The 55,127-nt window shown below is 70.4% G+C and carries 57 protein-coding genes, 3 rRNA genes and 1 pseudogene (2 of these 61 running past the window's edge); 42 read left to right on the plus strand and 19 right to left on the minus strand.

All coding sequences use genetic code 11. The features are described 5' to 3' along the window. From ribD to ACN28G_RS07775, 6 genes are all read left to right on the plus strand, one after another. Positions 1 to 93, plus strand: partial view of a bifunctional diaminohydroxyphosphoribosylaminopyrimidine deaminase/5-amino-6-(5-phosphoribosylamino)uracil reductase RibD gene (ribD, locus tag ACN28G_RS07750; RefSeq protein ID WP_091436647.1) — the end only. It extends 969 nt beyond the left edge of the window; only the last 93 of its 1,062 coding nucleotides appear in the window; its start codon lies off the left edge, out of view; it ends in the stop codon at positions 91 to 93. 1 nt (position 94) lies between these two features. Beyond that, entirely contained in the window at positions 95 to 706 is a 612-nt protein-coding gene (locus ACN28G_RS07755) for a riboflavin synthase (RefSeq protein ID WP_091436648.1), read from the plus strand. Further along, a complete protein-coding gene (gene pnuC / locus ACN28G_RS07760; RefSeq protein ID WP_421478782.1) occupies positions 706 to 1,407 on the plus strand; it encodes a nicotinamide riboside transporter PnuC in 702 nt (233 codons plus the stop codon). The genes ACN28G_RS07755 and pnuC overlap by 1 nt, the downstream gene beginning before the upstream one ends. 29 nt (positions 1,408 to 1,436) lie before the next feature. Then, positions 1,437 to 2,693, plus strand: a complete 1,257-nt coding sequence (locus ACN28G_RS07765) for a bifunctional 3,4-dihydroxy-2-butanone-4-phosphate synthase/GTP cyclohydrolase II (protein ID WP_091446304.1) — start codon at positions 1,437 to 1,439, stop codon at positions 2,691 to 2,693. A gap of 2 nt (positions 2,694 to 2,695) precedes the next feature. Next, positions 2,696 to 3,196 carry a 6,7-dimethyl-8-ribityllumazine synthase gene (gene ribH / locus ACN28G_RS07770; RefSeq protein WP_091446305.1) on the plus strand — a complete coding sequence of 167 codons (501 nt, stop codon included), beginning with the start codon at positions 2,696 to 2,698 and terminating at the stop codon, positions 3,194 to 3,196. 187 nt (positions 3,197 to 3,383) lie between these two features. Beyond that, positions 3,384 to 4,784, plus strand: coding sequence for a non-reducing end alpha-L-arabinofuranosidase family hydrolase (locus tag ACN28G_RS07775; RefSeq protein WP_091436650.1), 1,401 nt, complete (start codon positions 3,384 to 3,386; stop codon positions 4,782 to 4,784). 86 nt (positions 4,785 to 4,870) lie between these two features. Here ACN28G_RS07775 and ACN28G_RS07780 read toward each other — a convergent pair whose 3' ends face one another. After that, entirely contained in the window at positions 4,871 to 5,449 is a 579-nt protein-coding gene (locus ACN28G_RS07780) for a nucleosidase (RefSeq protein WP_421478783.1), read from the minus strand. Positions 5,450 to 5,568: 119 nt separating this feature from the next. On the opposite strand from ACN28G_RS07780, the gene ACN28G_RS07785 reads away from it, so the two are divergent. Both ACN28G_RS07785 and ACN28G_RS07790 read left to right on the plus strand, forming a co-directional pair. Further along, a complete protein-coding gene (locus ACN28G_RS07785; RefSeq protein WP_091446307.1) occupies positions 5,569 to 5,940 on the plus strand; it encodes a type II toxin-antitoxin system RelE/ParE family toxin in 372 nt (123 codons plus the stop codon). Further along, positions 5,937 to 6,266 carry a helix-turn-helix domain-containing protein gene (locus ACN28G_RS07790; protein ID WP_091436652.1) on the plus strand — a complete coding sequence of 110 codons (330 nt, stop codon included), beginning with the start codon at positions 5,937 to 5,939 and terminating at the stop codon, positions 6,264 to 6,266. The genes ACN28G_RS07785 and ACN28G_RS07790 overlap by 4 nt, the downstream gene beginning before the upstream one ends. A 34-nt stretch (positions 6,267 to 6,300) precedes the next feature. Here the strand turns inward: ACN28G_RS07790 and ACN28G_RS07795 are convergent, their stop codons facing one another. From ACN28G_RS07795 to ACN28G_RS07830, 8 genes are all read right to left on the minus strand, one after another. After that, positions 6,301 to 7,044 (minus strand): amino acid ABC transporter ATP-binding protein, encoded by a 744-nt coding sequence (locus ACN28G_RS07795; RefSeq protein WP_421478784.1) that lies wholly within the window; start codon positions 7,042 to 7,044, stop codon positions 6,301 to 6,303. Positions 7,045 to 7,046: 2 nt separating this feature from the next. Then, positions 7,047 to 7,892, minus strand: a complete 846-nt coding sequence (locus ACN28G_RS07800; protein ID WP_091436654.1) for an amino acid ABC transporter permease — start codon at positions 7,890 to 7,892, stop codon at positions 7,047 to 7,049. Next, entirely contained in the window at positions 7,889 to 8,752 is an 864-nt protein-coding gene (locus ACN28G_RS07805; RefSeq protein ID WP_421478785.1) for an ABC transporter substrate-binding protein, read from the minus strand. The genes ACN28G_RS07800 and ACN28G_RS07805 overlap by 4 nt, the downstream gene beginning before the upstream one ends. A gap of 166 nt (positions 8,753 to 8,918) precedes the next feature. Then, a complete protein-coding gene (locus ACN28G_RS07810; RefSeq protein WP_091436656.1) occupies positions 8,919 to 9,908 on the minus strand; it encodes a zinc-dependent alcohol dehydrogenase family protein in 990 nt (329 codons plus the stop codon). Further along, positions 9,905 to 10,783 carry a carbohydrate ABC transporter permease gene (locus ACN28G_RS07815; RefSeq protein WP_091436657.1) on the minus strand — a complete coding sequence of 293 codons (879 nt, stop codon included), beginning with the start codon at positions 10,781 to 10,783 and terminating at the stop codon, positions 9,905 to 9,907. Before ACN28G_RS07815 ends, ACN28G_RS07810 begins: the two co-directional genes overlap by 4 nt. After that, a complete protein-coding gene (locus ACN28G_RS07820; protein ID WP_421478786.1) occupies positions 10,780 to 11,715 on the minus strand; it encodes a carbohydrate ABC transporter permease in 936 nt (311 codons plus the stop codon). Before ACN28G_RS07820 ends, ACN28G_RS07815 begins: the two co-directional genes overlap by 4 nt. A 57-nt stretch (positions 11,716 to 11,772) precedes the next feature. Further along, on the minus strand, positions 11,773 to 13,077 hold the full coding sequence (locus ACN28G_RS07825; RefSeq protein WP_421478787.1) for an ABC transporter substrate-binding protein: 1,305 nt from the start codon (positions 13,075 to 13,077) through the stop codon (positions 11,773 to 11,775). A 116-nt stretch (positions 13,078 to 13,193) separates the two neighbouring features. Next, positions 13,194 to 13,955 carry a DeoR/GlpR family DNA-binding transcription regulator gene (locus tag ACN28G_RS07830; RefSeq protein ID WP_217628791.1) on the minus strand — a complete coding sequence of 254 codons (762 nt, stop codon included), beginning with the start codon at positions 13,953 to 13,955 and terminating at the stop codon, positions 13,194 to 13,196. Positions 13,956 to 14,236: 281 nt separating this feature from the next. On the opposite strand from ACN28G_RS07830, the gene ACN28G_RS07835 reads away from it, so the two are divergent. The 10 genes from ACN28G_RS07835 to pheT all read left to right on the plus strand — a co-directional run bounded on the left by ACN28G_RS07835 (position 14,237) and on the right by pheT (position 23,275). Continuing rightward, positions 14,237 to 14,500, plus strand: coding sequence for a phosphoribosyl-ATP diphosphatase (locus tag ACN28G_RS07835; RefSeq protein WP_091436660.1), 264 nt, complete (start codon positions 14,237 to 14,239; stop codon positions 14,498 to 14,500). A gap of 45 nt (positions 14,501 to 14,545) precedes the next feature. Further along, entirely contained in the window at positions 14,546 to 15,391 is an 846-nt protein-coding gene (gene hisG / locus ACN28G_RS07840) for an ATP phosphoribosyltransferase (protein ID WP_091436661.1), read from the plus strand. Continuing rightward, a complete protein-coding gene (locus ACN28G_RS07845) occupies positions 15,388 to 16,374 on the plus strand; it encodes a DMT family transporter (RefSeq protein ID WP_421478788.1) in 987 nt (328 codons plus the stop codon). Before hisG ends, ACN28G_RS07845 begins: the two co-directional genes overlap by 4 nt. 11 nt (positions 16,375 to 16,385) lie before the next feature. After that, the gene (locus ACN28G_RS07850; protein WP_091436663.1) at positions 16,386 to 16,832 is read left to right on the plus strand and encodes a PH domain-containing protein; all 447 of its coding nucleotides are present in this window, start codon (positions 16,386 to 16,388) and stop codon (positions 16,830 to 16,832) included. Positions 16,833 to 17,170: 338 nt separating this feature from the next. Further along, on the plus strand, positions 17,171 to 17,821 hold the full coding sequence (gene infC, locus ACN28G_RS07855; protein ID WP_091436664.1) for a translation initiation factor IF-3: 651 nt from the start codon (positions 17,171 to 17,173) through the stop codon (positions 17,819 to 17,821). An 18-nt stretch (positions 17,822 to 17,839) separates the two neighbouring features. Continuing rightward, positions 17,840 to 18,034, plus strand: a complete 195-nt coding sequence (gene rpmI, locus ACN28G_RS07860; protein ID WP_091436665.1) for a 50S ribosomal protein L35 — start codon at positions 17,840 to 17,842, stop codon at positions 18,032 to 18,034. 33 nt (positions 18,035 to 18,067) lie between these two features. Further along, positions 18,068 to 18,460 carry a 50S ribosomal protein L20 gene (gene rplT, locus ACN28G_RS07865; RefSeq protein WP_091436666.1) on the plus strand — a complete coding sequence of 131 codons (393 nt, stop codon included), beginning with the start codon at positions 18,068 to 18,070 and terminating at the stop codon, positions 18,458 to 18,460. A 29-nt stretch (positions 18,461 to 18,489) separates the two neighbouring features. Beyond that, a complete protein-coding gene (locus ACN28G_RS07870; protein WP_421478789.1) occupies positions 18,490 to 19,335 on the plus strand; it encodes a TrmH family RNA methyltransferase in 846 nt (281 codons plus the stop codon). Between the two features lie 262 nt (positions 19,336 to 19,597). Beyond that, the gene (pheS, locus tag ACN28G_RS07875; RefSeq protein ID WP_091436668.1) at positions 19,598 to 20,665 is read left to right on the plus strand and encodes a phenylalanine--tRNA ligase subunit alpha; all 1,068 of its coding nucleotides are present in this window, start codon (positions 19,598 to 19,600) and stop codon (positions 20,663 to 20,665) included. 39 nt (positions 20,666 to 20,704) lie between these two features. Next, on the plus strand, positions 20,705 to 23,275 hold the full coding sequence (pheT, locus tag ACN28G_RS07880; RefSeq protein WP_421478790.1) for a phenylalanine--tRNA ligase subunit beta: 2,571 nt from the start codon (positions 20,705 to 20,707) through the stop codon (positions 23,273 to 23,275). Between the two features lie 51 nt (positions 23,276 to 23,326). Here the strand turns inward: pheT and ACN28G_RS07885 are convergent, their stop codons facing one another. Further along, positions 23,327 to 23,515, minus strand: coding sequence for a hypothetical protein (locus ACN28G_RS07885; RefSeq protein WP_421478791.1), 189 nt, complete (start codon positions 23,513 to 23,515; stop codon positions 23,327 to 23,329). A gap of 2 nt (positions 23,516 to 23,517) precedes the next feature. Continuing rightward, a complete protein-coding gene (locus tag ACN28G_RS07890; RefSeq protein ID WP_421478792.1) occupies positions 23,518 to 24,708 on the minus strand; it encodes a helix-turn-helix domain-containing protein in 1,191 nt (396 codons plus the stop codon). 298 nt (positions 24,709 to 25,006) lie between these two features. Here ACN28G_RS07890 and ACN28G_RS07895 point away from each other — a divergent pair, with 298 nt between their 5' ends. From ACN28G_RS07895 to argH, 10 genes are all read left to right on the plus strand, one after another. Continuing rightward, positions 25,007 to 25,846 (plus strand): helix-turn-helix domain-containing protein, encoded by an 840-nt coding sequence (locus ACN28G_RS07895; RefSeq protein WP_421478793.1) that lies wholly within the window; start codon positions 25,007 to 25,009, stop codon positions 25,844 to 25,846. Continuing rightward, positions 25,843 to 26,037, plus strand: a complete 195-nt coding sequence (locus ACN28G_RS07900; RefSeq protein ID WP_421478794.1) for a DUF397 domain-containing protein — start codon at positions 25,843 to 25,845, stop codon at positions 26,035 to 26,037. Before ACN28G_RS07895 ends, ACN28G_RS07900 begins: the two co-directional genes overlap by 4 nt. Positions 26,038 to 26,080: 43 nt before the next feature. Next, positions 26,081 to 26,344 (plus strand): winged helix-turn-helix domain-containing protein, encoded by a 264-nt coding sequence (locus tag ACN28G_RS07905; protein WP_421478795.1) that lies wholly within the window; start codon positions 26,081 to 26,083, stop codon positions 26,342 to 26,344. Positions 26,345 to 26,504: 160 nt separating this feature from the next. Beyond that, entirely contained in the window at positions 26,505 to 27,509 is a 1,005-nt protein-coding gene (gene argC, locus ACN28G_RS07910) for an N-acetyl-gamma-glutamyl-phosphate reductase (protein ID WP_421478796.1), read from the plus strand. A 121-nt stretch (positions 27,510 to 27,630) separates the two neighbouring features. Continuing rightward, positions 27,631 to 28,803, plus strand: coding sequence for a bifunctional glutamate N-acetyltransferase/amino-acid acetyltransferase ArgJ (argJ, locus tag ACN28G_RS07915; RefSeq protein ID WP_091436675.1), 1,173 nt, complete (start codon positions 27,631 to 27,633; stop codon positions 28,801 to 28,803). A gap of 94 nt (positions 28,804 to 28,897) precedes the next feature. Beyond that, entirely contained in the window at positions 28,898 to 29,812 is a 915-nt protein-coding gene (gene argB / locus ACN28G_RS07920) for an acetylglutamate kinase (RefSeq protein ID WP_091436676.1), read from the plus strand. Next, positions 29,809 to 30,999, plus strand: coding sequence for an acetylornithine transaminase (locus ACN28G_RS07925; protein WP_421478797.1), 1,191 nt, complete (start codon positions 29,809 to 29,811; stop codon positions 30,997 to 30,999). The genes argB and ACN28G_RS07925 overlap by 4 nt, the downstream gene beginning before the upstream one ends. Then, positions 30,996 to 31,946 (plus strand): ornithine carbamoyltransferase, encoded by a 951-nt coding sequence (argF, locus tag ACN28G_RS07930; RefSeq protein WP_421478798.1) that lies wholly within the window; start codon positions 30,996 to 30,998, stop codon positions 31,944 to 31,946. The genes ACN28G_RS07925 and argF overlap by 4 nt, the downstream gene beginning before the upstream one ends. Then, positions 31,943 to 32,458 carry an arginine repressor gene (locus tag ACN28G_RS07935; protein ID WP_091436679.1) on the plus strand — a complete coding sequence of 172 codons (516 nt, stop codon included), beginning with the start codon at positions 31,943 to 31,945 and terminating at the stop codon, positions 32,456 to 32,458. The genes argF and ACN28G_RS07935 overlap by 4 nt, the downstream gene beginning before the upstream one ends. Positions 32,459 to 32,534: 76 nt before the next feature. After that, complete coding sequence (argH, locus tag ACN28G_RS07940) at positions 32,535 to 33,998, plus strand: argininosuccinate lyase (protein WP_421480880.1); 1,464 nt, start codon at positions 32,535 to 32,537, stop codon at positions 33,996 to 33,998. Between the two features lie 123 nt (positions 33,999 to 34,121). Here the strand turns inward: argH and ACN28G_RS07945 are convergent, their stop codons facing one another. Further along, positions 34,122 to 34,478 (minus strand): MmcQ/YjbR family DNA-binding protein, encoded by a 357-nt coding sequence (locus tag ACN28G_RS07945; RefSeq protein ID WP_421478799.1) that lies wholly within the window; start codon positions 34,476 to 34,478, stop codon positions 34,122 to 34,124. 257 nt (positions 34,479 to 34,735) lie between these two features. On the opposite strand from ACN28G_RS07945, the gene ACN28G_RS07950 reads away from it, so the two are divergent. Next, positions 34,736 to 34,888, plus strand: a complete 153-nt coding sequence (locus ACN28G_RS07950; RefSeq protein WP_175440507.1) for a hypothetical protein — start codon at positions 34,736 to 34,738, stop codon at positions 34,886 to 34,888. After that, on the plus strand, positions 34,878 to 35,507 hold the full coding sequence (locus ACN28G_RS07955; RefSeq protein WP_421478800.1) for a DNA-3-methyladenine glycosylase: 630 nt from the start codon (positions 34,878 to 34,880) through the stop codon (positions 35,505 to 35,507). Before ACN28G_RS07950 ends, ACN28G_RS07955 begins: the two co-directional genes overlap by 11 nt. Before the next feature lie 70 nt (positions 35,508 to 35,577). On the opposite strand, the gene ACN28G_RS07960 is transcribed toward ACN28G_RS07955, so the two are convergent. Beyond that, positions 35,578 to 36,621 (minus strand): hypothetical protein, encoded by a 1,044-nt coding sequence (locus tag ACN28G_RS07960; protein WP_139135640.1) that lies wholly within the window; start codon positions 36,619 to 36,621, stop codon positions 35,578 to 35,580. Positions 36,622 to 36,675: 54 nt separating this feature from the next. On the opposite strand from ACN28G_RS07960, the gene ACN28G_RS07965 reads away from it, so the two are divergent. The 5 genes from ACN28G_RS07965 to ACN28G_RS07985 all read left to right on the plus strand — a co-directional run bounded on the left by ACN28G_RS07965 (position 36,676) and on the right by ACN28G_RS07985 (position 40,704). Beyond that, complete coding sequence (locus ACN28G_RS07965) at positions 36,676 to 37,269, plus strand: TetR/AcrR family transcriptional regulator (protein ID WP_421478801.1); 594 nt, start codon at positions 36,676 to 36,678, stop codon at positions 37,267 to 37,269. Between the two features lie 188 nt (positions 37,270 to 37,457). Continuing rightward, positions 37,458 to 38,537 carry a WD40/YVTN/BNR-like repeat-containing protein gene (locus tag ACN28G_RS07970; RefSeq protein WP_421478802.1) on the plus strand — a complete coding sequence of 360 codons (1,080 nt, stop codon included), beginning with the start codon at positions 37,458 to 37,460 and terminating at the stop codon, positions 38,535 to 38,537. 3 nt (positions 38,538 to 38,540) lie between these two features. Continuing rightward, complete coding sequence (locus tag ACN28G_RS07975; RefSeq protein ID WP_091436690.1) at positions 38,541 to 38,816, plus strand: ubiquitin-like small modifier protein 1; 276 nt, start codon at positions 38,541 to 38,543, stop codon at positions 38,814 to 38,816. A 104-nt stretch (positions 38,817 to 38,920) separates the two neighbouring features. Beyond that, positions 38,921 to 40,090 carry an LLM class flavin-dependent oxidoreductase gene (locus ACN28G_RS07980; protein WP_229688294.1) on the plus strand — a complete coding sequence of 390 codons (1,170 nt, stop codon included), beginning with the start codon at positions 38,921 to 38,923 and terminating at the stop codon, positions 40,088 to 40,090. Further along, entirely contained in the window at positions 40,087 to 40,704 is a 618-nt protein-coding gene (locus ACN28G_RS07985; protein WP_421478803.1) for an FMN reductase, read from the plus strand. Before ACN28G_RS07980 ends, ACN28G_RS07985 begins: the two co-directional genes overlap by 4 nt. Positions 40,705 to 40,816: 112 nt before the next feature. Here ACN28G_RS07985 and ACN28G_RS07990 read toward each other — a convergent pair whose 3' ends face one another. Further along, positions 40,817 to 41,701 carry a universal stress protein gene (locus ACN28G_RS07990; protein ID WP_175440508.1) on the minus strand — a complete coding sequence of 295 codons (885 nt, stop codon included), beginning with the start codon at positions 41,699 to 41,701 and terminating at the stop codon, positions 40,817 to 40,819. A gap of 113 nt (positions 41,702 to 41,814) precedes the next feature. Here ACN28G_RS07990 and ACN28G_RS07995 point away from each other — a divergent pair, with 113 nt between their 5' ends. The 3 genes and pseudogenes from ACN28G_RS07995 to ACN28G_RS08005 all read left to right on the plus strand — a co-directional run. After that, on the plus strand, positions 41,815 to 42,294 hold the full coding sequence (locus ACN28G_RS07995; RefSeq protein WP_091446315.1) for a GNAT family N-acetyltransferase: 480 nt from the start codon (positions 41,815 to 41,817) through the stop codon (positions 42,292 to 42,294). A 45-nt stretch (positions 42,295 to 42,339) separates the two neighbouring features. After that, complete coding sequence (locus ACN28G_RS08000) at positions 42,340 to 42,981, plus strand: hypothetical protein (RefSeq protein ID WP_091436697.1); 642 nt, start codon at positions 42,340 to 42,342, stop codon at positions 42,979 to 42,981. A 160-nt stretch (positions 42,982 to 43,141) separates the two neighbouring features. Next, positions 43,142 to 44,488, plus strand: a pseudogene (locus tag ACN28G_RS08005) (hemolysin family protein); the annotation flags it as partial. A gap of 271 nt (positions 44,489 to 44,759) precedes the next feature. On the opposite strand, the gene ACN28G_RS08010 reads toward ACN28G_RS08005, so the two are convergent. From ACN28G_RS08010 to ACN28G_RS08025, 4 genes are all read right to left on the minus strand, one after another. Next, positions 44,760 to 45,083 (minus strand): hypothetical protein, encoded by a 324-nt coding sequence (locus ACN28G_RS08010; RefSeq protein WP_091436700.1) that lies wholly within the window; start codon positions 45,081 to 45,083, stop codon positions 44,760 to 44,762. Continuing rightward, complete coding sequence (locus ACN28G_RS08015) at positions 45,070 to 45,450, minus strand: hypothetical protein (protein WP_091436702.1); 381 nt, start codon at positions 45,448 to 45,450, stop codon at positions 45,070 to 45,072. Before ACN28G_RS08015 ends, ACN28G_RS08010 begins: the two co-directional genes overlap by 14 nt. 1 nt (position 45,451) lies before the next feature. Further along, a complete protein-coding gene (locus tag ACN28G_RS08020; RefSeq protein WP_091436705.1) occupies positions 45,452 to 46,678 on the minus strand; it encodes an NRAMP family divalent metal transporter in 1,227 nt (408 codons plus the stop codon). 114 nt (positions 46,679 to 46,792) lie between these two features. Further along, complete coding sequence (locus ACN28G_RS08025; RefSeq protein WP_091446318.1) at positions 46,793 to 47,200, minus strand: PaaI family thioesterase; 408 nt, start codon at positions 47,198 to 47,200, stop codon at positions 46,793 to 46,795. 116 nt (positions 47,201 to 47,316) lie between these two features. Here ACN28G_RS08025 and tyrS point away from each other — a divergent pair, with 116 nt between their 5' ends. The 4 genes from tyrS (at position 47,317) to rrf (ending at position 54,536) form a co-directional block, all read left to right on the plus strand. Then, positions 47,317 to 48,606, plus strand: coding sequence for a tyrosine--tRNA ligase (tyrS, locus tag ACN28G_RS08030; RefSeq protein ID WP_091436708.1), 1,290 nt, complete (start codon positions 47,317 to 47,319; stop codon positions 48,604 to 48,606). A 744-nt stretch (positions 48,607 to 49,350) separates the two neighbouring features. Then, positions 49,351 to 50,865: ribosomal RNA gene (locus ACN28G_RS08035) — 16S ribosomal RNA — on the plus strand. Positions 50,866 to 51,223: 358 nt separating this feature from the next. Next, positions 51,224 to 54,335, plus strand: a 23S ribosomal RNA gene (locus ACN28G_RS08040). A gap of 84 nt (positions 54,336 to 54,419) precedes the next feature. Next, positions 54,420 to 54,536 (plus strand): 5S ribosomal RNA (gene rrf, locus ACN28G_RS08045). Together the 16S, 23S and 5S rRNA genes form the textbook arrangement of a ribosomal RNA operon. An 89-nt stretch (positions 54,537 to 54,625) precedes the next feature. Here the strand turns inward: rrf and ACN28G_RS08050 are convergent. After that, positions 54,626 to 55,127: the end of a hypothetical protein gene (locus ACN28G_RS08050; protein ID WP_421478804.1), read on the minus strand. The gene runs 749 nt beyond the window's last position; 502 of the gene's 1,251 nt are visible here — the last part of the coding sequence; its start codon lies beyond the right edge, outside the window; its stop codon occupies positions 54,626 to 54,628.

A 55,127-nucleotide genomic window follows, 5' to 3' on the forward strand; every position in this document is an offset into this window, starting at 1 on the left:
ATCACCGAAGCCATCGACCTGGACGTGACCGACGTGACGCAGTTCGGTCCGGACCTGAGGATCACCGCAGTACCCCGCAAGAGGGAGGGCTGACATGTTCACCGGCATCGTCGAGGAACTCGGTGAGGTCGTCCGGGTGACCGGGACGGGCGGCGACTCGTCGCTGTTCGCCCTGCGTGGCCCGGTGGTCACCGCCGACGCCCGGCACGGCGACTCGATCGCCGTCAACGGGGTCTGTCTGACCGTGGTCGACGTCGACGGCGACGTCTTCACCGCCGACGTGATGGGCGAGACGCTGCGCCGCTCCGCCCTCGGCGCGCTGCGCCCCGGTGACCCGGTCAACCTGGAACGGGCCGCGACGCTCGGCAGCCGGCTCGGCGGGCACCTGGTCCAGGGCCACGTCGACGGCGTCGGCGAGGTGCTCGCCCGGGAGCCCGCCGAGCAGTGGGAGACGGTCCGCTTCCGGCTCCCCGACGCCCTGAGCCGGTACGTGGTGGAGAAGGGTTCGATCACCGTCGACGGGGTGTCGCTGACCGTCGCCGCGGTCGGCCCGGACTGGTTCACCGTCGGGCTCATCCCCACCACCCTCAAGCTGACCACGCTCGGCGCCCGAGGCGTCGGCGACCCGGTCAACCTGGAGGTCGACGTGCTGGCCAAGTACGTCGAACGGCTCCTGGGCGCCCGCCCGGACGCGGGTGAGCGGTGATGGACCCGCTGAGCTGGCTACTGCACGCCGAGCTGGTCGTGGCCGGCGCGCCGGTGCTGGTCCGCGAGATCGTCGGCAACGGCTTCGGGCTCGCCTCGGCGCTGCTCGGCCTGCGCCGGGTGGTCTGGGCCTGGCCGGTAGGCATGGTCGGCAACGCGTTGCTGCTCACCGTCTTCCTCGGCGGCGTCTTCGCCACGCCACAGGCCCACGACCTCTACGGCCAGGCCGGCCGACAGGTCTTCTTCTTCGCGGTCAGCCTCTACGGCTGGTGGCGCTGGTCGCGGACCCGTCGCTCGGGCACCGCGCCGCAGGGCGCGGCGGTGACCCCCCGCTGGGCCACCGGTCGGGAGCGGCTCGGGCTGCTGGTCGTCGCCGTCCTCGGCACTGCGGTGGCGTACCCGGTGCTCGCCGCGCTCGGCTCCTGGGGGCCGCTGCCCGACGCCTGGATCCTGGTCGGCAGCCTGCTGGCCACCTACGGCATGGCCCGGGGCTGGGTCGACTTCTGGCTGATCTGGATCGCCGTCGACGCGGTCGGCGTGCCGTTGCTGCTGCGCGGCGGCTTCTACCCCTCGGCGGCGATGTACCTGCTCTACGGGGGCTTCTGCGTCGCGGGTCTGGCCACCTGGTGGCGGACCTCCCGGGCGTTGTCCGCCCTGCACGCACCGGCGCTCGGCTCGACCTACTCGGAGGCTGTCGCATGAACGAGCAACCCACGGACGGTGCTGCCGGCATCAGCGCGTTCGGCAGCATCGAACAGGCGCTGGCGGAGATCGCCGCCGGCCGGCCGGTGGTCGTGGTCGACGACGCCGACCGGGAGAACGAGGGCGATCTGATCTTCGCCGCCGAGCTGGCCACGCCGCAGTTGCTGGCCTTCATGGTCCGCTGGACCTCCGGCTACGTCTGCGTCCCGATCACCGAGGCGGAGGCCGACCGGCTGGACCTGCCGCCCATGCACCACACCAACCAGGACCGGCGGGGCACCGCCTACACGGTGACCGTGGACGCCCGCGAGGGCGTCGACACCGGCATCTCCGCCGCCGACCGGGCGCACACCATCCGGCTGCTCGCCGACCCGGCGACCGGCCCGACCGACCTGGCCCGCCCCGGGCACGTGGTGCCGCTGCGCGCCCGTCCCGGCGGGGTGCTGCGCCGTCCCGGGCACACCGAGGCGGCCGTGGACCTGACCCGGCTGGCCGGGCTGCGTCCGGCCGGGGTGCTCTGCGAGCTGGTCAACGACGACGGCACCATGATGCGTCTGCCGGAGCTGGAGAAGTTCTGCGCCGAGCACTCGCTGACCCTGATCAGCATCGCCGACCTGATCGCCTACCGGCGGCGTACCGAGAAGCAGGTGGAGCTGGCCGCGGAGGCCCGGATGCCGACCCCGCACGGGGTGTTCCGGGCCCTGGGTTACCGCACCGCGCACGACCCCGCCGAGCACGTCGCCCTGGTCATGGGTGACCTCGGCGACGGACACGACGTGCTGGTCCGGGTGCACTCCGAGTGCCTGACCGGTGACGTCTTCGGCTCGTTGCGCTGTGACTGCGGCCCACAGCTGGACGCCGCGCTGGCCCGGGTCGCCGCCGAGGGGCGGGGCGTGGTCCTCTACGTCCGGGGCCACGAGGGGCGGGGGATCGGGCTGCTGCACAAGCTGCAGGCCTACCAGTTGCAGGACACCGGCCGCGACACCGTCGACGCCAACCTCGACCTCGGCCTGCCGGCCGACGCCCGGGACTACGGCACGGGCGCGCAGATCCTCTACGACCTGGGCGTGCGCTCGATGCGGCTGCTGACCAACAACCCCGCCAAGCGGGCCGGCCTGGAGGGCTACGGCCTGACCATCCTCGGCCGCGAGGGGGTGCCCGTCCGGCCGCACCCGGAGAACGTCCGCTACCTGCGTACCAAGCGGGACCGGATGGGACACCTGCTCGACGGACTTGACGACCCACCAGCCGACCGGGTGACGGTCGGCGACGAGATCGGAGCATGATCATGGCAGGCTTCGGGGAGCCCGGGGTGGACGCGATCGACGCCGCGGGCCTGACCGTCGGCGTGGTCGCCGCGCGGTGGCACGGCCAGTTGACCGACCACATGCTCGACCGGGCGGTGGCCGCCGCGCGGGCCTGCGGCGCCCGCCCGGTGGTGGCCCGGGTGGCCGGCTCGGTGGAGCTGCCGGTCGTCGCGCAGGCGCTGGCCCGGCGCTGTGACGTCGTGGTCGCCCTGGGCGTGGTGGTACGCGGCTCGACCGCGCACTTCGACTACGTCTGCCGGTCGGTCACCGACGGTCTGACCCGGATCGCGCTGGACGAGGGCAAGCCGGTGGCCCACGGGGTGCTCACCGTGGACACCATCGAGCAGGCCCGGGACCGGGCCGGGTTGCCCGGCTCGGCCGAGGACAAGGGCTGGTCGGCGACGGTGGCGGCGCTGGACGCGGCGCTGGCGATCCGGGGTCTGGACGCGGCCACCGGCCAGCGGGTGGGCTTCGGCGGCTGACCTCCCGCGGTCGGCGGCGTTTCTCCGGTGCTGCTCACCCGGCCCGCGAACGCACCTCCGCCGACGGTTCACTCATCGAGGTTGATGGATTGGGAGCGCTCCCGTAACATGCCTGACACGGCTGTTAACGCTCACACAACGGCGATTGTCCGACTGTGCCGGCCGTCATCCGTCAGGAGGGTGCTTCATGATCAAATTGAGACCGGCGAATGTCGGCCTGGCGTCGGCCGTCGCGTTGCTGGTGCCGGCCGCGGCGGTCGTCGTGGCGCTGCCGGCCGGCGCGGCAGCTGCGGGCTGTTCGGTCAACTACACGGTGTCGTCACAGTGGGGCGGCGGATTCGGTGCCAACGTGGCGGTCACCAACCTCGGTGACCCGGTGAGCAGCTGGACGCTCACCTGGTCGTTCGGTGCCGGACAGGCGGTCACCCAGGCGTGGAACGCCACGGTGACGCAGAGCGGCTCGGCGGTCACCGCGAAGAACGTCAGCTACAACGGGGCGATCGGGGCCAACGCCAGCGTGTCGTTCGGCTTCAACGGCTCGTGGACCGGCAGCAACCCGGTGCCGGCGAGCTTCGCGTTGAACGGCGTGACCTGCACCGGCGGCGTGGCCCCGACCAACCCGCCGACCACGCCGCCCACCACCCCACCCACCACGCCGCCGACCACCCCGCCGCCCACCAACTGCGCCCTGCCGTCGACGTACCGCTGGTCGTCGACCGGTCCGCTGGCGCAGCCGAAGTCCGGATGGGTGTCGCTGAAGGACTTCACCACCGTGCCGTACAACGGTCGGCACCTGGTCTACGCCACCACGCACGACAACGGCACGCGCTGGGGCTCGATGAACTTCGGCCTCTTCAGCAACTGGTCCGACATGGGCTCGGCCAGCCAGAACACGATGAACTCGGGCACCGTCGCCCCGTCGCTGTTCTACTTCGCCCCGAAGAACATCTGGGTGCTGGCGTACCAGTGGGGTGGGCCGGCGTTCTCCTACCGGACCTCGAACGACCCCACCAACGCCAACGGCTGGGGGCCGGCGCAGACGCTCTTCTCCGGCAGCATCTCGAACTCCGGCACCGGGCCGATCGACCAGGCGCTCATCGGTGACGGGCAGAACATGTACCTGTTCTTCGCCGGTGACAACGGGCGGATCTACCGGGCCAGCATGCCGATCGGGAACTTCCCGGGCAGCTTCGGTACGAACTACACCACGATCATGACCGACACCACGAACAACCTCTTCGAGGCGGTGCAGGTCTACAAGCTCCAGGGTGAGAACCGGTACCTCATGATCGTCGAGGCGATCGGTGCGCAGGGTCGGTACTTCCGGTCGTTCACCGCCACCAGCCTGGGTGGTACGTGGACGCCGCAGGCGGCCACCGAGAGCAACCCGTTCGCCGGCAAGGCCAACAGCGGCGCCACCTGGACCAGCGACATCAGCCACGGCGAGCTGATCCGGACCAGCGCCGACCAGACGATGACCATCGACCCCTGCAACCTGCAGCTGCTCTACCAGGGCCGGGACCCGAACTCCGGTGGCGACTACGGGCTGCTGCCGTACCGGCCGGGTCTGCTGACCCTGCGCCGCTAGACACCGGGGGACCCACTCCGGCAAGTGGCAGGAGGGGGTGTGCCCACCGTGAGAGCGGCGGGCTCGGTACCAGACCGAGCCCGCCGTCACGTATGACGGAGGTGCTCCCGGGTCCACTGCGCCAGCAGGCGGGCGCAGGCGTCGACGGACTCCTGCCAGGTCCGCTCCGCGCCGTCGCCGGCGGCGTCACTCACCTGCTTGACCAGCCGGACCGGCACCCCGAAGTGCTGTGCGGTGGCGGCCAGGGCGTAGCCCTCCATGTCCACCAGATCGGCGTGCCGGGCCAGCCGGTCCCGGGCGTCGTCGTCGGCGACGAACTGGTCCCCGGTGGCCAGCACCGGCCCGGTACCGGCCAGGGCCAGCGGTGCGCCGACGGTCTGCCCGGTAAGCGTCCGGAGGAAGTCGGTGTCGAGGTCGTGCTGGCGTACGCTGCTCACCTCGTGGACGCCGTGGTAGCCGGGACGCAGCGCGCCGGCCGTGCCGAGGTTGACCACCGAGGCGGGCAGCGGACCCCGGGCGAGCGTGCTGGCCAGGGCGAGCGTCGCATTGACCTTACCCATCCCGGTGAGCAGGACCGGTAGGTCGGCGTCGAGATGAGCGGCCTCCTCGGCGAGGGCCAGGACGAGTAGCGGACGGTGCGGGCTGATCGTTCCGCGTAGATCCATCGCGCGATCGTAGCCGGACCCGCTCTCGCCAGGAGCCACCCCTCTCGGCTCGACCAGCCTCGTCCGCCGAGGTAGTCGTGTGACTCCGTCAGGCATAAGCTGTGATTTATAGTATCGCTATGTGGCAGGTCGTCTTGCTCTCTCCAGTCGAGGACTGGTTCCTGGATCTCTGTGAACGGGATGCCTTGACCGCGAATCGCGTCTTCGAGGCCGTCGAGATGTTGGCGGAGGCTGGGCCCGGTCTCGGCCGTCCGATGGTCGACCGGATTCAGGGCAGCCGGTTGCATAACCTGAAGGAGTTGAGGCCGGGATCGACCGGCCGGTCAGAAATCCGATTACTGTTCATGTTCGATCCCGAGCGGGAAGCGGTCGTGTTGGTCGCTGGGGACAAGGCCGGTCAGTGGAACCGCTGGTACCGGGAGAACATCCCGGTCGCGGAGCGGCGTTACGAGCAGTATCTGGTTGATCGCAAGAACGAGGAGGCGTCATGACTGGCCGCCGATGGAACGACGTGAAGGCTGAGGCGATGGCTCGGCACCCTTGGTTGGTCGGTGCTGAGGCCGAGGCTGATCGCGAGAAGATCCGTGCCGAGAATCTCGGCCGCATCCGTGGACACGAGCTGGCCGAAATGCGTAAGTCCGTTGGTCTGACCCAGGCGGAGGTGGCGGTTTCCCTTGGTGTGAGCCAGGCGCGGATCTCGCAGATCGAGCACGGTCAGGTCGACAGTCTGGACACTCTCCGTGCGTACGCGGAGGCACTTGGTGCCGAGGTTTCGATCGTCGTGTCGCGAGGGCCGATCACGCTGCGGGTCGCCTGACGCAGGTCGGCACGCCGGGAACGGCCGGTCACGGTCAGAGGCGGCCGGCTTCGATGATGCGGGCCAGGAACTGGCGGGTGCGGGGTTGGGTCGGGGCGCCGAAGAGCTGCTGCGGCGCTCCGGTCTCGATCACCCGGCCGCCGTCCAGGAAACAGACCTGGTCGGCGACGTCGCGGGCGAAGGTCATCTCGTGGGTGGCCAGCACCATCGTCGTGCCGTCGGCCTTGAGGTCGCGGATCAGGGCCAACACCTCGCCGACCAGCTCCGGGTCCAGCGCCGAGGTGACCTCGTCGAGCAGAAGCAGCCGGGGGTTGTTGGACAGCGCCCGGACGATCGCCACCCGCTGCTGCTGGCCGCCGGAGAGCCGGTCCGGGTACGCCCCGGCCCGGTCACCCAACCCCACCCGGTCGAGCAGTTCCCGGGCGTGCGCCTCCGCCTGCGCCCGGCTGCGGCCGTGCACCCGGCGCGGGGCGAGCGTGACGTTGTCCAGCACGCTCAGGTGCGGAAAGAGGTTGTACGCCTGGAAGACCAGGCCGATGCGGCGGCGTACCCGGTCGGGGTCGACGCCGGGGGCGGAGATCTCCTCGCCGTCCAGCTCGATGGTGCCGTCGTCGAGGTCGTCCAGCAGGTTGACGCAGCGCAGCAGGGTCGACTTGCCCGAACCGGAGGCCCCGATCAGCGCCACCACCTCGTGTTCGGCCACGGTCAGGTCGAGCTGGTCGAGGACGACCTGCCCGCCGAAGACCTTGCGTAGCCCTCGACACCGCAACAACGCCACGGTCAACCTCCGGACTGGCGGCGGGCGGCCCGCAGGGTCACCCGGTCGGTGACCGCGATCAGCGGGACGGCGAGCAGGACGAAGAGCACCCCGGCCACGACGTACGGGGTGTAGTTGAAGGTCTGGGCGGTGGCGATCTGCGCGGCGCGTACCGCGTCGATCGGGCCGGCCAGACTGACCAGCCCGACGTCCTTCTGCAGCGCGACCACGTCGTTGAGCAGCGGCGGCGCGACCCGGCGGACGGCCTGCGGCAGCACCACGTGCCGCATGGTCTGCCGGTGGGTCAGCCCCAGCGAGCGGGCCGCGGCGAGTTGGCTCGGGTGCACCGACTCGATGCCGGCGCGGAACACCTCGGCCAGGTACCCGCCGTAGGTGAGCACCAGGGCCAGCCCGCCGAGCACCAGCACCGGCGGCATGCCCTGCAACCGCAGACCGGGTGCGCCGAGGGTGAGCAGGTAGAGCACGATGATCAACGGCAGGCCCCGGAAGGTGTACGTGTAGCCGGCGGCCAGGGCTCGGACCGGGAAGAGCACCGGGCCGCGCAGGGTGCGCAGGACCGCGACGAGCAGCCCGAGTCCGAGCGCGCCGAGGGCACAGCAGACCAGCAGCCGGACGTTGAGCCAGAGCCCGGTGAGCACCGCCGGCAACGCGTCGCGGGCGATCGTCGGGTCCAGGAACGACTCGCGTACCCGCGGCCAGCCGGGCGCGCCGGTGACCGCGACCGCCAGCAGCGTGCCGATCGCCGCCGTGGAGGCGGCGGCGACCAGCACGCTGAGCACGCTCTGCCGACGCCGGTACGCGTCGCGGGCCCGCTGGGCAGGCGACGGCAGGTGGGTCACGTCGCTCATGTGATGTCGGGTGCCCCGGCCTCCTCGGTGAGCCACCGCTGTTCCAGCTGCTTGAGGAAGCCCTCGTTGGTGAGCTGCCCGACGGCCCCGCTGACACAGCCGGTCAGCGGCGAGTCACGGTCCAGCAGCAGGCCGAAGACCTCGGGGGAGCCGACCTGGGGCAGTTGCCCGACGACCACCGCGTCCTTGATCTCCGTGCCGGTGATGTAGAACGCCGTGGGCAGGTCGACCACCAGCCCGTCGAGCTGGCCGTTCTGCAGGGCCTTCTTGGCGTCGTCGTTGCTGTTGTAGACAAGCGGCCTGACCTTCGGCTGGATCAGGTCGGTGATCGCCTGGTAGCTGGTGGTGCCGACCTGGGCGCCGAGTTTGGCGTTCTTGAGGTCGGCCAGCGACCGCTTGCCGGCGATCTTGGAGGACTTCAGCGCGATCACGGTCTGCCGGACCAGGTAGTACGGTGCGGAGAAGTCGACCGCCTGCTTGCGCTCCTCGGTGATGGAGAACTGGTTGATGTCGAAGTCGAACTCCTTGGGCCCCGGCGCGATGGCGCTGTCGAACTTGACCCGGGTCCAGGTGACGTCCTCGCGGGCGTACCCGAGTTTCGCAGCCACCGCGTAGGCCACGGCGGACTCGAAGCCCTCGCCGCTGTCGGGCTTGTCGTCGACGAACCACGGCGGGTACGCCGGCTGGTCGGTGGCGATGGTGAGCTTGCCGGGGGTACGGGTCGCCAGGTTCTCCTTGGTGCACGACGCGGAGGCGGCGGGGCCGGGAGTGCTGGTGGGCTGCTGCGGGGAGCAGGCGGTCACCGAGAGGACGACGGCACCGGCGAGGGTCAGCGCGACTGTTCGTGGAGTGCGGGCCATGGCCGACAGCGTAGAGGCATCCCTCGATGTCGTCGACGATCTTCCCACCATGTTGGTGGGAAACGCCGAACCGGTGATCCGTCGATATGTCGGACGGCCGGGGGCCGGCCCGCCGTCGACGGCTCGACGACGGGCCGGCGGTGGGACCGCCGGCTGACCGGGACCGTCAGCCGGTGATCTGGATCTTGCGGCCGATGCCGGCCCGGAACTGGGCCATCGCCTCGGCGTACCTGTCCAGCGGGAAGCGGTGGCTGATGAACACCTGCGGGTCGATCACCCCGGCGGTGAACAGGTCGCCGGCCCGCTCGAAGCTGTGCAGCACCGCCATCGACCCGGTGACGGTGATCTCCTTGTTGTAGATCCGGTACGGCTCGATGCCGGCCCGGGTCCGGTACTCGGAGACGCCGAACTGCAGGAAGGTGCCGGCCGGGGCGACCCGGCCGAGACCGTCCTCGATGGCCGCCTGGACACCCGTGCAGTCGATCACCACGTCCCAGCCGCGCGGGCGGTCCAGCTCCTCGGCGCTGGCCGCCGAGGCCGTGCAACCCAACTGCACCGCGGTGGCCAGCCGGTCGGCGTTCAGGTCCACCATGCTCACCGTCGCCGCCCCGCACCGCTTGGCCAGCTCCATCATCATCAGCCCCATGGTGCCGGCGCCGTAGATCAGGTAGTGGTCGGCGAGCCGCCGGGGCAGCACGTCGAAGCCGCGTACCGCGCAGGAGAGCGGCTCGATCAGGGCGGCGTCGGCAGGTGCCACCGACTCCGGCAGGGTGACGCAGTTGCGCACCGGGGCCAGGGCGTACTCGGCGGCCCCGCCGGAGACGGTGACCCCGATGGCGTTCCACCGTTCGCAGAGGTTGCCCCGGCCCCGCCGGCACTGGTAGCACTCCATGCAGTGCAGCGACGGGTCCACCGCGACCGGGTCACCGACGCGTACCTCGGTGACGTCCCGGCCGACCGCGGCCACCGTGCCGGCGAACTCGTGGCCCGGCACGATCGGGTACGCGGGCGCGAACTCACCGTCCATGATGTGCAGGTCGGTGCCGCAGATGCCGCTGCCGGCGACCTGCACGACGACGTCGCGGGGGCCGGGCGTGGGGTCCGGCACGGACTCGACGCTGATCTGCCCGGGTGTGACGATGACTGCTGCCTTCACTTGACGGCTCCCATTGAAAGTCCTCTGACCAGTTGCTTCTGGGCGATCCAGCCGGCCAGCACGACCGGCAGCGACACGATGGTCGCCGCCGCGCAGAGCCGGGCCAGGAACAGCCCCTCGGAGGTGATGAAGCCGACCAGGAAGATCGGCGAGGTGCCGGCCCGGGTGGCGGTCAGGTTGACCGCGAAGAAGAACTCGTTCCAGCTGAAGATGAAGCAGATCAGTGCGGTGGCGGCCAGGCCGGGCGCGACGATCGGCAGCAGGATCCGCCGGATGGTGACCAGCAGGCTGGCGCCGTCCATCGCCGCCGCCTCGATCAGCGCCGTCGGCACCTCCAGCAGGAACGAACGCATCATCCACACCGCGAGCGGCAGGTTCATGGCGGTGTAGAGCACCACCATGGTCCAGATGTTGTCCAACATGCCCACCTGCTTGACCAGCAGGTAGATCGGCAGCAGCGCGGCGACCACCGGCAGCATCTTGGTGCTGATGAAGAAGAACAGCACGTCGCGCCAGCGTTCGACCGGCCGGATCGACAGCGCGTACGCCGCCGGGGTGGCCAGCACCAGCACCAGCAGGGTGGAGACCACGCTGGCCGTCATCGAGTTGAGCAGGTACGGGGTGATGTCCCGGTCGAAGACCTGCCGGTAGCCGTCGAGCACCGGGGTGAAGAACCAGGTGGGCGGGTTGCTGGCGGCGTCGACCTCCTGCTTGAAGCCGGTCAGCACCATCCAGAGCACCGGCAGGAAGAACAGCAGCCCGGCCAGCCAGGCCAGGGTGGTCCAGAGCGCCCCGGCCGGGTCGGTACGGCGCCGGCGCGCCCGGACGGTACGGCTCTCGGCGACTCGGCTGTCGCCGGTACGGGTGACGGTCATCGGGCGTCCTCCATCCGGAACAGGCTGGAGATCACCCGCAGTGCGAAGGTGGCCACCACGATGGTGCCGACCACCGCCACCACACCGGCCGCGGCGGCCTCGCCGTACTCGAACTTGCGGAAGGTGGTCAGGTAGATCTCGTACGGCAGGTTGGTGGTGGCCCGGCCGGGGCCGCCCTGGGTGATGGTGAAGACCGCGTCGAAGGTCTGCACCAGGTAGATCGAGCCGAGCAGGGCGCCCAGCTCCAGGTACGGCCGCAGGTAGGGCAGGGTGATCCGGGTGAAGACCTGCCAGGCCCCGGCCCCGTCGACCCGGGCGGCCTCCAGCGTCTCGGTGGACTGACCCTGCAACCCGGCCAGGATGATCAGCATCATGAACGGGGTCCACTGCCAGACCAGCGCGGTCACCACCGAGGTCATCGGGTACGCCGAGACCCAGTCGGTGCTGCCCCCGAGGATTCCGTTGATCAGGCCGTACGACGGGTTGTAGATGGCGTGCTTCCACAGCAGTGCCGCCGCCATCGGCATCACCAGGAACGGGGTGATGAGCAGGGTGCGCACGATGCCCCGGCCGGGGAACCGGCGGTCGAGCAGGAGTGCCAGGCCCAGCCCGAGCAGCACCGAGACGATCACCGACGAGGCGGTGAGCACCACCGTGTTCAGCAGGGCCGAGCGGAGCCGGTCGTCGGTCAGCACCTGACCGTAGTTGGCCAGCCCGGCGAACTCGCGGCTGCCCGGCCGCAACGCGTTCCAGCTCTGGGTGGACAGGTAGATGGTGAACAGGAACGGCAGCTGCGTCACCACGATGGCGAAGATCAGGGCGGGCAGCAGCGGGGCCCGCCGGGACCAGCGTTGGGCCGGGCCGGGGCGACGGGCGGGCGGAACGGTGCGGCGCGGTGTCGCGTCCGCACCGGTGGTGACGGTCGTGGTCATCGGGGTCCACCTCGGGACAGGGCCGGGGCCGGCCGACGGGCCGGCCCCGGCGCGCGGCTACCGGTGCCTGGCGGCGACGCCCTCGGCCAGTCGCTGGCCGTCGGCCAGGGCCTTGTCGACGGTGGTCTGGCCGGCGATCGCGGCGGAGACCTCCTGCGAGACCTTGGTGCCCAGGTCGGCGAACTCGGGGATGCCGACGAACTGCACGCCGAGGGCGGGACGGGGCTGCGCCCCCGGGTTGACCGGATCGGCCTCCTGGATGGACTTCAGGGTGATGTCGGCGAAGGACTGGGCCGACTGCCGGTACTCCGGGATCTGGTACGTGGACTGCCGCTTGCCGGCGGGTACCCGGGGCCACCCGAGCGAGCCACCGATCAGCTTCTCGTACTCCTTGCCGGTGGCCCAGGAGATGAACTTCCAGGCGGCCTCGGCGTTCTTGGTGGTCTTCGGCATCGCCAGCGCCCAGGTCCAGAGCCAGCTCGACGACTCCGTCCTGTTGACCGGCGCGTACGCGTAGCCGACCTTGCCGGCGACCGCGCTGGACGCCGGGTCCTCCAGGGTGCCGGCGGCGACGGTGGCGTCGTACCACATGGCGGCCTTGCCCTGGCCGAACGTGTTCAGGCACTCGGTGAAGCCGGCCTGCGGCGCGCCCGGTTGGCCGTGCGCCCGCAGCAGGTCGACGTAGAACTTGGTCGCCTCGGTGAACTCCGGGGCGTTGACCTTCGGCGTCCAGTCCTTCTCGAACCAGGTGCCGCCGAAGGTGTTGACCACGGTGGTCAGCGGCGCGAACAGCTCACCCCAGCCGGGCAGGCCACGCAGGCAGATGCCGGCGACGCCGGCCGGCTTGTCGTCGAGCTGGGCGGCGAACCCGGCGACCTGCTGCCAGGTCGGCCGCTCGGGCATGGTCAGCCCCTTGGCCGCGAAGAGGTCCTTGTTGTACATCAGGAACGACGACTCGCCGTAGAACGGCGCGGCGTAGAGCTTGCCGTCGGTGCCCGACAGCGAGGCGACCATCGGTTCGAGCAGGTCACCCTTGTCGTAACCGGCGTCGGCGTCGGCGTACGAGCTGAGTTCGTGCAGCCAGCCGTTCTGCGCCCAGATGGGTGCCTCGTACGCGCCGATCGTGGCCACGTCGTACTGCCCGCCCTGGGTGGCGACGTCCTGGGTCACCTTGTCGCGAAGTTCGTTCTCCGGCAGGATCGTGAACCGCACCGTGATCCCGGTGTCCTTGGTGAAGTTCTCCGCGGTGACCTTGGCCAGGTCCTCCATCTGCGGGTTGCCGACCATCAGCACGGTCAGCGTGGTGTCGTCGTCGCCGGACGAGCCGCCGCCGGCTCCGGAGCAGGCGGTCGAGACCAGCACGACCGCGAGGGCGACAGCGAGTGTGCTCCGCCATCGGCGGGGAGTTCGTGTTCTGGGCACAGCGAACCTCCGTTGGTGGGGTGGGATGGTGCGGGTGGCGGGTCGGTCGGCGGCGCTCAGACGCGCAGGACCACCGGACCGAGCAGCGAGTAGCGGTGGGCCTCGGACGCCGGCAGGGCGGTGTCGGTGACGATGGTGTCGAGGTCCGCGACGTCCCCGAAGCGGCAGAAACTGCTCGCGCCGAACTTGGTGTGCACGCCGGTGAAGACCACCCGGCGGGCCACCGCCATCACCTGGGCCTTGACCGCCGCCACGGCGGGGTCGGGGGTGGTCAGCCCGTGTTTGCGGGAGATGCCGTTGGCCCCGACGAAGGCCAGGTCGATGACGAAGCTGGCGAGCATGGTGGTGGCCCACTGGTCGACCGTGGCCAGGGTGCGGCCCCGGACCCGGCCGCCCAGCAGCAGGACGGTGACGCTCGGGCTGGCCGCGAGCGTCGCCGCGGTGTGCAGGGACGCGGTCACCACGGTCAGCGGGCGGTGGGTGGGCAGCGCCTCGGCTACCAGTTGCGGGGTGTAACCCTCGTCGATGAAGATCGACTCGGCGTCACCGAGGTGCTCCACGGCGGCGGTGGCGATCCGCCGCTTCTCCACGGTCAGCCGGGTGGTCCGGCTCTGCAGGGCCGTCTCGAAGCGCGCGGTCTCCACCGGGTACGCCCCGCCGTGCGTGCGGCGGACCAGCCCCTGTTGGGCCAGCAGACTCAGGTCGCGGCGGATGGTCTCCGGTGCGACCTCCAGGTCGACGGCGAGCTTCTGCACGTCGACGTCGCCCTGTCGACGGGCCAGCGACAGGATGTGCTGGCGGCGTTGCGCTGCGTCCACTTTGCGCCTCCCGTCGGCTGGTGTCTCTTTTGTAACACCGGCCGCTGAGGGCAACATCGATCGTTGTGCGGGGAATCTGGTGGGTTTGCTGCCCGGTTGTCGGCCCGATCGGGCGGATAAAAACGGATCTACTTCGTGCATGGTGCGTAACCTCTGCCCGATATCGCTGTCAACCCGCCCGATTGTGGCCCGCTATGCCCGCTCGGGCAGGCGCCGACCATCGGGTGGCACCGACCGGGCCCGCTGCGCGGCACCGGTGGCCGACTGGAAGAATCGCCGGCGTGAAGACGTTCGAGGAGTTGTTCGCCGAGCTGCAGGCCAAGGCCGCTGCCGGCACCCCCGGCTCGGGCACCGTCGCCGCGCTGGACAAGGGGGTGCACTTCATCGGCAAGAAGGTCGTCGAGGAGGCCGCCGAGTCGTGGATGGCGGCCGAGCACGAGGGGCCGCAGCGGGCCGCCGAGGAGATCTCACAGCTGCTCTACCAGACCCAGGTGCTGATGCTGGCGGCCGGCCTGGAGCTCAAGGACGTCTACCGACATCTGTGAGTGCCCCCAACCGTTGATCCCCGTCGATCGAAGGAGCACTCCGTCATGCTGCGTGTCGCCGTACCCAACAAGGGCACCCTGGCCGAGCCGGCCGCCCAGATGCTGCGCGAGGCCGGCTACCGCCAGCGCCGCGACCCGAAGGACCTGGTCTGCCGGGACGAGGCCAACGAGGTCGAGTTCTTCTACCTGCGCCCCAAGGACATCGCCACCTACGTCGGCTCCGGCGACCTGGACCTCGGCATCACCGGCCGGGACCTGCTTGTCGACTCCGGGGCCCCCGCCGAGGAGGTCCTCGACCTGGCCTTCGGCGGAGCCACCTTCCGCTTCGCGGCCCGCCCGGGCACCGTCGCCGACGAGAAGGAGTTGGGCGGGCACCGGATCGCCACCGCCTACCCCGGGGTGCTGCGGCGCTACCTCGACGAGCACGGGTTGACCGCCGACGTGATCCGGCTGGACGGTGCGGTGGAGAACGCCGTCCGGCTCGGTGTCGCCGACGTCGTCGCCGACGTCGTCTCCACCGGCGCCACGCTGCGCCAGGCCGGTCTGGAGATCATCGGTGAGCCGTTGCTGCGTTCCTCGGCGATCATGGTCCGGCGGATCGCCGCCACCGGGTGCCCCCCGGCCGACCAGATGCTGCGTCGCCTGCAGGGGGTGCTGGTCGCCCGGCGCTACGTGATGCTCACCTACGACGTGCCGGCCGGTCTGCTCGACCGGGCCAGCGCGCTCACCCCGGGCATCGAGTCCCCGACGGTCTCCCCGCTGCACCGCGAGGGCTGGGTGGCGGTGCAGGCGATGGTCAAGCGCGACGACGTGCACCGGATGATGGACGAGCTGTACGACCTGGGCGCCCGGGCGATCCTGGTGACCAACCTGCACGCCTGCCGGCTGTGAGGCGACCGCCGACCGCGGTGGCGTTGACCGTCGCCGTGCTCGGTGGGGTGGCCGCCGCCGGGCAGGGCACGATCAACGCCGAGCTCGGCCAGCAGGCCGGCCACCCGGTGCTCGGCGCGGTGGTCAACAACCTGGGCGGCACCCTGCTGTTGTTGGTGGGGCTGCTGGCCCTGCCGTCGATGCGCGCCGGGCTGGCGGCGCTGCGGCGTACCCGGCCGCCCTGGTGGACGTACCTGGGTGGGTTGGGCGGCGCGACGATCGTGGTGATCGTCACCTACGCCGTGCCGGTGCTCGGGATCGCCGTGTTCACCATCGCCCAGGTCGCCGGCGGCAGCCTCGGCGGGCTCGCGGTGGACCGGGCCGGGTTGGCCCCGATCGGGCGGATCGGGCTGACCGGTCCCCGCGTCGCCGGGGCCGTGTTGGCGGTGGGCGCGGTCGCGTTGGCCCAGGTCGGCCGACCGCTCGGTGAGCTGGCCGGCACGGTGGTGCTGCTGGTGGTCGTCGGTGGCGCGGTGGTGTCGCTGCAGGCCGCCCTCAACGGTCGGCTCGCCGTGGCCAGCACCACCACCGCGAGCGCCCTGGTCAACTTCGCGGTGGGCACCGTCGTGGTGCTGGCCGTCGCGCTGGCCGTCGGTGCCACCACCGGGGCGGCGGGCTGGCCGCCGGTCTGGTACCTCTACACCGGCGGGCTGCTCGGGGTGTGCATCGTGGTCGCCCTGCTGGTCGGGGTGCACGCCGTCGGGGTGCTGCGGGCCGGTCTGGCCGTGGTCACCGGTCAGCTCACCGGTGCCCTGCTGCTGGACCTGCTGCTGCCCGGCGGGGAGGGGCTGCGGTGGCCGGTGCTGGTCGGCGCGGCCCTGACCCTGGCAGCGGTGCTGGTCTCCGGCGGTCGGCCCGGCCGGCGGCGGCCCGGTGGCCCCCGACACCCGGTCTCGGTGGCCTCCGAAGCGCGCCCGGGCGGCGATGGCAGACTGGTGGGGTGAGTGGATCAGAGATGGTGACCCTGCGACCCCGCCGTATCCGGGTGGTCTGCTGGGGCTCGGCGATCGCGCTGGTCCTGGTGTTCAGTCTGATCGCGACCTCGTTGCAGGGTCCGACCGGTGACGGTTACGGCACCTTCCAGCGCGGCGACCAGTTCGCCATGGTCGGCCTGGGGGTGCTCGGCGCCCTCGCGATCCTGCTCTTCACCCGGCCCCGGGTGCAGGCGGACGCCTGGGGTGTGCGGGTGCGCAACCTGATCGGCTCCTACGAGCTGCCCTGGGAGGTCGTCCGTGGGGTCCGGTTCGACCGGGGCGCGCCCTGGGCCAGCCTGGAGCTGCACGACGACGACCTGCTGCCGATGGTCGCCCTGCAGGCCGCCGACAAGGACCTGGCCGTCGAGGGGGTACGCGCGCTGCGCCGCCTGCACCAGGCCCACCACGCCACCCCGGCCCGCCCCTGACCGGCGCGCCCCGGTTGGGGCAGGTCCGGGTGGCCGTGTAGAGTGACGGAGTCGACCAGGCTGTCCGACGCTCGATCACACGTGGTTGAGTGCTGACAGCCTCGAAGCGGAGCGCCTGCTCCCACCCGTGTCACCGACTTCAGGTGGTCGGGTCCGGTCACCGGTTCCGGGGGCGACCCTGGTCCGGATGCACGATCCTGTGATCGTGCCGACCGGTCGAGCGGGCCCTGGCATGCGCCGGGGCCTTCTGCTTTCCGGGCGGCTCCCACCCGGGAGCCCACGGAGTCGGTCACCCGTAGGAACGGACTCGAGGAGGCCCCATCAGCGTCGAACCACGCGTGAACGAGCAGATCCGGGCACGTGAGGTCCGACTGGTCGGCCCCGAGGGTGAGCAGGTGGGCATCGTCCCACTGGAGCGCGCCCTTCAGCTGGCCGCGGACGTCGATCTGGACCTGGTCGAGGTTGCGCCTATGGCCCGCCCGCCGGTGTGCAAGCTCATGGACTTCGGCAAGTTCAAGTACGAGAGCGCACTCAAGGCCCGCGAGGCACGGCGTAACCAGCAGCAGACCGTCATCAAGGAGATGAAGCTCCGGCCGAAGATCGACCCGCACGATTACGAGACCAAGAAGGGTCACGTGGTGCGGTTCCTCAAGGCCGGCGACAAGGTCAAGGTGACGATCATGTTCCGCGGTCGCGAGCAGAGTCGCCCGGAGCTGGGTTACCGGCTCCTGCGTCGACTCGAGTCCGAGATCACGGAGCTGGGATACGTCGAGGCCGCCCCGAAGCAGGACGGCCGAAACATGATCATGGTTCTCGCACCGCACCGGGCCGTCAAGGCCTCCGCGGTCGCCGCGACGGCGTCCCGTGGCGGCCCTCGCGACCGGGCCGCGGAGGATTCCGCAGCACCGGCGGCTGGCGAGACCCCGGCGGCCGGCGAGACCGCAGTAGCCGGCGAGACCGGCACGACCGCCGACACCAGCGGTCAGTAACAGGGAGAAGACGTTCCAATGCCGAAGATGAAGAGCCACACGGGTATGGGCAAGCGGGTCAAGGTGACCGGCAAGGGCAAGATCGTTGCCCAGCAGGCCGGGCTGCGCCACAACCTGGAGAAGAAGGCCTCCACCCGGACCCGCCGGTTGACCGGCACGGTCGAGCTGGCCAAGGCTGACGTCAAGCGCATCAAGAAGCTGCTCGGCCGCTGACGCGCGCCACCTTTACGCACTTAAGGAGTTGAGATGGCACGCGTCAAGCGGGCTGTGAACGCCCAGAAGAAGCGCCGTACCCTGCTGGAGACCGCCAGTGGCTACCGCGGTCAGCGCTCCCGGCTGTACCGCAAGGCCAAGGAGCAGGTGCTGCACTCGATGCAGTACGCCTACCGGGACCGTCGCGACCGCAAGGGCGACTTCCGGCAGCTGTGGATCACCCGGATCAACGCCGGCGCCCGCGCCAACGGGATGACCTACAACCGGCTGATCCAGGGCCTGAAGCTGGCCGGCGTCGAGGTGGACCGCAAGATCCTCGCCGATCTCGCCGTCCACGACGCCACGGCGTTCGCCGCCATCGTCGAGGTGGCCCGCGCGGCCGTCGCCGCCGAGGGCACCGGTGGCGCCGCGGCCCAGGCCGCCTGATCCACCCGTACCAGGTCGAGGCGTCTCCCATGCGGTCACCGTCGCAGGGGAGGCGCCTTGACGTCGTACCGGACACCACGCTGTTCACCCCACGCACGCCGCGGGTGGTCGCGGCCCGTCGGCTGCACCGCCGCCGGGACCGCGACAGCGCCGGCCGGTTCCTCGCCGAGGGCCCGCAGGCGGTCCGCGAGGCCCTGGCCGTCCCCGACGTGGTCACCGAACTCTTCGGTACGCCCGGCGCGCTGGAACGCCACGCCGACCTGACCGGGCTGGCCACCGTCGCCGGGGTGCCGGTCTCCCCGGTCACCGACGAGGCGCTCGCCGCCCTCACCGACACCGTCGCCCCGCAGGGCCTGGTGGCGCTCTGCCGGCACCTGGACGTGCCGCTGACCCAGGCCCTGAGCGGCGCGCCCCGCCTGGTCGCGGTGCTGGCCGGGATCCGCGATCCGGGCAACGCCGGCACCGTGCTGCGTACCGCCGACGCTGCCGGGGCCCGCGCGGTGGTCTTCGCCGGCGCGGCCGTCGACCCGTACAACGGCAAGTGCGTGCGCGCCTCCGCCGGCAGCCTGTTCCACGTCGACGTGGTCCGCGCCGCCGACCCGGTCGAGGTGGTCGCCGCGCTGCGGGCCGCCGGGCTGCGGGTGCTGGCCACCACCGGGTACGGCGACACCGACCTCGACGACCTCGCCGACGCCGGTACGCTGGCCGCCCCGACCGCCTGGCTGTTCGGCTCGGAGGCGCACGGCCTGCCCGAGGAGTTGACCGCCGCCGCCGACGCCCGGGTCCGGGTGCCGCTGCACGGGCGCGCGGAGAGCCTCAACCTGGCTGCGGCAGCCGCCGTCTGCCTGTACGCTTCCGCCAGAGCACTGCGCTGACGCCACCGCGGGGTCGACCCCGCGTCCGGGGCCGGCGCGGCCACCGCCACCTCGGGTGCGCGGGCACACAGCAGGGGAGTCGGTCACGTGCGCGACGCGCCACGGCGTTCGTTTAGCCAGCCCGCCGGTGTCGGCGGGCGGCGGGCCTGACCCTTACCCCTGCTCGACTCCCCACCGGCGGGCTGCGGCACAGCCGCGCCTCCGTAGACTCGCCTAGCCGCCCGAAAGGGCCGGCACCGCCGTGAGGGAGTGCCCGTACGCCATGAGCTACCGCAACGATCCGTACGACCCGAAGCAGGTCGCCCTGCTCGACCCGGCCGCCCTGGCCGAGGCCGTCGCGGACGCCGAGAAGACGTTCGCCGACGCCGCCGACCCCGACGCGCTGACCGCGCTGCGCCCCGCGCACCTGGGCGACCGGTCGCCGGTGTCGCTGGCCCGCCGGGAGATCGGCGCGCTGCCGCCGGCGGCCAAGTCCGACGCCGGCAAACGGGTGAACGAGGCCCGCCGCGCCATCGAGGCCGCCTACGCCGCCCGCGCCGAACTGCTGGAGCGGGAGCAGGCCGCGCGGGTGCTGGTCACCGAGCGGGTCGACGTGACGCTGCCGTACGACCGGCGGCCCCGCGGAGCCCGCCACCCGGTCAGTGTCCTGATGGAACGGGTGAGCGACTTCTTCGTCGGGATGGGCTACGAGGTGGCCGAGGGGCCCGAGGTCGAGCTGGAGTGGACCAACTTCGACGCGCTCAACATCCCCGCCGACCACCCGGCCCGGGGCCTGATGGACACCTTCCACGTCGCGCCCGAGGGCTCCGGCCTGGTGTTGCGGACCCACACCTCGCCGGTGCAGGCGCGCACCATGCTCACCCGCAAGCCGCCGATCTACGTGGTGGTGCCCGGCCGGGTCTACCGCACCGACGAGTTGGACGCCACCCACGCCCCGGTCTTCCACCAGGTCGAGGGGCTGGTGGTCGACAAGGGCATCACCATGGCCCACCTGCGGGGCACCCTGGACCACTTCGCCCGCGCCATGTTCGGCGCGGACGCCAGGACCCGCTTCCGGCCGCACTACTTCCCGTTCACCGAGCCGTCGGCCGAGTTCGACGTCTGGTTCCCCGAGCACCGCAAGGGGCCGCAGTGGGTCGAGTGGGGCGGCTGCGGCATGGTCAACCCCCGGGTGCTGCGGGCCTGCGGGATCGACCCGGAGGTCTACTCCGGATTCGCCTTCGGCATGGGCATCGACCGCACCGTGATGTTCCGGCACGGGGTCGCCGACATGCGGGACATGATCGAGGGCGACGTGCGGTTCACCCGCGCGTTCGGGGCCGGGGCGTAGACGATGCGGGTACGAGTCACGGGAACGGTGAACTGAGTCATGCGAGTTTCTGTCAACTGGTTGCGGGAGTACGTCGACCTCCCCACCGACCTGTCCACCGGCGACCTGGAGCAGGCCCTGGTCGACCTCGGCATCGAGGTCGACGCCGTCACCGACCTGCGGGAGTCGGTCACCGGGTCGCTGGTGGTCGGCGAGGTCGTCGAGATCGAGGAGCTCACCGGCTTCAAGAAGCCGATCCGGTTCTGCCGGGTCGACGTCGGCGCCGCCAACGGCACCGGCGAGCCGCAGGAGATCGTCTGCGGGGCGCGCAACTTCGCCCCCGGCGACCGGGTGGTGGTCATCCTGCCCGGCGGGGTGCTGCCCGGTGACTTCGCCATCGGGGCCCGCAAGACCTACGGGCGCAACTCCCACGGGATGATCTGCTCGGCCAAGGAGCTGGGCCTCGGTGACGACCACGACGGCATCATCGTGCTGCCCGCCGACACCGCCGCCAAGCCCGGCGACGACGCCCGCCCGGTGGTCGGCCTCGACGAGGTGGTCCTTGAGCTGGAGGTCACCCCCGACCGGGGGTACGCCCTCAGCGTGCGCGGCCTGGCCCGGGAGCTGTCCCTGGCCCTCGGGGTGCCGTTCCACGACCCGGGGCTGGCCGCGGCCCCCGGCGCGACCGCCGAACCGGCGTACCCGGTGGTGGTGCGGGACACCGTCGGCTGCGACCGGTTCGCCGCCCGGCTGGTCCGCGGCGTCGACCCGACCGCGCCGACCCCCGGGTGGATGCAGCGGCGGCTCACCGTCGCCGGCATCCGCAGCATCTCGCTGCCGGTCGACATCACCAACTACGTGATGCTGGAACTGGGCCAGCCGATGCACGCCTTCGACGTCGACCGGATCACCGGGCCGCTGGTGGTCCGCCGGGCCGAGCCGGGCGAGAAGCTGACCACCCTGGACGGTGTCAGCCGGGTGCTGACCGCCGAGGACATGGTGATCTGCGACGCCGGACTGCCCAGCCCGGTCGCCGGTGACGGTGGGACGCCGATCTCACTGGCCGCGGTGATGGGCGGCGAGACCAGCGAGGTGATCGCCTCCACCACCGACGTGCTCTTCGAGGCCGCGCACTGGGACCCGGCGATGGTCGGGCGGACCGCCCGCCGGCACAAGCTGTTCAGCGAGGCCGCCAAGCGCTGGGAACGGGGCGTCGACCCGGCGCTGCCGCTGGTCGCCATCGACCGGGCGGTCCGGCTGCTCACCGAGCACGGCGGCGGCACCGCCGGCGCGGAACTTCTCGACCTCGACCACGTCGCGGCGCGTACCCCGGTGGTCCTGCCGGCGGACCTGCCCAGCCGGCGGGTCGGGGTGGACTACCCGACCGAGCGGGTGGTGACGATCCTGGAGCAGATCGGCTGCGCCGTCACTCGGGGCACCGACCGGCTCGCCGAGGACCCGGGCGACGCCGGCGTGCCGGCCGGCGGCGCTGACGTGCTCACCGTCCTCCCGCCGACCTGGCGGCCCGACCTGACCGACCCGGCCGACCTGGTCGAGGAGGTGGTCCGCCTCGACGGGTACGACCGGGTGCCGTCGGTGCTGCCCACCGCACCGCCCGGACGAGGGCTTACCTGGCCGCAGCGCCGCCGACGGTCGGTCGCCCGGTCGCTTGCCGAACAGGGCTACGTCGAGGTGCTCAGCCAACCGTTCGTCGGCCCGCAACTCGCCGACCAGCTCGGCCTGGGCGCCGACGATCCGCGTCGCCCCGCCGTCCGACTGGCCAACCCGCTGTCGGAACAGGAGCCGCAGCTGCGCACCACGCTGCTCGGCCCGCTGCTCGACGCGGTCCGCCGCAACCTCGGCCGGGGGCAGCGCGACCTCGCCCTCTACGAGATCGGCCTGGTCTTCCACCCCCGTACGGGCGCCGGCGCCCCGCCGGCCATGGGCGTGGACCGGCGGCCCACCGACGAGGAGTTCGCCGCCGCCGACGCGGTGGTGCCGGCGCAACCCCAGCACGTCGCCGTCGTGCTCACCGGCGACGTCGAACCCGTCGGCTGGTGGGGTGCCGGCCGACCGGCCGGCTGGGCCGACGCCGTCGAGGCCGGCCGGATCGTGCTGGCCGCCGCCGAGATCCCCGCCGACCGGATCGAGGTACGCGCCGCCGAGCACGCCCCCTGGCACCCGGGCCGCTGCGCCGAACTGCTCGTCGACGGCACCGTCGTCGGGTACGCCGGCGAACTGCACCCGGCGGTGCTCGCCGGCCTGGAACTGCCCCGGCGTACCTGCGCCATGGAACTGGACCTGGACGCGCTGCCGACCGCGGCAGCCGTCGCCGCGCCCACCGTCTCCGGTTTCCCGCCGGCCCTGATCGACGTGGCGGTGGTCCTCGACGACCAGGTCCCGGCGGCCAAGGTCGAGCAGGCGTTGATCGAGGGGGCGGGTGAGCTGCTGGAAAGCGCCCGCCTCTTCGACGTGTACGCCTCGGAGCAGCTGGGCGCGGGCCGACGCTCGTTGGCGTACAAGCTCACCTTCCGTGCCCCCGACCGCACCCTGACCGTCGAGGAGGCCGTCGCCGCCCGCGACGCCGCCGTGGCCCGCGCCGCCACCCTCTACGGCGCCACCCTCCGCTGACGTGTAAGGAAGGGCCCCTTGTTAACGCTTTCTGTATAGAAGGGGCCCTTTCTAACACCGCCAACGGTTGCGCTTGACGGCGGCGAGCACGTCGCGGGCGGCACTCGCCACCGCGCAGTCGGGGGTGTGGCAGCGTGGGCAGCGACCGTCGGTGCCGGGTTGATGCTCACGAAGGACCCAGCGGGCGGTGAGGGTGAGCCGGTTGAGGATCTGGGCCAGGCTGTGGAAGGGCGCGGTCATCGTCAGGCCACCCCGAGGGAGGCAGCGAGCCGCAGAACCGTGGCCGGGGCCCTCGGATGCCGGGTGACGCGTACCAGGACGTCCTGGGCGGCGGGCCGGTGCCGAAGTTCGGCGGGGGCGCACCGTTCGGCGTCGAGCAGCGTCCGGGCGGCAGTGACCGGATCCTCCACATCCAGGTACGCGCGGGCTGCGTCGACGAGGTGGGCGGCGCGGTGCTCGGTGGGTAACCATCGCCACCCGTCGCGGCGGACGGCCTCCTCGTGGCGGGCGACCGCCTCGTCCGGCGTACCCAGGTCGTGGGCGATGGTGACCCGGGCGAGCGCGACGGCGGTCGGTCCGAAGCCGGTGTGGTGATGGTCGTGGCCGTCGCCGATCTCGGCGGCCAGGTCGGCAGCCTCGTCGACCAGGGCCACGGCATGGTCGTCGTGTTGCCTGGCGACGGCGAGAGCGGCCTGTACGAGCAGGGTGCCGCAGAGCGAAAGATGCGGTGCGGCGACCGGCTCTGCGGGAAGGATCCGGTACGCGGCGGCGAGCGCCGTCGTGGCGGCGGTGCTCGCCCGGCCGGCGGCCCGCAGCACCTGACCGAGCTGCACGGTGGTGGCTGCCACCAGCAGCGGATCACCGGTGGCCACGGCCATCGCCCGGTCGGCGGCGAGCCAGGCCAGGTCGGTCTCGCCGAGCTTGACCAGCAGTGCCGTGGTCAACCGATACGTCTCGACAAGTTGCATTCGGCCGGTGACGGGTTCGTAGGGATGGCTGCGCTGGGCCCCGACGAGCAGGTCAGGCAGCAGGTCCAGCAGAGCCGGGTACTGCGCGTGTTGATAGGTGGTCCAGGCATGCGCGATGTCGCGGGACAGCCGCTCGACGCAGGGCACGTCACGGTACGCGGCTGGTCGCCCCAGGGCGATGTCGTACGTGGACAACGCGCCCTGGATGCGCTCCACGCCCTCGATGCGTGCGGCCACACCGGCGGGGCGGGTGTCGCGGCCGAGCAACACCGAACGGTCGATCCGTAACACGCTGGCGATGTCCTGCAGGGTGGAGACCTTGTTCAGCGACCGTACGCCGCGCTCGACCTTGTCCACCCAGCTCTTGGACTTGCCGAGCCGATCGGCGAAGACCTGCTGCGACATGCGCCGTCGCACCCGCCAGTACGCCACCCGCCGCCCGAGTGGCACCGCCTCACTCTCCACACCGCCACCGTCCCCCCGGTCGTGTACGGGTCGTCTCCCGCACCGGAACACGATCCGCCTCGGCCATCGAGAGGATCCGTTGCGGGGCGCCCCCATGCTTCGCCCCGTGGCTCTGCTGTCCGCTGGTTCGGCCTGCGGTGCCGTTCGTGTCGCTCACGCCTTCCTGCCCCCTGTTGTTGATCGGTGCCGAGAAGTAATAACGAGATGCTTCCACGAGACACATGCTCCAAGCAACTGTCTGGAAAGGGTGTCTGTGAGCGGGTCGTTCGCTATTCGGCCATGGCCGTACACTGCCGACGTGGCTAGTCCTACGGCTCGACGGAAGCTGGGCATCGAACTCAAGGGGTTGCGCGAGGCAGCCGGCTTGAACATCGACCAGGCGGCGACTGCCGCTGGCATTTCCGATTCGCACCTGAGCCGTATGGAGCGCGGCCGGGTCGGCGTCCGGCCCCTGACGCTCAGAGCGTTACTGCAGAGCTACGGCGCTGGTGCGGAGGACACGGATCGGCTGGCGAAGATCGCCGCAGACACGACCAGGCGCGGAGACCGGGGATGGTGGCAGCCGTACGCCGCGTCGATCTCCGAAAAGTATGCGAGTCTGATCGCCTTCGAGAGTGAGGCGACATCGATCAAGGCGTTCGGTTCGATGATCGTGCCGGGACTGCTGCAGACCGAGGACTACGCGCGCGCTTTGCTGCAGCGTGGCCCGGTTCGGCTGAAAACCGATGAGATCGCCACTCGGGTGGAGGTCCGGACCGCCCGCCAGGCGATCCTTGATCAGCCCGATCCACCGAGTTTGTGGATCATTCTGGACGAAGGGGTCGTCCGGCGTGTGGTTGGCGGCCCGGAGGTAATGCGTCGGCAGCTTCTCCATCTGGTCGACATCGCCGCCCGGCCCGACGTCGACCTGCAGGTGATTCCGTACGCAGTGGGTGCCCACGCCGGCACGCTTGGGCCTCTCGTGATACTCGGCTTCCCCGAAGGCGACGACGTCGTCTACTGCGAAACCTACGCCGGGGACCTGTATCCGGAGGCGGTAGCATCGTACGGGGATGTGTTCAACAGGTTGGCGCAAGATGCGCTGTCCGTCGACAACTCGCTCGAAATGCTGCGAGCCGCTGCGGAGGGGATGACGTGAACGGTCTGACGCGGGACTGGGCAAAGTCGACCAAGAGCAACGGCAGCGACAGTTGCGTCGAGGCCCGTGCCGGCGGCGGTGGGGTGCAGGTCCGCGACTCGAAGGATCGCAGCGGCCCCATCCTGTGTTTCGAGCGGGAGTCCTACCGCAGCTTCCTTGTTGGGCTGAAAGCCGGGGTCTTGAGTTCCTGAGCCGATCAGGCAGTCGAGCGTCACCACCGGGGCTCCAACGAGCATGCCCATACCGACTACCGGTTACCGCGAGGTGGTCGAGGACTTGGCTGCCCGGATCAAGAGTGGGGAGTATGCCCCCGGTGACCGGCTGCCGACGTACCGGGAGCTTTCCGAGCTGTATCAGGTCAGTGTGACGACGGTGCAGCGTGCCTTGATCATCCTGCAGGACCGCAGGTTGGTGGTCGGCCTGCAGGGTCGGGGGCTGTGGGTGGCCGAACGTCAGGTCGGGGAGCCCGCAGCGAGAGATGACGACCCCCGCAGGTAGGGGCAGGTGCCATGGCTGCTGTGACGCAGGGCTGGACGAAGTCGCCCAATCCAATCCAATCCAGTCCACCCGGCTGCATGCTCATACAGGGGGTTGCGTGACATTGCGGCTGTGTAACGCGGCCTGCTAATCTCCTCTGCATAGTCATGCGGAGGTGGGTATGGGCATTCGAGTCGCGGTGGCGGGAGCCAGTGGGTACGCCGGGGGTGAGCTGCTGCGCCTGATCGCCGGGCACCCCGAGTTCGACCTGGTGGCGGCGACCGCGCACCGCCAGGCCGGCCAGCCGGTCAGCGCCGTACACCCGCAGCTCGCGGGGCTGGACCTGGTCTTCGCCGGGACCGCCCCGACGACCCTGGCCGACGCGGATCTGGTCTTCCTGGCGCTGCCGCACGGTGAGTCGGCGGCGTTGGCGGCCGAGCTGCCGGAGTCGGTCCGGGTGGTCGACCTCGGCGCCGACCACCGGCTGCGCGACGGCGCGGCCTGGCAGCGTTACTACGGTGGTACGCACGCCGGTGCCTGGACCTACGGCCTGCCCGAGCTGCCGGGACAGCGGGCGGCGATCGCCGGGGCGCGGCGGGTGGCGAACACCGGCTGCTACGCGGCGGCCATCACGCTCGCGCTCGCCCCGCTGGTGGCCGCCGGTGCGGTGCAGCCCGCCGACGTGGTGGTGGTCGCCGCCTCCGGGACCTCCGGCGCGGGTCGGGCCGCCAAGGGGCACCTGCTCGGCAGCGAGGTGATGGGGGACCTGTCGCCGTACAAGGTCGGGGCGCACCAGCACGTACCGGAGATCAAGCAGGCCACCGGCGCGACCGGGCTGTCCCTCACCCCGGTTCTCGCGCCGATGCCGCGCGGCATCCTCGCCACGGTCACCGCCGTGCCGACCGCCGCCGGCACCGACCCGCGTGCGGTGCTCACCCAGGCGTACGCGGACGCGCCCTTCGTGCACGTGCTGCCCGAGGGGGCCTGGCCGCACACCGCCGCCACCCTCGGCTCTAACTCCGCCCACCTGCAGGCCACCGTCGACGTCGACTCGGGCCGGGTGATCGTGGTCAGCGCCATCGACAACCTCGGCAAGGGCGCGGCCGGGCAGGCCGTGCAGTGCGCCAACCTGATGTACGACCTGCCGGAGCAGGCCGGCCTGTCCGTCTTCGGGGTGGCACCGTGACCGGCCTCGCGCCGGTTGCCGCCGGCACCCGGACCGGACGTGCGCCGGCGGCAGGGCGCGGCACCGGAACCGGCAGCGGCACCAGCAGCGGCAGCGGCGGAACGTGGATGGAGGAGACAGCATGAGCGTCACCGCTCCTCGGGGCTTTCGGGCGGCCGGGGTGGCCGCCGGGCTGAAGTCCGGTGGTGCCCGGGACATCGCACTGGTGGTCAACGACGGCCCGGACGCGGGGGTCGCCGGGGTGTTCACCGCCAACCGGGTGAAGGCCGCCCCGGTGCGCTGGACCCAGCAGGTGGTGCACGGCGGGGTGGCCCGCGCCGTGGTGCTCAACTCCGGCGGGGCCAACGCCTGCACCGGCCCGGCCGGCTTCCAGGACACCCACGCCACTGCCGAGCACACCGCCGCCGTACTCACCTCCGCCAGTGCCCGGCTGATCGTCGGGGCCGCCGACGTGGCGGTCTGTTCGACCGGCCTGATCGGCGAGCGGCTGCCGATGGAGCGGTTGCTGCCCGGCGTACGCGCCGCCACCCGGGCGTTGGCCCGCGACGGCGGGCCGGCCGCCGCCGAGGCGATCATGACCACCGACTCCCGCCCGAAGACGACCGTGACCCGGGGCAGCGGCTGGACGGTCGGCGGCATGGCCAAGGGTGCCGGCATGCTCGCCCCCGGCATGGCCACCATGCTCTGCGTGCTCACCACCGACGCGGTGGCCGGGCCGGAGACCCTCGACGCCGCGCTGCGGGCGGCCTGCCGGGTCACCTTCGACCGGCTCGACTCCGACGGCTGCATGTCCACGAACGACACGGTGCTGCTGCTGGCCAGCGGCTCCAGCGGCATCGAGCCCACCGCTGCGGAACTCACCGAGGTGGTCACCGCGGCCTGCCGGGACCTGGCCGGGCAGTTGCTCGCCGACGCCGAGGGCGCGACCAAGGAGGTCGCCATCGAGGTGGTCGGCGCGGCCAGCGAGGACGACGCGGTGCAGGTGGGACGGGCGGTGGCCCGCAACAACCTGGTCAAGACCGCGTTGTTCGGCAACGACCCGAACTGGGGCCGCATCCTCGCCGCCGTCGGCACCACCACGGCCGTCTTCGACGCCGACGAGGTCGACGTCGCGGTCAACGGCATCTGGGTGTGCCGCGCCGGCGCCGCCGCCGAGGACCGCTCCAAGGTGGACCTGACCGGCCGGGCCGTCACCGTCCGCGTCGACCTGCACGCCGGCACCGACACCGCCACCATCTGGACCAACGACCTTTCCCACGCGTACGTCCACGAGAACTCGGCCTACTCGACGTGAACGCGAGGAACGCAGCGAAGCGGAGTCCCGCAGTCGTGAACGGAAGGCCAGTCCGGTGAACGCGAGGAACGCAGCGAAGCGGAGTCCCGCAGTCGTGAACGAAAAGCCGGCCCAGTCGAGCGCATCCCTTTCCGCTGATCTCACCCGTGCCCAGACCAAGGCGGCCACGCTGATCGAGGCGCTGCCCTGGTTGGCCGAGTTCTCCGGGGCCACCGTCGTGCTCAAGTACGGCGGCAACGCCATGGTCGACCCCGAGCTGCAACGCGCCTTCGCCGCCGACATGGTCTTCCTGCGTTACGCCGGCCTCAAACCGGTGGTGGTGCACGGTGGCGGCCCGCAGATCTCGGCGATGCTCGGTCGGCTCGGCATCGCCAGCGAGTTCCGGGGGGGCCTGCGGGTCACCACCCCCGAGGCGATGGACGTGGTCCGGATGGTGCTGGTCGGCCAGGTCGGCCGGGAGTTGGTCGGGCTGGTCAACGCGCACGGCCCGTACGCGGTCGGGCTCTCCGGTGAGGACGCCGGCCTGTTCACCGCCGTGCGCCGGCCGGCGTACGTCGACGGGTCGCCGGTCGACGTCGGGCAGGTGGGTGACGTGGAGTCGGTGGACGTCTCGGCGGTGACCGACCTGATCGCGGCCGGCCGGATCCCGGTGATCTCCACGGTCGCCCCGGACGCCGACGGGGTGCTGCACAACCTCAACGCCGACACCGCCGCCGCCGCGCTCGCCGTCGCGTTGCGGGCCCGCAAGCTGGTCGTACTGACCGACGTGCCCGGCCTGTACGCCGACTGGCCGGACACCACCAGTCTGGTCAGTGAGATCACCGCCGACGACCTGGCGAAGCTGCTGCCGTCGCTGGAGTCGGGCATGGTGCCCAAGATGGAGGCCTGCCTGCGGGCGGTGCGCGGGGGAGTGCCCGCCGCACACGTCGTCGACGGGCGGGTCGCGCACTCCACACTGCTCGAGGTGTTCACCTCGGAAGGGTTCGGAACGATGGTGATCGACTCATGAGCGCCCTGGTGGACCGGTGGCGGCAGAGCATGATGGACAACTACGGCACCCCGCCGCTGGCGCTGGTCTCCGGTGCCGGCGCCGTCGTGGTCGACGAGACCGGCCGGGAGTACGTCGACCTGGTCGGCGGGATTGCCGTCAACGCCCTCGGGCACGCCCACCCGGCGGTGGTGGCCGCCGTGTCGAAGCAGGTAGCCACGTTGGGGCACGTCTCCAACCTCTACGTCGCCGAGCCTCCGGTGGCCCTGGCCGAGCTGTTGCTGGCGTTGGCCGGCCGGCCCGGCCGGGTCTTCTTCGCCAACTCCGGTGCGGAGGCCAACGAGGCGGCGTTCAAGCTGTCCCGGCTGACCGGACGCGGCCACGTGGTGGCCACCCACGGTGGTTTCCACGGCCGGACCATGGGCGCGTTGGCGTTGACCGGCCAGCCGGCCAAGGCCGACCCGTTCCGCCCGCTGCCCGGTGAGGTCACCCACGTGCCGTACGGCGACGCGCGGGCGTTGGCCGCGGCGGTCACCGACGCCACCGCGATGGTGATCCTGGAGCCGATCCAGGGGGAGAACGGGGTGGTCGTACCGCCGGCCGGTTACCTGGCCGAGGCCCGGCGGATCACCGCCCGGCACGGCGCCCTGCTGGTGCTCGACGAGGTGCAGACCGGCATCGGCCGGACCGGGCACTGGTTCGCCCACCAGGCCGAGGGGATCGAGCCCGACGTGGTCACCCTGGCCAAGGGGCTGGGCGGGGGGCTGCCCATCGGCGCCTGCCTGGCCTTCGGCCGGGCCGCCGAGCTGCTCGGTCCCGGTTCGCACGGCACCACCTTCGGCGGCAACCCGGTCAGCTGCGCCGCCGCCCTCGCCGTGGTCTCCACCATCGCCAGCGAGGGCCTGCTCGACCACGTCAAACGGGTAGGCGAACGGCTCCGGCGTGGCATCGAGGCGCTGGGGCATCCGCTGGTCGCCGAGGTACGCGGCGCCGGGCTGCTGCTCGGTGTGGTGCTCACCGCACCGGCCTCGGGCGCGGTTACCGAGCTGCTGCGTGCCGCCGGTTTCCTGGTCAATCCGGTGCAGCCGCACGTGGTCCGGTTGGCCCCGCCGCTGATCCTGGGCACCGGGCAGGTCGACGACCTGCTCGCCGCGCTGCCCGCCGCCCTCGACGCCGCCGCCCCCGCATCTCCGGAGACGATCGCATGACCCGCCACTTCCTGCGTGACGACGACCTGACCAGCGCCGAGCAGGCCACGGTGCTCGACCTGGCGGCCCGGATGAAGGCCGACCGGTTCGGCCACCGACCGCTGGCCGGCCCCCGGTCGGTGGCGGTGCTCTTCGACAAGCAGAGCCTGCGTACCCGGATCTCGTTCGACGTCGGCATCGCCGAGTTGGGTGGACATCCGCTGGTGGTGGACACCCAGGTCACCCACTTCGGTCGGGGCGAGGCGCTGGCCGACGCCGGTGCGGTGCTGTCGCGCTACGTCGCGGCGATCGTGCTGCGCACCCACGGCGACGAGCGGATCGTGGAGGTGGCGGCGGGCGCGACCGTACCGGTGGTCAACGCGCTCACCGACGGCTTCCACCCCTGTCAGCTCCTGGCCGACCTGCTCACCGTCCGCGAACACCTCGGCGGTACGCAGGGCCGGACCCTCGCGTACGTCGGTGACGCGGCCAACAACATGGCGCAGTCGTACCTGCTGGCCGGGGCACTGGCCGGGATGCACGTACGGGTGGCCGGACCGGCCGGTTTCGGCCCCGATCCGCAGGTGCTGTCCCGGGCCGCGGAGATCGCCGCCGGCACCGGCGGGTCGGTGCGGGCCCTGACCGACCCGGTGCAGGCGGTCCAGGACGCCGACGTGGTCGCCACCGACACCTGGACCTCGATGGGCCAGGAGAGCGACGGGCTGGACCGGATCACCCCGTTCCTGCCGTACCAGGTGAACAAGGAGCTGCTCGGCCACGCCGCGGTGGATGCGATCGTGCTGCACTGCCTGCCGGCGCACCGGGGCGAGGAGATCACCGACGAGGTGTTCGACGGCCCGCAGAGCGCCGTGTTCGACCAGGCCGAGAACCGGTTGCACGCGCAGAAGGCGCTGCTGGCGTTCCTGCTGGACCCGACGATCTCGGCCGCTGACGGGCCCCGGCCGTGACCAGCCCGGTGACCCGGGCGGCCCGGCACGCCCGGATCGTCGAGCTGATCCGCGACCGGGCGGTGCGCTCGCAGACCGAACTGGCCGACCTGCTCGCCGGGGACGGCGTGGCGGTCACCCAGGCCACCCTCTCCCGGGACCTCAAGGAGCTGGGCGCGGTCACCGCCCGGGGCGGCGACGGCCGTCCGGTGTACGTCATCCCCGAGGACGGCCACCGGCCGCTGCGCGACGCCGAGGCCGCACCGGCCCGGCTGGTCCGGCTGCTGCGGGAGCTGCTCAACGAGGTCGACTCCAGCGGCAACATCGCGGTGCTACGTACCCCGCCGGGCGCGGCACACTACCTGGCCAGCGCGCTGGACCGGGCCGGTCTGCCGGACGTGGTCGGCACCATCGCCGGCGACGACACCATTCTGGTGGTGGCCCGGGAGAGCGTCGGCGGGGCCGCGCTCGGCGACAAGCTCGCCGGCTGGGCCCGGCGGGAGGACAGCGCGGAAGGACACCCCGCGACGTGACCGAGATCATCGCCGGGTGGACGGTGCCCGGCGCACCCGACGCCCGGTGGGAGGGCTGCTGAGGATGGCAACGACAATGGGCGGCGTGGACGACAAGAGCCTCACCGAGAACAGCGCCGCCACCAACCGGACGAGTCTGTGGGGTGGCCGCTTCGCCGGCGGCCCCGCCGAGGCCCTCGCGCGGCTGTCGGTAAGTGTCCAGTTCGACTGGCGCCTGGCCCCGTACGACATCGCCGGCTCCCGGGCGCACGCCCGGGTCCTGGCCGGCGCCGGCCTGCTCGACCCGGAGGAACTGGGCCGGATGCTGGCCGCCCTGGACGACCTGGAGGCGGCCTGCGCCTCCGGCGCGTTCCGCCCCACCGTGGACGACGAGGACGTGCACACCGCCCTGGAACGCGGGCTGCTGGAGCGCCTCGGCAGCCTCGGCGGCAAGCTGCGCGCCGGCCGGTCCCGCAACGACCAGGTCGCCACCGACCTGCGGCTGTACCTGCGCGACCACGCCCGGGGCGTGGCCGCCCGGCTGGTGGAGCTGGCCGAGGCGCTGGTGGAGCAGGCCGAGCGGCACGTGGAGACGGCCGCGCCGGGCATGACCCACCTGCAGCACGCCCAGCCGGTCACCTTCGGGCACTGGCTGCTGGCGCACGTGCAACCGCTGCTGCGGGACCTGGAACGGCTGCGGGACTGGGACCACCGGACGGCGGTCAGCCCGCTCGGCGCGGGCGCCCTGGCCGGTTCCGGTCTGCCGCTGGACCCGGTGGCGGTCTCCAAGGAGCTGGGCTTCCGCACGTCCTTCGCCAACTCGATGGACGCGGTGGCCGACCGGGACTTCGTCGCCGAGTTCCTCTTCGTCACCGCGCTGATCGGCGTGCACCTGTCCCGCCTCGGCGAGGAGGTGGTGCTCTGGACCTCGCACGAGTTCGGCTGGGTGGAGCTGGACGACTCGTTCGCCACCGGTTCGTCGATCATGCCGCAGAAGAAGAACGCGGACATCGCCGAGCTGGCCCGGGGCAAGTCCGGGCGGCTGGTCGGCGGGCTGGTGAGCGTGCTCACCATGCTCAAGGGGCTGCCGATGGCCTACGACCGGGACATGCAGGAGGACAAGGAGCCGGCCTTCGACGCGGTCGACACCCTGGAGCTGCTGCTGCCGGCGCTGGCCGGGATGATCTCCACGATGACGGTCCGGGTGGACCGGCTGGTCGCCGCCGCGCCGGTGGGCTTCTCGCTGGCCACCGAGGTGGCCGACTGGCTGGTCCGCAGGAACGTGCCGTTCCGCGACGCGCACGAGATCACCGGCAAGCTGGTGGCGCTCTGCGCGGCCCGGGACTGCGCCCTCGACGAGGTCACCGACGACGACCTGGCGGCGGTCAGCGAGCACCTCGACCCGTCGGTGCGCGACGTGCTCTCGGTCCGCTCGGCGCTGGCCGCCCGGACCACCCCCGGCTCCACCGGGCCCGGCCCGGTCGCCGACCAGCTCGCCACCGCCGGGGACAAGCTGGTCGGCTGGCGGGAGTGGGCCGCCGAGTCGGTCGTACCCCGCTGATCCTCAGGCCGTGGCGCGCGGACCGTTCGCGCGCCACGGCCCAGGGCGGTACGGACACCGCCGGGGCGGCCATCCGGGGCGCTCGGGCTCGTGCCGGTCGGCCCGGTCGGGGGTGGTGACGGGTCAGCCGGGTGTCGGCCGTTCGCGGCGGGGGAGCTTGCCGACCACCGTGTCGTAGGAGGCGTCGACCGCCTCGACCAGCTCGTCGTCGTCGATCGCCCCGCCGAGGCGGAGGGTGTTCCACCCGGACCGGCCGATGTACGGCATCACCCGGGCATCGTGCGGGTAGCGGTGCAGCCACTCGTCGGCCACCTCCCGGCTCGGGCCGCACTTGATCCCGACCGTCTCCCCGCCGTCGCCGGAGCCGAGGAAGGCGAAGATCCGGCTGCCCACCTTGACCACCTCCGAGTCCTGCCAGGGCCGGTCGAGCCAGGCACCGGGCTTGGCCAGGCAGTACGCCAGCATCTCGGTACGGTCCATGGGGGCAGTGTCCTCCTGATCGGGCCAGGTACGGGTTGGAGCGCCGGCGTCGGCGCGGGTCGGTGTCGGCGTGCCGGTCGGTGATCCGGTACAGGGCGGCGTACAACCAGTGGCGTTCATCCAACCTGCGGCACGTTCTACTATCTGAGCGGAACGCGGCCATCCTCACCTGCAACGGGGCGGAAACCGGGGTGCCTGCCTGATGGGAACCGATCGTCCCCCGAGGACGTGTGTCGGGCAACCGTTCGATCGACCGGATGGAAGTCGACGAGGTCCGCTCGATCATCGAGGCAGCGTGCCAGTCGATCCGGCTCATGCCGCGCGGCAAGGGTGCCAGGCTGCCCCGTGGTGAAGATGTTCAGATCACCTGGCGGATGCCCCTGACGGAAGGCTCGCCCGTTGTCGCCTGACCTGCTCGCCATCCTCGCGCAACCCGCTCCCCTGGTCGCCCCCCACCTGATCGGTTGGACGCTGACCCACCACACTCCCCACGGATCGGTCGCCATCGAACTGACCGAGGTCGAGGCGTACGCGGGGGAGAGCGATCCCGCCTCCCACGCCTGGCGTGGGCCGACCGCCCGCAACTCGGTTATGTTCGGCCCCGCCGGTCGGCTCTACGTCTACCTGTCCCACGGGCTGCATCACTGCGCCAACGTGGTGACCGGACCCGAGGGTGAAGCGTCGGCTGTCCTGCTACGCGCTGGCCGGGTGGTCGCGGGGGTTGATGTGGCGCGGCGTCGGCGGGGCGAGCAGGTAGCGCGGCACTCGCTCGCCCGTGGGCCAGGCAACCTCGGTCAGGCGCTGGCACTGACACGCCAACACAGCGGCGCACACCTGCTCGACGGTGGCCCGCTGGTGCTGTCCCCGCCCAGCCGTACCCCTGCTGCTGTGTCGAGCGGCCCGAGGGTTGGCGTCAGCCGGGCGCACGACTGGCCCTGGCGGTACTGGCTGCCTGGTGACCCGACCGTGTCCGCGTACCGGCGAGGCAAGACGGCCGACACGCAGCCTGTTCCGCACCTTCCGCTGTAGCCGCTTCTGCGAGGCGGCCAGCGCACTCCCCTTGGACCGGCATCGTCGATGTCCGGGCGTGGGGTCACTATCAGCCGATGGCGGTTGCGTCCTCGGCTCGGTCGCCGGATTCCGTTGGTTCGCTGTCTACTGTGGGCAGTTTGTTGCCGCGCAGGAGTAGCCAGGCCAGTCCGAGGACCGCGGCGAGCATCAGCGCGTTCTGGCTCAGCTTCGCCGCCAGACTGACCCCTTCGGGCACGGGTGCCAGGAAGCCGATGAGGGTCCGGCTGACCAGCGCACCTGCGGTCAGCGCCCCGATCTGCCGCCCCGACCAGGCGGTGGCCTTGCTCCACCACCGGACGAGTGCGGCCGCCGTGACGAGCAGCAGCGCCAGCACTGCGACACCCACCCAGATCGGCGGCAGGACGTCGAAACTGAACATGCCGACCGCACCGATGAGTACCAGTGCCCAGGTCGGCGCCGGTGCTCTGTCGCCAGTCTTGACCGGTCGTCCGACACGGGTCATGGCCACTGCCCCGAGCGTGACCACGATTGCGATCACGACGAGGGTGGACGCGAGACCGGGGTGGTACTGGCGATCGGTGTCGCTACGGATCAGTAACGCCACGAGGGCACTCAGCAGCCCGATCAGGACGATACCGACGGGGCCGAGCAACGGACGGCCCCGGTGACGGGGCGCAAGCACGTGGAAGACCGCCAGGGGCGCGCCGACGCTCATCAGGACGTGGCCGGCGACCCACGACATGGCGGGAAACGCGGCGACGCCGAGTCCGTGGACGAGCGTGCCTTGGCGCAGCTCGTCCCAGTAGGCGATGTCGTCATTGTGCTCGACAAACAGTGACAGGTCCACGAGCCCGGGCATGGCGACACCGAACGCGGCAGCGAGCAGGAGAACCCCGGTCCAGCCGAGCCCCCACCGGACCGCCACCTCCCGGATGAGCAGGGCTGCGCCACCGTAGAGGGGTGCGAGGATGAGCAGGGACAGCAGCATCTCCGGTGCGTCGCCGGTCGCCGGCAGGTACGCCTGAAGGAACTCGGCGGATACGGGTGCGCCGAATAGGATCGCCAGCACGGGCAGCACTCGCTGCCGAAATGACAGTTTCGGCAAGCCCATCGTGCCAGCATAGCAGTTAATAGAGCAGCTACTCCACTAACTTAGGCTACCTGTATGCCCCGTCCAGTCGACCCAGAGCAGCACCTCCAGCGCCGTCTACACATCATCGACGCCGCGCTGACCTGCTTTGCCGCCAACGGGTTCGATGGCACCTCGACCGCGGCGATCTGCCGCCTCGCGGGCATCGGATCCGGCACCCTCTTCCACTACTTCCCCACCAAGGTCGATGTCATGGTGGCGATCCTCGAGCTCGGCGCGGAGGAGATCAAGGAGTTCTTCAACTCGCAGGCGAGCCAGCAGGACGCCGTCGATGTGCTGCTCGCCTACGCCGACCACGAGGCGGACAACGCGCAGGACCAACGGGCGAACAGCTTCATTCGCGCGGTCGTCGTCGCCGCGTCGCACGCCCGGGTCGCCACGGCCCTGACCGAGCACCAGCGGCAGGTGCGGACAGGACTGACGCCGTGGGTCGAGCGCGGGCGCGAGCAGGGCGGCATCCGCACCGATCTCTCGGTGGAGCGGACGATCAGCTGGATGCTGGCCCTCATCGACGGATTTCTTAGTCAGACGGCGGAATGGCCAGCATTCGACCCCAGCCGCGAACGCGTTGTGTTGCGGGAGACCATCAGCCGGTTCCTTGCACCCTGAGCAGTCCGTGCACCCGCCCGCGCCACCCGGGCGTGCCGGACCGGGACCTCGCCCGCGGGCCGGCCCGGCTGGTGAGCCCCTGTCGTCGGCACGTGCCCCGGCTGACCCCGGCGGCGTGGCCTGGGAATTCTGTCGGGGGGCGTGGTCATAATCACGCTGCGTACTCGTCGACGGAACGGAGGACGGTCATGCCCACACTGCTCGCGGTCGGCACCGCCAAGGGGCTCTTTCTCGCCACCCGGGGTGGCGGGCCCGCCGGGTGGGAGGTCAGCGGCCCGCACTTCCCGATGACCGGCGTCTACGCCGTCGCGGTCGACCTCCGGCCCGGTCATCCCCGGCTGCTGGCCGCCATGAGCAGTTCACACTTCGGCCCGAGCGTGGCCAGCAGCGACGACCTGGGTGCTTCCTGGCAGGAGCCGGAGCAGGCACCGGTGGGTTTTCCCGCCGACACCGGGGTCAGCCTCGGCCGGGTCTGGCAGCTCACCCCCGGCGGGTCCGACGCGCCCGGGGTGGTCTGGGCCGGCACCGAGCCGTCCGCGCTGTTCCGCTCCGAGGACGGCGGTCGTAGCTTCACCCTGGTCCGTTCCCTCTGGGATCATCCGCACCGCGAGCAGTGGGGGGAGGGCTTCGGCGGTCAGGCGGTGCACACCGTGCTGCCCCACCCCCGCGACCCGGACCGGATCATCGTTGCCATGTCCACCGGCGGGGTCTACCGCTCGACCGACGGTGGGGCGAGCTGGTCGGCGTCGAACACCGGGATCCGCGCCTACTTCCTGCCCGACGAGTGGCCCGAGTTCGGCCAGTGTGTGCACAAGGTCGCCCGGGACGCCGGCAACCCGGAGCGGCTCTACGCGCAGAACCACCACGGGGTCTACCGCTCCGACGACGACGGCCGCAGCTGGACGTCGATCGCCGCGGGCCTGCCCAGTGACTTCGGCTTCCCGATTGTGGCCCACCCGTCGCGCCCCGGCACGGTCTACACCTTCCCGCTGGTCGCGGACGCGCAGCGGTTCCCGGTCGACCACCGGTGCCGGGTGTTCCGGTCCACCGACGCCGGTGACAAGTGGGAACCCCTGTCGGTCGGGCTGCCGGAGGGGCCGTTCTATCCGGCGGTGCTGCGGGACGCGATGGGTGCCGGTGGTGCGGGTGACGTCTACTTCGGCACCCGCTCCGGGGAGGTCTACGCCAGCGGCGACGACGGTGACTCCTGGTCGCTGGTCGCCGCGCACCTGCCGGACGTGCTCTGCGTGCGGGCGGCGGAGGTCTGAGGCATGATCACCGTCCTGGTGCCGGGGCCGCTGCGTGGGGAGGCCGGTGGCGCGAGCCGGCTCACCGTGGTCGCCACCGGCTCGGTGGGCGCCGTCCTCGACGCCCTCGCCGTCACCTGGCCGCGACTGGTCCGCCGGATCCGCGACGAGCGCGGTGAGCTGCGTCGGTACGTCAACGTCTACGTCGACGGGGAGGACTGCCGGCACCTCGGGGGAGTGGCCGCACCGGTGGCCGACGGCGCCGAGGTCCAGGTGCTGCCCTCGGTGGCCGGTGGCTGACCCGGCGGGCCGGGGCCGGCTGCTTCACGGAATATTTGACTCGTCAAGTATGTTGTGCGCTGCGTCCGGGATCACCGGCCCGGTAGCGAGGCGAGGAGCAGATCATGCAGTTCGGAGTCTTCACCGTCGGCGACGTCACGGTCGACCCGACCAACGGGCGGGAGCCGTCCGAGCACGAGCGGATCAAGGCGATGGTCACCATCGCGCAGAAGGCCGAAGAGGTCGGCCTGGACGTCTTCGCCACCGGTGAGCACCACAACCGACCCTTCGTGCCCTCCTCGCCGACCACCATGCTCGGCTGGATCGCGGCCCGTACCGAGCGGTTGCTGCTCTCCACCGCCACCACCCTGATCACCACCAACGACCCGGTGAAGATCGCCGAGGACTACGCGATGCTCCAGCACCTGGCCGACGGCCGGGTGGACCTGATGCTCGGGCGCGGCAACACCGGCCCGGTCTACCCCTGGTTCGGCCAGGACATCCGCAACGGCATCGCGCTCGCGGTGGAGAACTACGCCCTGCTGCACCGGCTCTGGCGCGAGGACGTGGTCGACTGGTCCGGCCGGTTCCGCACCCCGCTGCAGTCGTTCACCTCGACCCCCCGTCCGCTCGACGGCGTCCCCCCGTTCGTCTGGCACGGCTCCATCCGCAGCCCGGAGATCGCCGAGCAGGCCGCGTACTACGGCGACGGCTTCTTCGCCAACCACATCTTCTGGCCCGCCGAGCACACCCGGCGGATGGTCGAGCTGTACCGGCAGCGCTACGCCCACTACGGCCACGGCAGCGCCGACCAGGCCATCGTCGGCCTCGGCGGGCAGGTGTTCATGCGCCGCAACTCCCAGGACGCGGTACGCGAGTTCCGCCCGTACTTCGACAACGCCCCGGTCTACGGGCACGGTCCGTCGCTGGAGGAGTTCACCCGCGAGACCCCGCTGACCGTGGGTAGCCCGCAGCAGGTCATCGACCGGACCCTCGGCTTCCGCGAGTACGTCGGCGACTACCAGCGTCAGCTGTTCCTGCTCGACCACGCCGGCCTGCCGCTGAAGACGGTGCTGGAGCAGCTCGACCTGCTCGGCGAGGAGGTCGTCCCGGTGCTGCGGCGGGAGTTCGCCGCCCGGCGTCCGGCGCACGTGCCCGAGGCACCCACCCACGCCTCGCGGCGCGCCGCCGGGACCGACGCCTCCCCGGCGACCGAGGCCGACGGCACCGGCGGCACGTCGGCCGGAACCGACGGCACGCCGGCCGAGCCGGCGGGAGCGCAGGCGCGGCGATGACCGACCGTAGCCTGGTCGTGCTCTCCGCCGGCCTGCGTCAGCCCTCGACCACCCGGTTGCTGGCCGACCAGCTCACCGCCGCCGTCGCCGAGCAGGCGCGGCGGCGGGAGCTGCCGCTGCGCGTCACCCCGGTCGAGGTCCGCGAGCACGCCCACGACGTGGTGAACAACCTGCTCACCGGGTTCCCGTCGACCGCCCTCGGCGCGGCCCTCGACTCGGTCACCCGGGCCGACGCGTTGATCGCCGTGACCCCGGTCTTCAACGGGTCGTACAGCGGGATCTTCAAGTCGTTCCTGGAGGTGCTGGACCGCGACGCGTTGGCCGGCAAGCCGGTGCTGATCGCCGCCACCGGCGGCACCGCCCGGCACTCGCTGGCCCTGGAGCACGCGGTACGTCCGCTGTTCAGCTACGCCCGCGCGGTGGTGGTCCCCACCGCCGTCTTCGCCGCGCCCGAGGACTGGTCGGAGCAGAGCGCCGACGGCCCGCTGCGGGCCCGGATCCAGCGGGCCGCCGCCGAGCTGACCGAGCAGATCAGCCGGTACGGCGGCGCCGCGCCGGCCGACCCGTTCGCCCTGACCACGTCCTTCGACCAGCTCCTCGCCAGCGGCGACTGACCCGCCCTGCGCCGGCGGCGACTGACCCGCCCTGCGCCGGCGGCGACTGACCCGCCCTGCGCCGGCGGTGGCCCGGTGGGCCGGCCTCGCGCCGGCCCGCCGAGCCCGGCGGTCAGTCCGCCGAATACGGGCGGACCACCAGCACCGGGCAGTGCGCGTGCTGCACGAGGGCCTGACTGACCGAGCCGAGCAGCAAACCGGTGAAGCCACCCCGCCCCCGGGAACCCACCACCAGCAGGGTCGCGTCACCGCTGGCCGCCACCAGCGCCGGCACCGGCTTGTCCGCGCGGAGCGGCCGCTGCTCGACGACGAGGTCCGGGTGCTCGGCCCGCACGACCACGGCCGCCGCGGCGAGCAGTTCGTCGGACTCGGCCCGCCCCGCCGCCTCGGTCTCGGCCACCTCGTCGGGCACCGCCCGGGCCTCGTCGTCGCCACGGACGTGCACCAGCACCAGCGAGGTGCCCCGCTGCGCGGCCTCGTCGGCGGCGGCCCGGACCGCGCCCAGCGCCGGGTCCGAGCCGTCCAACCCCACCAGCACCGGCCCGGCCACCGGGATCGGCTGCTCGGCCGGGCGGACCACCAGCACCGGACAGTGCGCGTGTCCGGCCACCTGCTGGCTGACCGAGCCGACCAGCAGCCCGGTGAAGCCGCCCAGGCCGCGGCTGCCCACCACCACCAGGCCGGCCCGGCGGGACTCCTCGACCAGGGTCGCCCCCGGACCGCCGGCCACCTGACGGACCTGCGCCGACAGACCGGAGAACCGGTCGCGCAGCTCCGCCGCGGTCTGTTCCAGCATCTTCTGCGCCTGCTCGGTCGGTGCCGGCACCCCCAGGTCGTACGGGTTCAACGGCACCCCGTACCCCAGCGGATGCAGGTAGCCGTGCACCAGGTGCAGCGGCACGGAACGCCGTACGGCGACCTGTGCCGCCTGTTCGGCGGCGATCAGACTGGCCGGTGAGCCGTCCACGCCCACCACGACAGGTCGGTCCATCAGCACTCCCCAGTGTCATCGGTGTGGACCCCATTGTCCGGTGCGCCGTACCCTCCGCCGGCATGCCGCGCCGACGCCGGCGTTCGGCCGGCGTTCGGGTGGTGCGTATCGTCGGTGCGGTGACCGCCGAGTTGCGCCTGCGCGAGGTCCGTGACACCGACCTGCCCGAGTTCTTCCGGCACCAGTCGGACCCGGCGGCGGTCCAGATGGCGGCCTTCGCCGCCGACGACCCGCACGACCGGCGGGCCTTCGCCGCGCACTGGCACCGGATCCGCACCGATCCGGCCATCGTCGCGCGTACGGTGACCGTCGCGGACCGGGTCGTCGGGCACGTGCTGGCCTTCCCGGTCGGCGAGCGGACCGAGGTCAGCTACTGGATCGACCGGCCGCACTGGGGCCGGGGGTACGCCACCGGCGCGCTGGCCGCACTCCTGCGCGAGCTGCCCCGACGGCCGGTGCACGCCCGCGCCGCCCAGGACAACCGGGGCTCGCTGGCGGTGCTGCGCAAGTGCGGCTTCGTGATCCGCGGCACCGACCACGGGTACTCCACGACCCGGGGCGCCGACGTGCCGGAGTACGTGCTGGAACTCACCGACTGACCCGAGCCGGCCGGGACGGGCCCGCGGGCCGACTACCCTCGCGGGGTGAGCTGGTTGGACGTCGTCGGTTGGGCCGGGTCCGCGCTGCTGGTCTGGTCCCTGGTGCAGGCGCGGATCGTCCGGCTGCGCGCGCTCAACCTGGTCGGCTGTCTGGTGCTGATCGGCTACAACGCCGCCCTGGCGGTGTGGCCGATGGTCGGCCTCAACGTGGTACTCGCCGTGATCAACCTGTGGTACCTGCGCGGCATGCTCGCCACCCGGCACGACGAGGCGACGTACCAGGTCGTCGAGGTCGGGGTGGACGACGCCTTCCTGGCACACACCCTGCGGGTACACGCCACCGACATCGCCCGCTTCAACCCCGACTTCCGCTGGACGCCGGACGTACCGCGACGCTCGGCCTTCCTGGTGGTCCGCGCCGAGGAGGTGGTCGGGGTGGTGCTGGCCCACGCCGAGCCGGACGACGTGGCCCAGATCGACCTCGACTACGTCATCGAGCGGTACCGGGACCTCACCCCCGGTGAGTTCGTGTACCGGCGCAGCAGCCTCTTCACCGACCGGGGATTCCGTCGGGTGGTGAGCCCACCCGGCATGGTCGCCCCCTACTACGGCCGGCTGGGCTTCCGGCCCGTCGCCGACCGGTGGGTGCTCGACCTGACGGCGACCGCGGTGAGCGACCCGGCCTGAGCACGTCGGCCCGGGGCGTGGGAGCCGTCGACCCCAGGCGTGAGTACCGAGGATTCACCGACCGTCGAGTTGGGCAAAAGACTGCCCTACGCCGCTGCGGGATCTCCGGGCGGCGATGCCGGTCCGTCGGCCGGCGCCGCTACGGTGAGGGAGCCCCGGAGTGCAGAGCATCTGGACCCAGTTGGCCCTGGTCGGGGTCCTGGTCGTCATCAACGCGATCTTCGCGGGTAGCGAGATGGCGCTGGTCTCCCTGCGGGAGAGCCAGATCCAACGGCTGGAACGGGCCAGCCGGTCCGGACGGGTGCTGGCCAAGCTGGCCAAGGACCCCAACCGGTTCCTGGCCACCATCCAGATCGGCATCACCCTCGCCGGCTTCCTGGCCTCCGCCGCCGCGGCGGTCTCCCTGGCCCGACCGTTGGTGCCGCTGCTGGGCTTCCTCGGCGGCGCGGCCGAGCCGGCCGCCATCGTGTTGGTGACCCTGGCGCTCACCTTCGTCACCCTGGTCTTCGATGAGCTGGCCCCCAAGCGGATCGCCCTGCAGATGCCCGAGCGGTGGGCCCTGCTGATCGCCCGCCCGCTGGACCTGCTGGCCAGCCTCACCCGGCCGGCGGTCTGGGCGCTCGGGGCCACCACCGACCTGGTGGTACGCCTGTTCGGCCTCAACCCCGACTCCCAGCGTGAGGAGATCAGCCCGGACGAACTGCGGGACATCGTCTCGGGCAACCACGGCTTCACCAAGGAGCAGCAGACGATCATCGCCGGCGCGGTGGAGATCGCCGACCGGCGGTTGCGTGCGGTGCTCGTACCCCGGTTGCAGGTCTTCTGCCTGGACAGCGGCACCACGGCGGAGGCGGCGCGGTTGGTGCTGGCCGCCTCCGGCCACTCCCGGGCGCCGGTGGTGCGCCACGGCGGTCTGGACGACACGGTCGGGGTGATCCACCTGCGGGACCTGGTGGGCCTGCCGGACGACCGGCCGATCGACGAACGGACCCGACCGCCGATGCTGCTGCCCGACTCGGTGCCGGTGGTCGACGCGCTGCGCCAGTTCAAGGCGGAGCGGCAGCACATGGCGCTGGTGGTGGACGAGCGTGGCGCGGTCGAGGGCATCGTCACCCTGGAGGACATCCTGGAGGAGATCGTCGGTGAGATCTACGACGAGACCGACCGGGACGTGCACAGCGTCCGGACCGAGCCCGACGGCACCCTGGTGCTGCCCGGCACCTTCCCGGTGCACGACCTGCGCGACGTGCGCATCGAGCTGCCCGGCCGCCCGGAGGGTGACTACACCACCATCGCCGGGCTGCTGCTGAACTGCCTGGGGCACATCCCCACCGCGCCGGGCGAGAACGTCACGATCGACGGCTGGGAGCTGACCGTCGCCGACATCGACCACCACGCGATCACCGAGGTCCGGGCCCGCCAGACGGCCGTCCGCCCCGGCTCCGACGCCGCCGATGCTGATGCCGCCGATTCCGATGCCGCCGATGCTGATGCCGCCGGTTCCGACGGCGGCACCGGCTCTGCCGCCGCCGGTTCTGCTGGCATCGAGTCCGACGACCCGGGCAACACCGCCACCTCGGATTCCGCCGACACCCCGCAGCGCCCGACCGCGGCTCGCGACACCGACGGTCCGGACCGGCTGGTGTCCACCGGGCCGGCCGGGGACTCCCCGTCGCGGCCGGCCCCAGACACCGCCTGCGGCTGACCGGTCCGGCACGCCGCGCCGACGGGTGGTACCCGGCGGCGGCACGACCGACCGGCCGGTCGATGGCCAGCGGTCAGGGGTGGCCGGCGTCGGCCGGCGGTCCGGTGGGGAACCAGGGCAGCGGCGGATCGAACCGCACCCGCTCCACCGGGTACTGGTGGGTGCTGCGGTTGATCAGGCGGGCCGTCATCCGGATCAGCCACGGGCCGGACGGATGGTGCTCGGCGCCGACCAGCCGGCCCGCCACCCGCCCGTACCAGTGTCCGGCCACGATCAGGTCGGTCAGCCGCAGCCGGCCCCGCGTGCCGTCGGCGCGTACCACCACGTCCACCACCCGACCGAGCCGCCGCCCGTCCGGGGCGTACGCGGTCCGGCCGAGCAGCTCACCCGCCCGCACGGTGCGCTCCCGGGATCCGGTCGATCAGGTGCCGGCGCAGCCACGTCTCCACCGGTGCGGCGGGCAGCCGGTCCGCCGGCACCCGCAGCCGCACCGCGCTGTCCACCCGCGCGACCAGCGGGTACGGGATCCGCAACGGCACCACCGGCGGATCGTCGACGAACCGGTTGGTCACCGCGACCAGGAGCCGGCCCGTCCGCCCGCCGATCCGCTGCCCGAGCGCCCCCTGTCCGGTGAGCAACGCCCCCACGTACGGCACCCCGTCGGTGTCCACGGCGAACTCCACGTCGTCGACCTTCCCGACGAGCAACCCGTCGACGTCCACGATCTGCCGGTCCAGCAACTGCCGGCCGAGCTGCACCCTCACCTCACTGTCCCATCCTCGTGCCGACGGCCAGCGGGATGGCGGCGATCGACGCCGCCACGATCACCACCATCACCACCGCGCCGAGCAGGTTCGTCCACCGACCGTTCACCCGCTCACCCAGGTACGTCCGGTCGTTGGCGACGATCAGGATCGGCAGGTACGTCATCGGCAGCGCCACCGCGCTGATGATCAGCATGTACTCGGTAAGCGTGATCGGGTCGATCGTGGTCATCAGCACCAGCACCCCGAGCAGCACGCTCACCAGCAGCACGCTGTGGAACCGGGCCGCCTGGTGCGGGCTGACCTGCTTGCCCCACTGCCAGCCGAAGTACTGCGCCGCCGCGTACGCCGCGGAGAGCCCGGTCTCCAACGCGGCACCGAAGGTGACCGCGAAGAACGCCAGCACCGCCCCGGCCAGGCCGACCACCCCGAAGGCGACGACCACCGGCTGCGCCACCTGGTCCAGCCCGGTCAGCGGGGTCCGGCCGGGGTGGTACAGCACCGCGGCGGTGGCGATCAGCGACAGGGCGAGGAAGGCGCCCACCGGGAAGCCGACCAGCGCACTGAACCGGGCGTCGGCCAGGTCACGCACGCTCCAGTTCTCCTCGACCCCACCGGAGGAGAAGAAGAACACCTCGTACGGGCTGACGGTCGAGGCGAACAGGGCCACCGCGATGAACCAGTAGGCACCCCAGCCCTGCCCGGCGACCTCGGGCACCAGTGCCTGCCGACCCAACGCGGCCCAGTCGGTGGGCAGCCGGGTCAGCGCCACCGCGAACACCACCAGGGCCAATCCGGCCAGGCCGAAGACCCGCTCCATCAGCTCGAACCGCATCCGCCACAGCACCAACCACACCGCCAGCGCGGCCACCGGCACCCAGAGCAGGTACGGCAGGCCCGAGGCCAGCTGCAGCACCAACGCCACCCCGCCGAGTTCGGCGGCCAACGTCAACACCGTGACCAGGTACGACGCCACCAGGTTGAGCAGCGCCACGCGTGGCCCGAGCCGTTCCCGGACCAGGTCGAAGACCGCCCGGCCGCTGACCGCCGCGATCCGTCCGGCCATCTCGGCGTACGCGCAGATGCCGATCACGCCGACCAGCAGCACCCAGGCGTGTCCCATCCCGAAGCGGGCCCCCGCCTGGCTCGCCGCGACCAGGTCGCCGATGTCGACGAAGCCGCCGACCGCGGAGAGGACACCGAGGGTGGTGGCGAGGAGTCTCCTCACCTCGGCGGCGGATCGGGCCTGGTCATCGCCGCGACGATAACCGGACGAAAGCCGCCATCGCGGGCAGAGCGGCGATCAACCGTCCGTTCGGTCAGCCACGGCGCGGCGGTGGGGTCAGGCCGGGGAGAGGTTCTGCAGCCTGACCTGGCCCCGGGCGACCAGTCGTGCCTCGCCGTCGGTGATCTCCACCTGCCACAGCTGCTGACTACGGCCCCGGTGCACCGGAGTGCCCACCGCGGTCAACTCACCCTCGCGCACCGCCCGGAGGAAGTCGGTCTGGTTGGACACCCCGACCACCCGCCCGCGCTCACCCCACCAGAGCGCCCCGCCCACGCTGGCCGCCGTCTCCACCACCGCGCAGTACACGCCGCCGTGCTGGATCCCGTGCGGTTGGTGCAGCTGCGGTCGTACCTGCCAGCGGATCACCACCCGCTCCGCGCCCACCTCGTGGAACTCCAGGCCCAGCAGGCTGGCCAGGCCGTCCGTCAGTTCCGGCATCTTCACCGGTTCCTCCCCGATCATGTCGTTCTCCTCCCCGGTCACCGCACCGGCCGAGCACGCGACGGCCAGGGTAGCCGGGCCCGATCCCGCCGAACCCGCTATGGCCCGTCCCGGTCGATGGGGGAGAATCGGTCCCCGTGACCGACAGCAGCCTTCCGCCGTCCGGGCGGGACTCCCTGACCGATGACCTGCGCTGGCGGGGCCTGATCCAGGACTCGACCGGCCCCGACGAGCTGCGCGACCTGCTCGACGGCGGGAGGGCCACCTTCTACGTGGGCTTCGACCCCACCGCGGCCAGCCTGCACGTCGGGCACCTCGTGCAGGTCGCCACGGCCCGTCGGCTCCAACTCGCCGGGCACCGGCCGTTGCTGCTCGTCGGCGGGGCCACCGGACAGATCGGCGACCCGAAGGAGAGCGCCGAACGTACCCTCAACTCTCCCGAGGTGGTCGCGGGCTGGGTCGACCGGATCCGCGAGCAGCTCGCGCCGTTCGTGTCGTACCAGGGGGAGAACGCCGCGCAACTGGTCAACAACCTGGACTGGACCGGCGAGATGTCGGTGGTCGAGTTCCTCCGCGACGTCGGCAAGCACTTCCCGGTGAACAAGATGCTGGCCCGGGAGGTGGTCCGGGCCCGACTGGAGAGCGGCATCAGCTTCACCGAGTTCAGCTACCAGCTGCTGCAGGCCAACGACTTCTTCGAGCTGCACCGTCGGCACGGCTGCCAGCTCCAGTTCGGTGGTTCCGACCAGTGGGGCAACATCACCGCCGGGGTGGACTACGTGCGCCGCCGCGGCGCCGGCCCGGTGCAGGCCTTCACCACGCCCCTGGTGACCCGGGCCGACGGCACCAAGTTCGGCAAGACCGAGGGCGGCGCGGTCTGGCTCGACCCGGAGATGACCAGCCCGTACGCCTTCTACCAGTTCTGGGTCAATGTCGACGACCGCGACGTGGCACGGTACCTGCGGTTCTTCAGCTTCCGGCCCCGGGCGGAGCTGGAGGAGTTGGAGAAGGCGACCGCGGAGCGTCCGGCGGCCCGCCAGGCACAGCGTGCGTTGGCCGAGGAGCTGACCACCCTGGTGCACGGTGCGCGGGAGACGGCCCAGGCGGTGGCGGCCAGCCAGGCGCTCTTCGGTCGGGGCAGCCTCGACGACCTGGCGCCCGAGACCCTACGGGCGGCGTTGGCCGAGGCCGGTCTGGTGCGCCTCGACGGGGCGTTGCCCGATGTCGCCGGGTTGCTCAAGGAGTCCGGGCTGGTGCCGAGCATGAAGGAGGCACGTCGGGTGATCGCCGAGGGTGGCGCGTACGTCAACAACAACCGGGTCGACGCGGTTGACGCGGCCGTCACTCCCGCCGACCTGCTGCACGGGCGATACCTGGTCCTGCGCCGGGGGAAGCGGTCGTTCGCCGGCGTCGAGCTGCGGAGCTGACCCGCGGTTCCCACCGACGGCCGGCGGTTGCGCCGCTGGTCGCCCGGGCGCGCTCCGGGTCGTTCGGCGCCACGGCCGGTGGTGCGGCGGCCGGTGGTGCGGCGGCAGCCCACCACCGGTGTGACGTGCGACGCGCTCGGCCGATTTGACGATCAAACCATCGGGCGCGTAACTTTCTCTCTGCCAGCGCGGAACGGACGAAACAGGGCAAACGCCCTGCAAGGCCGGAGCGGGGTGGCCACTTCCAGGTCGACGAGCGACTCGTCAGTCCTGGTCCGGGCGGTGCTCTGAGGTCGACCACGGGGTCGATTTGGCGGAGCGCAGCCGACCGGGTAGAGTGGCCCGTCGGCAGGGAAACGGGCGAGCAGCGGGTAACCGTAGCGGCCGGCCTGCCAAAGCCACGGGAGATCTATCCGGCGCAAGTCGGCCTGATCGTGGTGCCCGAAAAGATTGAAAGTGTGACAGACCAGGAAACACCGGTTTGACACGGCGGAAATCAGCGGGTAACGTAGTAAAAGTGCCCGGCGCGAGAGCGGCGGGGGCGAGCGAACGAAATACCCCAGGTGGGGCTCGGTGAGACCGGGTTTCTGGTTGGTGTGTGGTTGTTCTTTGAGAACTCAACAGGGTGCTTGATAAGCCAGTGCCAATTGTTTTATACCCCGGGCTGGCCGGTTTCGATCGGTTGGTTTCGGATTCCTTTGGCAACATGTTGTTTGTTGTCGGGGTTGATTTTTCGACAAGTTTTTGTTGGAGAGTTTGATCCTGGCTCAGGACGAACGCTGGCGGCGTGCTTAACACATGCAAGTCGAGCGGAAAGGCCCTTCGGGGTACTCGAGCGGCGAACGGGTGAGTAACACGTGAGCAACCTGCCCCAGGCTTTGGGATAACCCCGGGAAACCGGGGCTAATACCGAATATTACTGCTGATCGCATGGTTGGTGGTGGAAAGTTTTTCGGCTTGGGATGGGCTCGCGGCCTATCAGCTTGTTGGTGGGGTGATGGCCTACCAAGGCGACGACGGGTAGCCGGCCTGAGAGGGCGACCGGCCACACTGGGACTGAGACACGGCCCAGACTCCTACGGGAGGCAGCAGTGGGGAATATTGCACAATGGGCGGAAGCCTGATGCAGCGACGCCGCGTGAGGGATGACGGCCTTCGGGTTGTAAACCTCTTTCAGCAGGGACGAAGCGCAAGTGACGGTACCTGCAGAAGAAGCACCGGCCAACTACGTGCCAGCAGCCGCGGTAAGACGTAGGGTGCGAGCGTTGTCCGGATTTATTGGGCGTAAAGAGCTCGTAGGCGGCTTGTCGCGTCGACTGTGAAAACCCGCAGCTCAACTGCGGGCTTGCAGTCGATACGGGCAGGCTAGAGTTCGGTAGGGGAGACTGGAATTCCTGGTGTAGCGGTGAAATGCGCAGATATCAGGAGGAACACCGGTGGCGAAGGCGGGTCTCTGGGCCGATACTGACGCTGAGGAGCGAAAGCGTGGGGAGCGAACAGGATTAGATACCCTGGTAGTCCACGCTGTAAACGTTGGGCGCTAGGTGTGGGGGGCCTCTCCGGTTCTCTGTGCCGCAGCTAACGCATTAAGCGCCCCGCCTGGGGAGTACGGCCGCAAGGCTAAAACTCAAAGGAATTGACGGGGGCCCGCACAAGCGGCGGAGCATGCGGATTAATTCGATGCAACGCGAAGAACCTTACCTGGGTTTGACATGGCCGCAAAACCTCCAGAGATGGGGGGTCCTTCGGGGGCGGTCACAGGTGGTGCATGGCTGTCGTCAGCTCGTGTCGTGAGATGTTGGGTTAAGTCCCGCAACGAGCGCAACCCTCGTTCGATGTTGCCAGCGCGTTATGGCGGGGACTCATCGAAGACTGCCGGGGTCAACTCGGAGGAAGGTGGGGATGACGTCAAGTCATCATGCCCCTTATGTCCAGGGCTTCACGCATGCTACAATGGCCGGTACAATGGGCTGCGATACCGTGAGGTGGAGCGAATCCCAAAAAGCCGGTCTCAGTTCGGATCGGGGTCTGCAACTCGACCCCGTGAAGTCGGAGTCGCTAGTAATCGCAGATCAGCAACGCTGCGGTGAATACGTTCCCGGGCCTTGTACACACCGCCCGTCACGTCACGAAAGTCGGCAACACCCGAAGCCGGTGGCCCAACCCTTGTGGAGGGAGCCGTCGAAGGTGGGGCTGGCGATTGGGACGAAGTCGTAACAAGGTAGCCGTACCGGAAGGTGCGGCTGGATCACCTCCTTTCTAAGGAGCACCTTCCGACGAAAGTCGGTAAGGAGCCCGCACTGCCCGAATGTGGTGGTGGGGTGCTCGAATGGCGGAGACACTGGTGAGTTTTCTCCTGGCAACGGTCGGGGTCGTCTAGTACAGCTGCTCTTCGGAGTGGTGGGAACGGTGATCCTGGTGCGGCTGGGGGAAGGCGGAGAGCACCCTGTTGGGTCCTGAAGGAACAACCATGGTTGTTTTTTCAGAGCCTTGTGATGAGGTTGCCAGGCATGGCCTGGCCTCGCATACCGGATCCTGGTGGGTTGCTGGTGTGGGGTTGGTGGGTTGTGGGTTGGTCGTTTGTTGAGAATTGCACAGTGGACGCGAGCATCTTTGTGGTCAAGTTGTCAAGGGCGAACGGTGGATGCCTTGGCACCAGGAGCCGATGAAGGACGTGGGAGGCCGCGATAGGCCTGGGGGAGCTGTCAACCAAGCTGTGATCCCAGGGTGTCCGAATGGGGAAACCTGGCATCAGTCATGTGATGTCACCCGCATCTGAATACATAGGGTGTGTGGGGGGAACGCGGGGAAGTGAAACATCTCAGTACCCGTAGGAAGAGAAAACAATTTAGTGATTCCGTGAGTAGTGGCGAGCGAAAGCGGATTGAGGCTAAACCGGTTGCGTGTGATACCTGTCAGGGGTTGCGTGGTCGGGGTTGTGGGACCCTGCTACACGAGCTGACACTCGTGTGAGGAGTGATAAAGCCAGTTGCTAGCTGAACAGTCTGGGAAGGCTGACCGTAGTCGGTGAGAGTCCGGTAGGTGAAAGTGGCTGGTCTTCTGTGGGTGTTCCCGAGTAGCGGCGGACTCCTGAAATCTGCCGTGAATCTGCCAGGACCACCTGGTAAGCCTAAATACTTCCTGGTGACCGATAGCGGACGAGTACCGTGAGGGAATGGTGAAAAGTACCCCGGGAGGGGAGTGAAATAGTACCTGAAACCGTTCGCCTACAATCCGTCGGAGCCTTTAGGGGTGACGGCGTGCCTTTTGAAGAATGAGCCTGCGAGTTAGTGGCATGTGGCGAGGTTAACCCGTGTGGGGGAGCCGTAGCGAAAGCGAGTCTGAATAGGGCGTTTGAGTCGCATGCTCTAGACCCGAAGCGGAGTGATCTAGCCATGGGCAGGCTGAAGCGTGGGTAAGACTACGTGGAGGGCCGAACCCACCAACGTTGAAAAGTTGGGGGATGACCTGTGGTTAGGGGTGAAAGGCCAATCAAACTCCGTGATAGCTGGTTCTCCCCGAAATGCATTTAGGTGCAGCGTCGTGTGTTTCTTGCCGGAGGTAGAGCACTGGATGGTCTAGGGGGCCCACAAGCTTACCGAAATCAGCCAAACTCCGAATGCCGGTAAGTGAGAGCGCGGCAGTGAGACTGCGGGGGATAAGCTTCGTAGTCGAGAGGGAAACAGCCCAGATCACCAGCTAAGGCCCCTAAGCGTGTGCTAAGTGGAAAAGGATGTGGGATCGCATAGACAACCAGGAGGTTGGCTTAGAAGCAGCCACCCTTTAAAGAGTGCGTAATAGCTCACTGGTCAAGTGGTTCCGCGCCGACAATGTAGCGGGGCTCAAGTACACCGCCGAAGCTGTGGCATTCACATTTTTACTTCGTCTCCGCCTTTTGGTGGGGGTGCAGGTGTGTGGATGGGTAGGGGAGCGTCGTGCCGGGGGTGAAGCAGCCGAGTGATCGAGTTGTGGACGCGGCACGAGTGAGAATGCAGGCATGAGTAGCGAAAGAAGGGTGAGAAACCCTTCCGCCGGATGACCAAGGGTTCCAGGGCCAGGCTAATCCGCCCTGGGTGAGTCGGGACCTAAGGCGAGGCCGAGAGGCGTAGTCGATGGACAACGGGTTGATATTCCCGTACCCGCGAAAGAGCGTCCCTGATGAACTTCGTTGTGCTAACCATCCGAACTGCTTGAGGCCTTCGGGTTGATGGTGGGGAGCGTGGGAACCTGGCGGGTAGTAGTCAAGCGATGGGGTGACGCAGGAAGGTAGCTGATCCCGGCCGGTGGTTGTGCCGGGGTAAGCGTGTAGGCCGTGCCATAGGCAAATCCGTGGCGCATGAGGCTGAGACGTGATGCCGAGCCGATTCAGGTGAAGTCAGTGATCCTATGCTGCCGAGAAAAGCCTCTAGCGAGTTCTTAGCGGCCCGTACCCCAAACCGACACAGGTGGTCAGGTAGAGAATACCGAGGCGATCGGGCGAACTGTGGTTAAGGAACTCGGCAAATTGCCCCCGTAACTTAGGGAGAAGGGGGGCCGGAGACGTGAAGCCCCGCGCGGGTGGAGCGTTGTATGGCCGCAGAGAGCAGGGGGAAGCGACTGTTTACTAAAAACACAGGTCCATGCGAAGAAGTAATTCGATGTATATGGACTGACGCCTGCCCGGTGCTGGAACGTTAAGGGGACCTGTTAGCTCTTCGGGGCGAAGCGGAGAACTTAAGCGCCAGTAAACGGCGGTGGTAACTATAACCATCCTAAGGTAGCGAAATTCCTTGTCGGGTAAGTTCCGACCTGCACGAATGGCGTAACGACTTCCCCACTGTCTCAACCACAGGCCCGGCGAAATTGCATTACGAGTAAAGATGCTCGTTACGCGCGGCAGGACGGAAAGACCCCGGGACCTTTACTATAGCTTGACATTGGTATCCGAATTAGCTTGTGTAGGATAGGTGGGAGCCGGTGAAGTCCATACGCCAGTATGGGTGGAGGCAATCTTGAAATACCACTCTGGTTGATTTGGGTATCTAACTTCGGGCCGTGATCCGGTTCAGGGACAGTGTCTGGTGGGTAGTTTAACTGGGGCGGTTGCCTCCTAAAGGGTAACGGAGGCGCCCAAAGGTTCCCTCAGCCTGGTTGGCAATCAGGTGTTGAGTGCAAGTGCACAAGGGAGCTTGACTGTGAGACTGACAGGTCGAGCAGGGACGAAAGTCGGGACTAGTGATCCGGCACTTGCGTGTGGAAGCGGTGTCGCTCAACGGATAAAAGGTACCCCGGGGATAACAGGCTGATCTTCCCCAAGAGTCCATATCGACGGGATGGTTTGGCACCTCGATGTCGGCTCGTCGCATCCTGGGGCTGTAGCAGGTCCCAAGGGTTGGGCTGTTCGCCCATTAAAGCGGTACGCGAGCTGGGTTTAGAACGTCGTGAGACAGTTCGGTCCCTATCCGCCGTGCGCGTAGGATACTTGAGAAGGGCTGTCCCTAGTACGAGAGGACCGGGACGGACGAACCTCTGGTGTGCCAGTTGTCCCGCCAGGGGCACGGCTGGTTAGCTACGTTCGGAAGGGATAACCGCTGAAAGCATCTAAGCGGGAAGCTCGCTTCAAGATGAGGTATCCCATCCACCTTTGGTGGAGTAAGGCCCCCAGCTAGACGACTGGGTTGATAGGCCGGAAATGTAAGCTCGGTAACGGGTTGAGTTGACCGGTACTAATAGGCCGAGGACTTGACTACGAAGCTGCTACGCGTCCACTGTGCAACTCTTGACAAACGAACGACATCACCGTGTGTGGGTGTTGTTTGATATGTCGATAGGGTTACGGCGGTCATGGCGGAAGGGAAACGCCCGGTTACATTCCGAACCCGGAAGCTAAGCCTTCCAGCGCCGATGGTACTGCACTCGGGAGGGTGTGGGAGAGTAGGACACCGCCGGACATTCTTACAGTCGAGGGCCGCCCCATATGGGTCGGCCCTCGACTGCGTGGCGCCGTTGTGGCGCAATGAGGAAGGAATTACCTGTGAGTTCAGGACCGCAGGGCGGAGATCGTCCCCGACGTCACGAAGACCGCACCGATCGCCCGCACCGAACCGACGGAGCCCGGCGCGACGACCGCCCCCCGTACCGGGGTGGCCGCGACGACCGCAGTGGACACGCGGGTCGAGGTGACGGTGGATACCGCAGCGACGATCGCGGCCAGAGCAGCTTCCGTCGGGACAGCGGTCCCTCCCGGGACGGTGGTTTCCGGGCCGGCCGCCCGGACAGCCCGCGTGGGGGGTCCCGCGAGGGCGGGTTCCGGCGTGACGCCGGCTCCGCCCGGGACGGTGGATACCGCGGCGCGGAGCGTGGTAGCGGTGACCGCGATGGCGGTTTCCGCAGCGGGGACCGCCGTGAAGGAGGCTTCCGGGACGATCGACGTGGCGGTGGGTTCCGCGACGAGCGGCGTGAGGGCTCCGCCTCCCGGGGCGGCGACCGGTCGTCCGCTGGCGGCTACCGGCCTGCCGAGCAACGCGGCTTCCGGGATGGCG

The sequence above is a fragment of the Micromonospora sp. WMMA1923 genome (assembly GCF_049179195.1).
GTDB classification, from domain to species: domain Bacteria; phylum Actinomycetota; class Actinomycetes; order Mycobacteriales; family Micromonosporaceae; genus Micromonospora; species Micromonospora yangpuensis.

What these genes read in the sequence shown, in the direction of transcription:
- ACN28G_RS07755 (WP_091436648.1), top strand. Translation starts at nt 95, where the DNA reads ATGTTCACCGGCATCGTCGAGGAACTCGGTGAGGTCGTCCGGGTGACC.
- pnuC (WP_421478782.1), top strand. Translation starts at nt 706, where the DNA reads ATGGACCCGCTGAGCTGGCTACTGCACGCCGAGCTGGTCGTGGCCGGC.
- ribH (WP_091446305.1), top strand. Translation starts at nt 2,696, where the DNA reads ATGGCAGGCTTCGGGGAGCCCGGGGTGGACGCGATCGACGCCGCGGGC.
- ACN28G_RS07775 (WP_091436650.1), top strand. Translation starts at nt 3,384, where the DNA reads ATGATCAAATTGAGACCGGCGAATGTCGGCCTGGCGTCGGCCGTCGCG.
- ACN28G_RS07780 (WP_421478783.1), bottom strand. Translation starts at nt 5,449, where the DNA reads ATGGATCTACGCGGAACGATCAGCCCGCACCGTCCGCTACTCGTCCTG.
- ACN28G_RS07785 (WP_091446307.1), top strand. Translation starts at nt 5,569, where the DNA reads ATGTGGCAGGTCGTCTTGCTCTCTCCAGTCGAGGACTGGTTCCTGGAT.
- ACN28G_RS07790 (WP_091436652.1), top strand. Translation starts at nt 5,937, where the DNA reads ATGACTGGCCGCCGATGGAACGACGTGAAGGCTGAGGCGATGGCTCGG.
- ACN28G_RS07800 (WP_091436654.1), bottom strand. Translation starts at nt 7,892, where the DNA reads ATGAGCGACGTGACCCACCTGCCGTCGCCTGCCCAGCGGGCCCGCGAC.
- ACN28G_RS07805 (WP_421478785.1), bottom strand. Translation starts at nt 8,752, where the DNA reads ATGGCCCGCACTCCACGAACAGTCGCGCTGACCCTCGCCGGTGCCGTC.
- ACN28G_RS07815 (WP_091436657.1), bottom strand. Translation starts at nt 10,783, where the DNA reads ATGACCGTCACCCGTACCGGCGACAGCCGAGTCGCCGAGAGCCGTACC.
- ACN28G_RS07820 (WP_421478786.1), bottom strand. Translation starts at nt 11,715, where the DNA reads ATGACCACGACCGTCACCACCGGTGCGGACGCGACACCGCGCCGCACC.
- hisG (WP_091436661.1), top strand. Translation starts at nt 14,546, where the DNA reads ATGCTGCGTGTCGCCGTACCCAACAAGGGCACCCTGGCCGAGCCGGCC.
- ACN28G_RS07850 (WP_091436663.1), top strand. Translation starts at nt 16,386, where the DNA reads ATGGTGACCCTGCGACCCCGCCGTATCCGGGTGGTCTGCTGGGGCTCG.
- rpmI (WP_091436665.1), top strand. Translation starts at nt 17,840, where the DNA reads ATGCCGAAGATGAAGAGCCACACGGGTATGGGCAAGCGGGTCAAGGTG.
- rplT (WP_091436666.1), top strand. Translation starts at nt 18,068, where the DNA reads ATGGCACGCGTCAAGCGGGCTGTGAACGCCCAGAAGAAGCGCCGTACC.
- ACN28G_RS07870 (WP_421478789.1), top strand. Translation starts at nt 18,490, where the DNA reads ATGCGGTCACCGTCGCAGGGGAGGCGCCTTGACGTCGTACCGGACACC.
- pheS (WP_091436668.1), top strand. Translation starts at nt 19,598, where the DNA reads ATGAGCTACCGCAACGATCCGTACGACCCGAAGCAGGTCGCCCTGCTC.
- pheT (WP_421478790.1), top strand. Translation starts at nt 20,705, where the DNA reads ATGCGAGTTTCTGTCAACTGGTTGCGGGAGTACGTCGACCTCCCCACC.
- ACN28G_RS07885 (WP_421478791.1), bottom strand. Translation starts at nt 23,515, where the DNA reads ATGACCGCGCCCTTCCACAGCCTGGCCCAGATCCTCAACCGGCTCACC.
- ACN28G_RS07905 (WP_421478795.1), top strand. Translation starts at nt 26,081, where the DNA reads ATGCCCATACCGACTACCGGTTACCGCGAGGTGGTCGAGGACTTGGCT.
- argC (WP_421478796.1), top strand. Translation starts at nt 26,505, where the DNA reads ATGGGCATTCGAGTCGCGGTGGCGGGAGCCAGTGGGTACGCCGGGGGT.
- argJ (WP_091436675.1), top strand. Translation starts at nt 27,631, where the DNA reads ATGAGCGTCACCGCTCCTCGGGGCTTTCGGGCGGCCGGGGTGGCCGCC.
- ACN28G_RS07925 (WP_421478797.1), top strand. Translation starts at nt 29,809, where the DNA reads ATGAGCGCCCTGGTGGACCGGTGGCGGCAGAGCATGATGGACAACTAC.
- argF (WP_421478798.1), top strand. Translation starts at nt 30,996, where the DNA reads ATGACCCGCCACTTCCTGCGTGACGACGACCTGACCAGCGCCGAGCAG.
- argH (WP_421480880.1), top strand. Translation starts at nt 32,535, where the DNA reads ATGGGCGGCGTGGACGACAAGAGCCTCACCGAGAACAGCGCCGCCACC.
- ACN28G_RS07945 (WP_421478799.1), bottom strand. Translation starts at nt 34,478, where the DNA reads ATGGACCGTACCGAGATGCTGGCGTACTGCCTGGCCAAGCCCGGTGCC.
- ACN28G_RS07950 (WP_175440507.1), top strand. Translation starts at nt 34,736, where the DNA reads ATGGAAGTCGACGAGGTCCGCTCGATCATCGAGGCAGCGTGCCAGTCG.
- ACN28G_RS07960 (WP_139135640.1), bottom strand. Translation starts at nt 36,621, where the DNA reads ATGGGCTTGCCGAAACTGTCATTTCGGCAGCGAGTGCTGCCCGTGCTG.
- ACN28G_RS07965 (WP_421478801.1), top strand. Translation starts at nt 36,676, where the DNA reads ATGCCCCGTCCAGTCGACCCAGAGCAGCACCTCCAGCGCCGTCTACAC.
- ACN28G_RS07970 (WP_421478802.1), top strand. Translation starts at nt 37,458, where the DNA reads ATGCCCACACTGCTCGCGGTCGGCACCGCCAAGGGGCTCTTTCTCGCC.
- ACN28G_RS07975 (WP_091436690.1), top strand. Translation starts at nt 38,541, where the DNA reads ATGATCACCGTCCTGGTGCCGGGGCCGCTGCGTGGGGAGGCCGGTGGC.
- ACN28G_RS07980 (WP_229688294.1), top strand. Translation starts at nt 38,921, where the DNA reads ATGCAGTTCGGAGTCTTCACCGTCGGCGACGTCACGGTCGACCCGACC.
- ACN28G_RS07985 (WP_421478803.1), top strand. Translation starts at nt 40,087, where the DNA reads ATGACCGACCGTAGCCTGGTCGTGCTCTCCGCCGGCCTGCGTCAGCCC.
- ACN28G_RS08025 (WP_091446318.1), bottom strand. Translation starts at nt 47,200, where the DNA reads ATGATCGGGGAGGAACCGGTGAAGATGCCGGAACTGACGGACGGCCTG.